Annotated in this window: 41 protein-coding genes, 1 pseudogene and 1 riboswitch (1 of these 43 only partly in view); of the genes and pseudogenes, 31 read left to right on the top strand and 11 right to left on the bottom strand. The window is 43.0% G+C overall.

The genetic code is table 11. The features are described 5' to 3' along the window. The 7 genes from CK503_RS08015 to CK503_RS07985 all read left to right on the top strand — a co-directional run. Positions 1 to 897 carry the 3' portion of a 3-oxoacyl-ACP synthase III family protein gene (locus CK503_RS08015; RefSeq protein ID WP_095606282.1) on the top strand. The gene continues 93 nt to the left of window position 1, outside the view, so only the last 897 of its 990 coding nucleotides appear in the window; its start codon lies beyond the left edge, outside the window; its stop codon occupies positions 895 to 897. Between the two features lie 94 nt (positions 898 to 991). Further along, a complete protein-coding gene (locus tag CK503_RS08010; RefSeq protein WP_095606281.1) occupies positions 992 to 2,542 on the top strand; it encodes a sodium/pantothenate symporter in 1,551 nt (516 codons plus the stop codon). Between the two features lie 3 nt (positions 2,543 to 2,545). Then, the gene (locus CK503_RS08005) at positions 2,546 to 4,036 is read left to right on the top strand and encodes a class I adenylate-forming enzyme family protein (RefSeq protein ID WP_095606280.1); all 1,491 of its coding nucleotides are present in this window, start codon (positions 2,546 to 2,548) and stop codon (positions 4,034 to 4,036) included. After that, the gene (locus CK503_RS08000; RefSeq protein WP_095606279.1) at positions 4,029 to 5,105 is read left to right on the top strand and encodes an alpha/beta hydrolase; all 1,077 of its coding nucleotides are present in this window, start codon (positions 4,029 to 4,031) and stop codon (positions 5,103 to 5,105) included. Before CK503_RS08005 ends, CK503_RS08000 begins: the two co-directional genes overlap by 8 nt. A gap of 107 nt (positions 5,106 to 5,212) precedes the next feature. Further along, positions 5,213 to 7,684: a TonB-dependent receptor gene (locus tag CK503_RS07995; protein ID WP_095606278.1), complete on the top strand. Its 2,472-nt coding sequence runs from the start codon at positions 5,213 to 5,215 to the stop codon at positions 7,682 to 7,684. Positions 7,685 to 7,816: 132 nt separating this feature from the next. Then, positions 7,817 to 8,710, top strand: coding sequence for a GntR family transcriptional regulator (locus CK503_RS07990; RefSeq protein WP_095606277.1), 894 nt, complete (start codon positions 7,817 to 7,819; stop codon positions 8,708 to 8,710). A gap of 153 nt (positions 8,711 to 8,863) precedes the next feature. Further along, positions 8,864 to 10,846 carry a DEAD/DEAH box helicase gene (locus tag CK503_RS07985; RefSeq protein WP_095606276.1) on the top strand — a complete coding sequence of 661 codons (1,983 nt, stop codon included), beginning with the start codon at positions 8,864 to 8,866 and terminating at the stop codon, positions 10,844 to 10,846. Between the two features lie 97 nt (positions 10,847 to 10,943). Here CK503_RS07985 and mnmC2 read toward each other — a convergent pair whose 3' ends face one another. Together mnmC2 and CK503_RS07975 are read right to left on the bottom strand one after the other, a co-directional pair. Further along, positions 10,944 to 11,723 carry a tRNA (5-methylaminomethyl-2-thiouridine)(34)-methyltransferase MnmC2 gene (gene mnmC2 / locus CK503_RS07980; RefSeq protein ID WP_095606275.1) on the bottom strand — a complete coding sequence of 260 codons (780 nt, stop codon included), beginning with the start codon at positions 11,721 to 11,723 and terminating at the stop codon, positions 10,944 to 10,946. Beyond that, complete coding sequence (locus CK503_RS07975) at positions 11,723 to 13,030, bottom strand: DUF4097 family beta strand repeat-containing protein (RefSeq protein ID WP_095606274.1); 1,308 nt, start codon at positions 13,028 to 13,030, stop codon at positions 11,723 to 11,725. Before CK503_RS07975 ends, mnmC2 begins: the two co-directional genes overlap by 1 nt. 146 nt (positions 13,031 to 13,176) lie before the next feature. Between CK503_RS07975 and CK503_RS07970 the strand changes: the two genes are divergently transcribed. The 7 genes from CK503_RS07970 (at position 13,177) to CK503_RS07940 (ending at position 19,862) form a co-directional block, all read left to right on the top strand. After that, entirely contained in the window at positions 13,177 to 14,373 is a 1,197-nt protein-coding gene (locus CK503_RS07970) for a M20 metallopeptidase family protein (protein WP_095606273.1), read from the top strand. Positions 14,374 to 14,436: 63 nt separating this feature from the next. Then, positions 14,437 to 15,537 carry an NAD(P)/FAD-dependent oxidoreductase gene (locus CK503_RS07965; RefSeq protein WP_095606272.1) on the top strand — a complete coding sequence of 367 codons (1,101 nt, stop codon included), beginning with the start codon at positions 14,437 to 14,439 and terminating at the stop codon, positions 15,535 to 15,537. Between the two features lie 90 nt (positions 15,538 to 15,627). Then, positions 15,628 to 16,596, top strand: a complete 969-nt coding sequence (locus CK503_RS07960) for an isoaspartyl peptidase/L-asparaginase family protein (protein ID WP_095606271.1) — start codon at positions 15,628 to 15,630, stop codon at positions 16,594 to 16,596. Positions 16,597 to 16,761: 165 nt separating this feature from the next. Further along, positions 16,762 to 16,977: a hypothetical protein gene (locus CK503_RS07955; RefSeq protein WP_217988371.1), complete on the top strand. Its 216-nt coding sequence runs from the start codon at positions 16,762 to 16,764 to the stop codon at positions 16,975 to 16,977. A gap of 16 nt (positions 16,978 to 16,993) precedes the next feature. Next, positions 16,994 to 17,512: a cupredoxin domain-containing protein gene (locus tag CK503_RS07950; protein ID WP_095606270.1), complete on the top strand. Its 519-nt coding sequence runs from the start codon at positions 16,994 to 16,996 to the stop codon at positions 17,510 to 17,512. After that, complete coding sequence (locus tag CK503_RS07945; protein ID WP_095606269.1) at positions 17,509 to 19,185, top strand: b(o/a)3-type cytochrome-c oxidase subunit 1; 1,677 nt, start codon at positions 17,509 to 17,511, stop codon at positions 19,183 to 19,185. The genes CK503_RS07950 and CK503_RS07945 overlap by 4 nt, the downstream gene beginning before the upstream one ends. A 116-nt stretch (positions 19,186 to 19,301) precedes the next feature. Then, on the top strand, positions 19,302 to 19,862 hold the full coding sequence (locus CK503_RS07940; RefSeq protein ID WP_095606268.1) for a hypothetical protein: 561 nt from the start codon (positions 19,302 to 19,304) through the stop codon (positions 19,860 to 19,862). Between the two features lie 4 nt (positions 19,863 to 19,866). Here the strand turns inward: CK503_RS07940 and CK503_RS07935 are convergent, their stop codons facing one another. Both CK503_RS07935 and CK503_RS07930 read right to left on the bottom strand, forming a co-directional pair. Next, complete coding sequence (locus CK503_RS07935; RefSeq protein WP_095606267.1) at positions 19,867 to 22,221, bottom strand: heavy metal translocating P-type ATPase; 2,355 nt, start codon at positions 22,219 to 22,221, stop codon at positions 19,867 to 19,869. Between the two features lie 15 nt (positions 22,222 to 22,236). Beyond that, the gene (locus tag CK503_RS07930) at positions 22,237 to 22,875 is read right to left on the bottom strand and encodes an NUDIX hydrolase (RefSeq protein WP_095606266.1); all 639 of its coding nucleotides are present in this window, start codon (positions 22,873 to 22,875) and stop codon (positions 22,237 to 22,239) included. 367 nt (positions 22,876 to 23,242) lie between these two features. Here CK503_RS07930 and CK503_RS07925 point away from each other — a divergent pair, with 367 nt between their 5' ends. The 3 genes from CK503_RS07925 to rdgB all read left to right on the top strand — a co-directional run bounded on the left by CK503_RS07925 (position 23,243) and on the right by rdgB (position 26,214). Further along, positions 23,243 to 24,448 carry a S8 family peptidase gene (locus tag CK503_RS07925; RefSeq protein ID WP_255233362.1) on the top strand — a complete coding sequence of 402 codons (1,206 nt, stop codon included), beginning with the start codon at positions 23,243 to 23,245 and terminating at the stop codon, positions 24,446 to 24,448. Between the two features lie 154 nt (positions 24,449 to 24,602). Beyond that, positions 24,603 to 25,607, top strand: a complete 1,005-nt coding sequence (locus tag CK503_RS07920) for an adenosine kinase (RefSeq protein ID WP_095606264.1) — start codon at positions 24,603 to 24,605, stop codon at positions 25,605 to 25,607. Positions 25,608 to 25,626: 19 nt separating this feature from the next. Then, on the top strand, positions 25,627 to 26,214 hold the full coding sequence (gene rdgB / locus CK503_RS07915) for an RdgB/HAM1 family non-canonical purine NTP pyrophosphatase (protein ID WP_095606263.1): 588 nt from the start codon (positions 25,627 to 25,629) through the stop codon (positions 26,212 to 26,214). A gap of 41 nt (positions 26,215 to 26,255) precedes the next feature. Here rdgB and nagB read toward each other — a convergent pair whose 3' ends face one another. Next, on the bottom strand, positions 26,256 to 28,184 hold the full coding sequence (gene nagB / locus CK503_RS07910) for a glucosamine-6-phosphate deaminase (RefSeq protein WP_095606262.1): 1,929 nt from the start codon (positions 28,182 to 28,184) through the stop codon (positions 26,256 to 26,258). A gap of 116 nt (positions 28,185 to 28,300) precedes the next feature. Next, on the bottom strand, positions 28,301 to 29,497 hold the full coding sequence (locus CK503_RS07905) for an anhydro-N-acetylmuramic acid kinase (RefSeq protein WP_095606261.1): 1,197 nt from the start codon (positions 29,495 to 29,497) through the stop codon (positions 28,301 to 28,303). Between the two features lie 273 nt (positions 29,498 to 29,770). Here CK503_RS07905 and CK503_RS07900 point away from each other — a divergent pair, with 273 nt between their 5' ends. From CK503_RS07900 to nhaA, 7 genes are all read left to right on the top strand, one after another. Beyond that, on the top strand, positions 29,771 to 31,306 hold the full coding sequence (locus CK503_RS07900; protein ID WP_095606260.1) for a sodium:solute symporter: 1,536 nt from the start codon (positions 29,771 to 29,773) through the stop codon (positions 31,304 to 31,306). A 72-nt stretch (positions 31,307 to 31,378) separates the two neighbouring features. Beyond that, positions 31,379 to 32,611: a serine hydrolase domain-containing protein gene (locus CK503_RS07895; protein WP_095606259.1), complete on the top strand. Its 1,233-nt coding sequence runs from the start codon at positions 31,379 to 31,381 to the stop codon at positions 32,609 to 32,611. A 76-nt stretch (positions 32,612 to 32,687) separates the two neighbouring features. After that, positions 32,688 to 33,773 carry a glycosyl hydrolase family 18 protein gene (locus CK503_RS07890; RefSeq protein ID WP_095606258.1) on the top strand — a complete coding sequence of 362 codons (1,086 nt, stop codon included), beginning with the start codon at positions 32,688 to 32,690 and terminating at the stop codon, positions 33,771 to 33,773. 74 nt (positions 33,774 to 33,847) lie between these two features. Further along, positions 33,848 to 36,082: a carboxypeptidase-like regulatory domain-containing protein gene (locus tag CK503_RS07885; protein ID WP_095606257.1), complete on the top strand. Its 2,235-nt coding sequence runs from the start codon at positions 33,848 to 33,850 to the stop codon at positions 36,080 to 36,082. 305 nt (positions 36,083 to 36,387) lie between these two features. Then, a complete protein-coding gene (locus tag CK503_RS07880) occupies positions 36,388 to 36,591 on the top strand; it encodes a hypothetical protein (RefSeq protein WP_095606256.1) in 204 nt (67 codons plus the stop codon). 642 nt (positions 36,592 to 37,233) lie between these two features. Next, the gene (locus tag CK503_RS07875; RefSeq protein WP_095606255.1) at positions 37,234 to 39,309 is read left to right on the top strand and encodes an amino acid permease; all 2,076 of its coding nucleotides are present in this window, start codon (positions 37,234 to 37,236) and stop codon (positions 39,307 to 39,309) included. Positions 39,310 to 39,447: 138 nt separating this feature from the next. Beyond that, positions 39,448 to 40,764 carry a Na+/H+ antiporter NhaA gene (nhaA, locus tag CK503_RS07870; protein WP_095606254.1) on the top strand — a complete coding sequence of 439 codons (1,317 nt, stop codon included), beginning with the start codon at positions 39,448 to 39,450 and terminating at the stop codon, positions 40,762 to 40,764. A gap of 66 nt (positions 40,765 to 40,830) precedes the next feature. Here nhaA and CK503_RS07865 read toward each other — a convergent pair. Further along, positions 40,831 to 41,061, bottom strand: a pseudogene (locus CK503_RS07865) (vitamin B12 dependent-methionine synthase activation domain-containing protein); the annotation flags it as partial. Positions 41,062 to 41,171: 110 nt separating this feature from the next. Between CK503_RS07865 and CK503_RS07860 the strand changes: the two are divergent. After that, positions 41,172 to 41,678 carry a hypothetical protein gene (locus tag CK503_RS07860; protein WP_095606252.1) on the top strand — a complete coding sequence of 169 codons (507 nt, stop codon included), beginning with the start codon at positions 41,172 to 41,174 and terminating at the stop codon, positions 41,676 to 41,678. Between the two features lie 67 nt (positions 41,679 to 41,745). Here CK503_RS07860 and metH read toward each other — a convergent pair whose 3' ends face one another. Continuing rightward, the gene (gene metH / locus CK503_RS07855; RefSeq protein ID WP_095606251.1) at positions 41,746 to 45,441 is read right to left on the bottom strand and encodes a methionine synthase; all 3,696 of its coding nucleotides are present in this window, start codon (positions 45,439 to 45,441) and stop codon (positions 41,746 to 41,748) included. A gap of 166 nt (positions 45,442 to 45,607) precedes the next feature. Between metH and CK503_RS07850 the strand changes: the two genes are divergently transcribed. Beyond that, a complete protein-coding gene (locus tag CK503_RS07850; protein ID WP_095606250.1) occupies positions 45,608 to 46,579 on the top strand; it encodes a methylenetetrahydrofolate reductase in 972 nt (323 codons plus the stop codon). A 111-nt stretch (positions 46,580 to 46,690) separates the two neighbouring features. Continuing rightward, complete coding sequence (locus tag CK503_RS07845; RefSeq protein WP_095606249.1) at positions 46,691 to 48,802, top strand: tetratricopeptide repeat-containing sensor histidine kinase; 2,112 nt, start codon at positions 46,691 to 46,693, stop codon at positions 48,800 to 48,802. Between the two features lie 76 nt (positions 48,803 to 48,878). Here CK503_RS07845 and yaaA read toward each other — a convergent pair whose 3' ends face one another. Continuing rightward, positions 48,879 to 49,640 carry a peroxide stress protein YaaA gene (yaaA, locus tag CK503_RS07840; protein WP_095606248.1) on the bottom strand — a complete coding sequence of 254 codons (762 nt, stop codon included), beginning with the start codon at positions 49,638 to 49,640 and terminating at the stop codon, positions 48,879 to 48,881. Between the two features lie 107 nt (positions 49,641 to 49,747). After that, positions 49,748 to 50,206, bottom strand: a complete 459-nt coding sequence (locus tag CK503_RS07835; protein WP_176466250.1) for a CHRD domain-containing protein — start codon at positions 50,204 to 50,206, stop codon at positions 49,748 to 49,750. Between the two features lie 172 nt (positions 50,207 to 50,378). Between CK503_RS07835 and CK503_RS07830 the strand changes: the two genes are divergently transcribed. After that, positions 50,379 to 51,392 (top strand): LacI family DNA-binding transcriptional regulator, encoded by a 1,014-nt coding sequence (locus tag CK503_RS07830; RefSeq protein WP_095606246.1) that lies wholly within the window; start codon positions 50,379 to 50,381, stop codon positions 51,390 to 51,392. Positions 51,393 to 51,395: 3 nt separating this feature from the next. Here CK503_RS07830 and polX read toward each other — a convergent pair whose 3' ends face one another. Then, complete coding sequence (gene polX, locus CK503_RS07825) at positions 51,396 to 53,159, bottom strand: DNA polymerase/3'-5' exonuclease PolX (RefSeq protein WP_095606245.1); 1,764 nt, start codon at positions 53,157 to 53,159, stop codon at positions 51,396 to 51,398. Positions 53,160 to 53,301: 142 nt separating this feature from the next. On the opposite strand from polX, the gene CK503_RS07820 reads away from it, so the two are divergent. The 3 genes from CK503_RS07820 to CK503_RS07810 all read left to right on the top strand — a co-directional run bounded on the left by CK503_RS07820 (position 53,302) and on the right by CK503_RS07810 (position 57,309). Then, complete coding sequence (locus CK503_RS07820) at positions 53,302 to 53,829, top strand: nuclear transport factor 2 family protein (RefSeq protein ID WP_255233361.1); 528 nt, start codon at positions 53,302 to 53,304, stop codon at positions 53,827 to 53,829. Between the two features lie 80 nt (positions 53,830 to 53,909). Continuing rightward, entirely contained in the window at positions 53,910 to 56,444 is a 2,535-nt protein-coding gene (locus tag CK503_RS07815; RefSeq protein WP_095606244.1) for a M14 family metallopeptidase, read from the top strand. A gap of 220 nt (positions 56,445 to 56,664) precedes the next feature. Continuing rightward, positions 56,665 to 57,309: an energy transducer TonB gene (locus tag CK503_RS07810; protein ID WP_095606243.1), complete on the top strand. Its 645-nt coding sequence runs from the start codon at positions 56,665 to 56,667 to the stop codon at positions 57,307 to 57,309. Positions 57,310 to 57,501: 192 nt separating this feature from the next. Further along, positions 57,502 to 57,597: riboswitch (TPP riboswitch) on the top strand. Positions 57,598 to 57,671: the final 74 nt, after the last annotated feature.

The following is a 57,671-nucleotide window of genomic DNA, read 5'->3' as shown; positions in this document are numbered from 1 at the left end:
GATACCTGGCTCCGCGAAAACCTGACGATCCGCGAGCGTCGATGGATGGAAGAAGATCAGTCCACCAGTGACTTGTGCGTAGAAGCGGGAAAAGCGGCACTGGAAATGGCAGGACTCGAGAAAGAGGATATCGATCTGTTGATTATTGCAACCGATACGCCCGATTTTATTTCACCTTCGACTGCATCAGTAGTGCAGCAGAAATTAGGGTTAAGTAAGGCTACCTCGATGGATACGAATACCGCCTGTGCCGGCTTTCCTACGGCTTTGACGCTGGCTAACAGTATGATGGTAACCGATTCAGTTTATCAAAAAGTAATGGTGATTGGGGCCTATGGCATGAGCCGATTTTTGGATCTCAATGACAAAAAGACGGTTACGTTGTTTGCAGATGGAGCCGGTGCAGTGATTTTGGAGCCTGCCGAAAATAAGGAAGAAGGATTTTTAGCTTCCGATTTACGAACCAAACCGGAATACTATAAACACATGGGCATCTATGGTGGTGGAGCAGCTGCTCCCGCCGCCCGAAGTGAATCGCAAGGTGATATTCAGTGTCTACAGTTTGTTGAAAAATTTCCCAAAGAAATTAATCCACAGGTGTGGACGGATATGATTCGTACGGTAGCTGAAAAAGGAGACTTTAATACCGATGATATTGCCGGAGCTTATATGACACAAATTAACATCAACCAGATTTGGGAGACGATGGATAATCTCTCCTTGAAGCGTGAGACGGCCCCGACTATTATGGACAAGTTTGGCTATACGGGTTCTGCGGCTATACCGATGGTGTTTGATAAGGCGCTTCGAAGTGATTCAGTTTCAAAAGGTGATATTTTAGTATTTGTGGGATCAGGCGGCGGGCTCCATTTTGGAGCTTGTGCCTATAGATGGTAATGAGTTAAAAAATAGTGGATATAGCCTTTAAGAGTTTATAAAGTCGCCACGCACGTAACTATAAGTCAAATATGACAAGCAAAAACCAATTCAGATGGAATTAGCTTCATCCTCAATGGCAACGGCAGGTTGGATACTTATTCTCTGTTATGCAGGAGTGATCCTCTATTTTGTAATCCGGGGTGCCGGCCAAACGAAAGAGATGGATGATTATGCTTTGGGAAGCGTGCTGTTTTCGCCTACTGCGGTGGGGCTTTCACTGGCAGCTTCCATCACCAGTGCAGCTACGTTTATTATTAATCCCGGCTTTGTATCGTTATATGGGTTTAGTGGTGTCATTGCTATGGGCCTGGCGCTTCCATTGGCAACATTGGGTTCGCTAATTCTTTTTACCAAGGGATTTCGGAATTTTGGAACTAACGTCAAAGCTTTGAGCATGGCTGATTGGATTCGGAAAATGTATGATAGTCGGCGCTTTGGAATTCTTTTCGGATTCCTTTCGCTGCTGCTCATTACTTTTATCGTACTTATTTGTGTAGGTCTCACTAAAGTATTGGCAAGTACCCTTAACATAAGAGAATTTTACGTACTGCTGGGTATCGTCATTTTTATTTTTGGATACATGATGTACGGTGGCGCAAACTCCATGGTGTATACCAATACTATCCAGGCCATACTTATGGTAATTGTGGCTATTATGTTATTGGGATCAGGATATGATCATTTCAGCAATGGTGTAACCGGTTTCATCGATAAGCTAAATACGATTGATCCCAAGCTCACCCAGCTGACCAACGACAGTAGCTTTCTGTTTCGGGATTACTTCGAGATCTTTATAGCTCCATTTATTGTGGGAATTGCCATCGTTTGTCAGCCACATATTCTAACAAAATCCCTTCTCTTGGATCGCGAAGAAGATGTGAACCGCTACTTGGTAGTAGGTATCATTACGCAGTTTTTATTTTTCCTTGTGGTGATTGCGGGTTTGTATGCGCGTATTAGTTTTCCCGATTTAGCGGTTGATGGTGAAGCCCTTGCGATGGATGGCATTGTATCCGCCTATGTAGTGAAAGAGTTTACGGTAGCGATTGCACTTATTATTGTGCTGGGATTGATTTCAGCCGGTATTTCTACCCTCGAAAGTCTTATCCAATCACTTTCCACATCTATCACCAATGATATTATCGAGCCCTTGTTTGGGAAAGAAATTTTTGCAAAAGATATATTTGGACTTCCTGCCAAGTTGGTATACAACCGTTTTGTAATTATAGCCATGGCCATCATTACAGTGTTCCTTTCATGGCAACAGCTGGTCAATCCCAAGTTAAGCGTGGGTATCTTTGCCCAAAACGGAGTGTACGCCTACTTCTCAGCAGCTTTTGTTCCTATTTTAATGGGCATGTTTTTCAAGAACGTACCCAAAGAAGCACCTATTTGGGCTTCCCTTGTAGCTGTTACCGTTCATTTTACGGTGTACTACGGACAGATTCGTGTGCCGTTTTCAGAGGCAGACGGTGAAAATCCGGCTGTAGCAGCAGCACTGGCTATTACAAGTGCAGTAGTGGTAGGATTTGTCATATATGCGGCAAAGAATAAAGGAATTAAACTTCGAAGTGATAACGACAAAGCAACAGCTTCGGTGTAGATTATGAATTATAACAACTGGCTAAAAAAACGAGAACGATATACACCGCAGAAAGAGGCAGTGATTGATACGGTTGGTGGTAAACGTTATACCTATCGGGAACTAAATCAGAAAGCGAACCGCTTGGCAGGATATCTACAACAGGAATGTGGATTGGAAGCCGGAGACCGGTTGGCGGTTGTATCAAAAAACAATATCGAATACCTGATCCTGTTTTTTGCCTGTGCCAAGGTTGGAACCGTTATGGTGCCGTTAAATTATCGATTGCCACAGTCAGGACTGAATGAACTGTTGGATGATGCAGATCCTCACCTGATTGTTTGTTCTGATGAGTTTTCCTTTGTGGAAGAGGGAGCTGCCAAAGCTATTTCGTTTAGTTTGATTACAAAGGTTTTGGATGATTCTCAACCCGATCCTGAACTATACGAGGCTGATGCCGAAGACATTGCCATGATCTTATACACCTCAGGTACGACGGGAAAATCAAAGGGAGCAATGATCTCATGGCAACAGATTCACTGGAATTCCATCAATACTGAAATCAGCCTTGAGCTTACCGGCCAGGATTGTGCTTTCGTTAACACGCCTTTTTATCATACCGGCGGCTGGCATGTATTGTTAACCCCGCTCATCCACCACGGTGGCAAGCTGGTGTTACAGCCCGAGTTTGATGCTGCTGAATGTAATGAGCTTATCGAAGAAGAGGCTATTACGATACTATTTGGCATTCCTACTATGCTGCGGATGATGATGGAGGAACCCAATTTTGATGAAGTGGATGTAAGCAGTGTTCGGTTTGCAATATGCGGTGGAGAGTCATGTCCTATTCCAACTATTAATCGATATAAAGAGAAAGGAATTCCCATTCGTCAGGGGTATGGGTTGACGGAGGCGGGTCCCAACTGTTATTCATTACCGGCCGGAGATGCTATCCGCAAGAAAGGATCGGTTGGATTTCCAAATTTCCACATCGGGGTCAAAATTGTGGATGATGATAACGAGGAAGTTCCACAGGGAGAAGTGGGCGAACTGCTGATGAAAGGTCCGCATGTGTTTGCTGGATACTGGAAAAACCCGGAGGCTACCGAAGAAGCAATTGATAATGGATGGGTTCATACTGGGGACCTGTTTCGGTGCGACGAGGACGGCTACTATTACATGGTGGGACGCAAGAAAGAGATGTACATCAGTGGAGGGGAGAATGTATATCCCGTGCAGGTTGAGAAAGTGATTTATGAACATGACGCTGTTGCGCAAGTAGCGGTGATTGGGGTGCCGGATGAGCAGTGGGGTGAAACGGGTTGCGCTTTTGTGGTCATTAACGATGGTTTTTCTATGACAAAAGAAGAACTGCGAAGTTACTGTCGGAAGCATCTGGCGGGATATCAGACGCCGAAACACATATTTTTTAGGGATTCGCTGCCGGTTGGAGATTCAAATAAGATTCAGAAGCGTGACCTTGAAGAAGAATTTAAAAAGCTATCGAATGAGTAAGATCAATCATTTGTCCGGAATATCGTCGCAGTTTGTAGAGATCGGTCGGCTGCGCATGCATCTGCTTAGGGCAGGTAATAAGCATAATACGCCGATGCTATTTTTGCACGGCAATACGTGCACTTCCACCATATGGGAGGAGTTTATGCTGCAATTTTCGGATGAGTTTTATTGCATTGCGCCCGATTTACGTGGTTTTGGGGACACTGAAAAGCAGATTATCGATGCAACTCGAGGTATCGAGGATTGGCTGGATGATATAACTGCATTAATTAAAAAATTGGATCTCCCTCCGTTTCATCTTGTGGGACATTCGCTGGGTGGATTTATCTGCTGGGGGCTCATTGCCCGGCATGCTACAGATATTGAAACGGTAACGCTCATTTCGCCCGGTCCGCCGATGGGATTTGGAGGCATTCACGGCGAGCAGGGTAAGGCGAATAATCCTGATTATTCAGGTTCGGGTGGAGGAATAGTTGTGGATGCATTTGCTGATCGGTTAAAAGCAGGGGATCGTTCGACTGATCACCCGCTATATTCCCCCAGAAATATGATGAATCGACTTTTTTGGAAAGAAGGGTTCCATGCAGATCGTGAAGAGGATATTCTTACGGCAATGCTGCAAATTCATACCGGAGAAAAATATTATCCCGGAGATTACAAGCAGTCGAAGTATTGGCCGGGTGTTGCCCCGGGCAGGTACGGTCCGGTGAATGCGCTTTCGCCGAAGTATAACCAGGCGTTGCTGAATGACTTTTTGAATACGGAACCGAAACCTCCGCTGCTGTGGGTACATGGGGTAGATGACCATATTATTTCGGATACTTCTTTTTCGGACCCGGGATACCAGGGGAAGATGAGTTTGCGGGAAGGTTGGCCCGGAGAAGCAAAGTACCCGCCGCAGCCAATGACATTACAAATTGAATTTAGCCTTGCTGAATATCAGTCGAAAGGAGGGAAGGTTTTTCGTGAGCACATAAAGGATTGCGGGCATACGCCATTTATTGAAAAGCCTACGTTAACAAAACAAGCACTCTCGGATCATCTTCAAAAAAACAGTAGCCAATAATTTTTTATCGATAGTATTTGAAAAATTTAAAAACTTTGATAGTCATAAAAATAAATTAGTCGGATGTTTAACCTTAATAATAAATCCCAACAAAAAGGGGAGTACATATGAAAATACAATCAATAATAGCAGTGTTTTGCTTTTTGTTGTTCTCGGTGATGGGAGCAATGGCGCAAAATACAGGGACTATAGAAGGTACGGCAACTAATCAGGAAACAGGGGAAACAATGCCCGGGGTGAATGTATCTATTGTGGGTACAAACCAAGGGGCAGCAACAGGCCCCAATGGACAATATGAGATCAGTGGACTTGAGCCGGGTACGTACCGAGTAAAGGCTACGTATTTAGGATTTTCTGATTATCTGAGTGAGCAGATTACGGTTGAAGCGGGAGCATCGCTAACGCATAATATACAGATGCAGGAAACCGTATGGCAGGGCAACGAGGTTGTGGTGACGGGTTCGCGACGTCCTGAGAAGCTGTTGGAATCGCCTACCACGATTGAAAGAGTATCGCCCGAGGACCTGGAAATGTCGGGTGGGTCTACGTTTATGTCGTCGCTGTCAAATCTTAAGGGGGTAAATTACAGTAATGCCGGTATAAATACGCAGCTTATTTCTGCACGGGGATTTAATAGCAGTTTCAATACACGACTATTGTTTATGATTGACGGACGCTTGGCAACACTTGGAGCAACCGGTTTGCCGCAGGGTAACTTTTTGCCGGCCAGTAAGATTGATGTAAAAAATATGGAGGTTGTATTAGGTCCGGCTTCTGCTTTGTACGGACCAAATTCGGGGTCGGGTGTAATCAACATTACGACCAAAGATCCGTGGGATGATTCGGGAGTGACTGTTTCTTCAAGGGTAGGTAATCAGAGTTTGGCTGATTTTACATTTCGTGCCGCCGGAACGGTGAACGATAAGTTTGGCTGGAAAGTTACCGGTCAATATATGGAAGCGGAGGATTTTAAACCTCAGCGTGAAGATAATCTTCATTTTTATCGGACGGATGTTACGGACACAAGCGATCCCAGTAATATTTTTGAAGCGGATGTAGTTGAAGATTACGACGTGGGTGCCAAAAAGATAAATGGGTCGCTCTATTATAAACTTGGCGGATGGACGGTCTCCGGGAAATACGGTTGGTCATCTACGAGTCAGTTTTCTTTGACGGCGAATGGACGTAATCGTATTGAGGACTGGAAGGTTAATTACCAGTCACTTACGGCAAGTAATAATCACTGGTATGCCCAGGTTACGCGAAATGGAAATGAGGCCGGCAGTTATCAGTTAAACCAAGTAGTTACCGCTGTTCAGGCGTTAGTAAATCAGGGGGTTCCGCTGAGTCAAATCCCGCTGGGTGATATTCGTGAGAGCGTTGCCTTTGTTGATGACACCAAGATTTATGATTCGGAGTTGCAATATAACAATACGTTTGGTGACCTGGATCTGGTAACTGGGCTTAATTATCGGAATATGCTGCCGGAATCTGGAGGAACCTATCTTGACGATGCCGGTGATAAAGACATCAGTCGAGAATTGTTTGGCGGTTACGCCCAGTTGGGATATGATGTGGTGCCGGATAAATTAGAATTGGTTGCAGCTGCTCGCGTAGATGAGAATACGGACTATGATATGCAGTTTAGTCCCAAGGGATCGGTTGTTTATACGGTTGCGGACGGGCACAATGTAAGAGCTACTTACAACCGAGCATTTACATCGCCCACTATCTTGCAAAGTCATGCTTTTATACCGGTAGCTAATGCTCTTGGTCCAAATTATGCATTATTGATCAAAGGTAACTCAGAGGGATATACGATACAGGATCCATCTGGAAGTGTTGCTGGTACGATTAATCCCGTAGAACCTGAAGAAGTTAACTCAGCGGAGTTAGGCTATAAAGGGGTTTGGGGACAAAAATTATTTGTCGATATCGTCGGGTATTACTCATGGTATAAAAATTTTATTGGCACGCAGATTATTGCCGACGGTGCTAATACTATTGCCTATCAAAATGGCAGTGAGGTGGAGGCACCCAACAGTAATTTTACAGCTGTTCAAACCTACGTTAATTACGGTGAGGCGGAAGTGCAGGGTATGGATGTAGGGCTTAATTATTACTTTAACGATCGGTATAGCATGAATGCAAGTATGTCTGCCATTAAGCTTGCCAGTTTCACTAAAGAGCTGGGAAGATCAGATCTTCCGCTTAATACCCCGCCGGTAAAAGTGAAGGGAGGTTTTACTGCTAAAGACTTCTTTACTTCATCAACATTTACTGAACCGTTTGTGAAGGTAAACGGGCGCTGGCGCGATAGCTACCAGTATGTTTCGGGATATTGGAATAGTGATGTATTGTTAGATGATGACAACAATCCCAATAACAAAGCAGAGCTTCCGTCTAAGTTTGAGCTTGACGTAAGTGCCGGCTTTGATATCATGGATACCGGTTTTACGGTTAAGGGAAGTGTTAATAATTTGCTGGATACCGAAAATGTGGATCTGCTGGGTACTGCTCCAATGGGTCGTACATTCTGGTTGTCGGTGCAGTTTGATTTTGATGGATTACAGTTCTAAATCCGGTAAATTATAGCCTTAAAGGTCTGTTCCTATTTTGGGAGCAGACCTTTTTTATTTGAAATCATCAATGAGAAAGAGTATTGAAACACCTATCTTTTGTGCGTTAATTGTCAATGCATTCCAGATCCTTTGAAAACCTCTGCCAAATATATTGCTGATCGCATCCGGCTGATGATTGCCACCAAGCAATTCCAGGTGGGAGAGACCTTACCGTCTACCCGGGAGCTGGGGCAACAGCTGGAGTCGAGTTTTCATACCGTGCGCAAAGCGTATCATATTTTAGCGGATGAGGGCCTTATTCGCGGAGAGCGGGGGAAGGGTTTTATCGTGGAACGGCAGAATACCAATCTTGATAAGGCTGATCGCCTCGAAATCGGCGCCGATAAAATGCGTAAGCTTTTGGAAGAGCTGATTGGTTATGGACTGGATGAATCAGAAATAGATGAGCTTTTCCAGGAGCAGCTTAGTTTTATGGATTGGCCCGATCGTATTGAAAGCTGTGCCAGTATCGGTGAAACGAATGAGCTGGGACGCATGCTGGCTGATGCAATAAAACAGGAAGTGGGTGTCCGCAGTAAAATTTTAAACGCCAATCAGTATAATGAAACAGTCAAGTTTGATGCCCTTTTTGTGCCGATACAGCTGGTCAATAAGTTCCGCGGATTTGCTGAAAAGGGTCGTCTGTTGCCTATTGTTTACAGTATAAATCCGGATACGTTGCTGTCGATAGTAGATCGTGCGGCTATTGATACGATTGGTTTGGTAACGGCAGATGATCAGTCAATTCCTAAAATTATTGATGAACTGAAAACGAGTATTAAGTTTGGGGGATCATTTGTGGCGGGAGCTACGTATGGAGAATCATTGCCTCTTTTTGTCCGAGAAACCGACTTGATTTTGTATACCTTGGAAAGTGCTAAGCTGGTAGAGAAAAAGATTCCCGAGCGACGACGCATTATGTTAAGATACAGCATTTCGGAGCAGAGCGCCGATACCATTCGGGCTGAGCTTTGGGACCAATAAGCAATGAAGAATTAGGAATGTTATAAGTGTTTGACTATTAGTGTCCTATTTTCAACTTCCAGTAACCAGTAACCAGTAACCAGTAACCAGTAACCAGTAACCAGTAACCAGTAACCAGTAACCAGTAACCAGTAACCAGTAACCAGTAACCAGTTGTCTGACAAGAAAATAAAAAAGCTGTTAACACGTGCTATTGAGGCGGTGTCCTCGGAGATAGAAACGGTACGCGAGAAGCCGGCCCGAGATGTTTTGTTTGACGGTAAGCGGCGCGATGACCATCCCCCCAATGCTTTTTATTACGAGTTCGAATCCCGTAATACTTCCCTTCGTTTTGCAGAAGTTATTAAAGGAGAGATGGAGGATCATGAGGATGAGCTGGAATTATACCCGGTTTCTGTAGAGGATGAAAAAGTAGTGCTGGACTTTCCTCATAATTTTGGATCCACTTTGCCCAAGGTACAGCTGGAATGGGAAAATGATTTTGTATTGCGACGTCTTCGCATGGAATTGGAGAATCTGCTCGAATCGAAAGATAAAGAAGCCCGAAAACGGATGGGGCGCCTATTTTATCCTGACCCGGATAAACACCACAATTATGATGAAAATACCCGCGTGCTCGATGACAGCAGACGTAATGAATCCCAGCACGAATCGCTTATAAAGTCTTTGCAAAATGAAGTACTCTACGTGTGGGGACCGCCGGGTACAGGCAAGACCTCTACGCTGGGATTTATGATTGCCAATTATCTAATTAAGGGTAAGCGCGTGCTTTTTGCAGCCAATACGAATCGGGCGGTGGATGTGGGACTGTTGAGTGCATTGCAGGCACTGACATCTGTAGAGAAAGAGCATCTCGAAGAAAAGGTTACACGATTTGGAGAGATGGCTTTGGATAGTGATCGCCTGGCGAATGTGATTTTTGATCAACATGTAGAGCAAAAGAAACAGGAGGGTAAGGAAAAAGCGGGTAATTTAGATAACCTGTTGGGTGAATATCAGAAGCTGCAAAAGGAGATTGACAACCTGATAGAGCATGGTGAAAGTGTACCCGAAGAATTGGAGGAGCGTATCAACATGCTGGGCGAACGTGTAGATGAACATGGTGGAGAGGCGGCCCTGGAAGAGAAAATCGATCGTTTGATCACCGTGAATGAGCGGGTTGAGTTGGAAAGAAAGCAACTTGTGGCTACTACTTTGGCTAAGGTCTGTACTTCAGATCTCTTTGATGGACAAACGTTTGATGCGGTTGTGATTGATGAGGCTTCGATGGCAAACTTGCCATATTTGATGGTACTTGCTGCAAAGGCAAAGTCGCATGTTGTAGTTGTAGGTGACCCTATGCAGTTGCCGCCTATTGCGTTGACGGACGATGCACATGCTCGGAAATTTTTGGAGGAGGATATTTTTACATTTGCTTCGAGTGCTGATACTACAGAAGATCTTTTTGAATGGCACGATCAAAATCGTCCGCTTACTACTTTTTATGACACCCAATACCGGCTTAATGAAGATTTGGCCGAAGTGTTGAGTACGGTCTTTTACGAAGGACGTTTGAAAACGGCAGAAGCAGATCAGGATTTAGATCCCGCTATAACTCCGCAAGAGAGTAGTGCACCCACGGTTAATGTGATTGACAGTCAAAAATATGGTCCGGTGCTAACACAAAAAGATGAGGGCCGTGGATTTAGTCCGGTTAACGAGGTGCACAGTCATATTTTGATTAAAATGGTGAGGCGGTTGGTACTGAAGAATCAGGTGCCGGTGGAAGAAATCGGGATTATTGTGCCGTTTCGAAGTACAGTTTATGACATTCGTAATGAACTGTACGAAAACGATTTTGGGATGATTGAGGTGGGGACTATTCACACGTTTCAGGGACGTGAAAAGGATGTTATTATTTTTGACACGGTGATGAGCGGTGAGCAACAGTATGGTCGGCGGCGACATTATTCGGTGCGTCCGTTTGATGAGGACAAAAATGGATTGGCAGTACCCCGGTTGTTAAACGTAGCTTTTTCACGGAGCAAAGAACGGTTGGTGTTGCTGGCTGATATGGACCACATCAACAAGGTTTATGCCGATAAATTTTTAGGACGACTGCTGCGACGGTTTCAGAACCAGGAAAAAGGGCAGTAATCTTGGTTTGATGCTGGGTTTGCTGTCGGATGAGTAGTAATGTCTGGATATTGACTCTATTCCATCTGATGGCTAACCCAGCCAGTGGATGGGATCCTTAGTCAAAGTCTCCCTCCCCGTAGCGGTTGGCGTAATGTTCTTCGTTGATACGCTCGAAATTGGAAAGTGGTTCCTCACTCGGTGAAGCAACAATCATTTCCCGTTTGCCCAGAGCACCCTGTGTTTTTGCTACTTTCCATCTGGCCCATGCCATCGCTCCTTGGGCTTTGGAGGCCGCGCAATAAGTTGTTAGCATTGCCTCGTCATGACTAAAACCGGCTAATCTTTTAAATGTATCGCCCGTCCACAACTCTGGGTTAACATCCGGGGAAAAGGCATCATGGAAAATGTAATCAGCTTGTAGATTATCAGGACTGAAATCTTCGAACATTCCATGAAATAGATGAAGGGTAATATTGGGAGTGAGCGAAAATTTATTCATCCCGTTAGATAGGCCATTAAAAATTTTGGCCAAATGATTGATCAGTTCGGGATGGTTGAGGTGCTGGCCATAGTTTAGATTTTCTGCAGTTTGGGGACTGATTGGAAATCCCTCGATAGAATAGAAATCGACGGTGGAATTTGAGTTAAAGTCCAGGTAATAGTCCATCAGTAAAAGAAGGTTGAGTCCGGTACCGAAACCTACCTCCAAAATGGTAGCAGGATTAGAGTTTTGAATATCATCTAATAGTTGGGATTGCTCAAAAAAGACGTGCTTGCTTTCTGCTACGGCCCCATTGGGATTATGATAGTGTTGGTCAAATTGGGAAGAGTAGAGCGTGTGAGAGCCGTCGCGAGTAGCTACCAGTTTTGATTGCTCTTTCTTTGGTTCACTCATTAATCGTTAGCGTTGATATTCACATTTCCATATCCGCAGTTGATAACGATAGGGAGTCCGCCACCGTTTAGTGTTCCCGTAATACTTCCACGATTTTTTGTGCCGTCAAAACTAAATACATCATCTAAATTTACCGACGTGCCGGATATATCCAAATCAGCAGCGAAGTCTTTGGGCAAGGATAGTGAAATATTACCGGCAGAAGTAGTGAAGCGCAACTGATCGTGAGCTGATTTAATAGTAGAAGAAATATTGCCGCCGGAAGTTTTTGCAGAAATACTACCTTCGGCATCTTGTATATCGATATGTCCGCCGCCTGTTTTGACCTCCAGGTTACCACCGGTTTCTTGTATTTTGATATGGCCGCCCCCGGTACTCATTGCTATATCGCCAAACACTCGATTGGCGGTGATATGACCACCGGACGTCTGAGCATTAGTTGTTCCTTCAAGGTCCGATACGGTAATATGACCTCCAGATGTAGTTAGCTTTTGGGAGTTTTTCAGCTGATTGGCGGTGATATGTCCGCCGGATGTATTTGCTGTAAGCGCAAGATGTTTGGGAAGAGATAACGTTGCTTCCAGATTTATTTTTTCTGAAATAGAACTCCCGTTGGCGGATGTTACCTCAAATTTGGCATCAGCATTAGCAAGATTTTTTTGAATATTTAACTCCCGAGCAATTACAGCAGGATCGTCAATATCACCGGTAACGCGAAGGGTGATCTCACTGTTGGATGAGCCATTACCAACGATATTCAGATTTCCAAAACCGACTGAGAAATCAAGAGATTCAAAATCATCGGCAGAAAACGAGTCTTGATATACAAAAACACCGGGACTCACTTCTGTCCATTGCGATTCATCGACATCGTACTTTCGGTTGATATACAGCTTTTGGTCCTGAAGCTTAACGTTAAAGTCATTTTGATTAACTTTTTGAAGTTCTCGCTCGAGCTGTTGCAGTCCTACCTGTAAACTTTCCTCATGAAAATCCTTTTGTGCGTGCTGTTGTATTAATTTGTCCAGATTCTTGATCTCAAATTCAAGTTGCTGGAGGTTTTTCAGATCGTCGATATTGCGAAGTTTTTCAAGATTTTTAAGCGATTCCAAGTTTTGGAGATCAATCACGATGGAATTTGGAAGCGAAGGAGGTGTTGGTGCTGACGGGGGACTTCCTTCGGATTGCCATTCCGTAGCTTCAGAAGAGGAATCAGAATTGGGAGTGTTTGAGAGCAGATACACCGCAATACCGATAAATGTGATACCGGCTAATACAATTTCCCAGGAAATATTGCGCTTAATCATGATTTTCTTGTTAGATCATTGGATAATGCATTGTTTAACTTAAAACCTTTACGAAAACGACAGTGATATTGTTGCAGAATTATCCTCATAGACTTTCAATAAAATTCCTATTTTCAGGAACAATCCATCTTAAATAAACAAGACGTATGGAAGTAACTAAATTTAAAGAGAAGGCAAAAGCATATCACAGGAAAATAGTGGATGTTCGTCGTCACTTGCATCGGCATCCAGAGCTGAGTTATCAGGAGCATGAAACGACTGAATTTATTGTCAACCAGCTCGATGAGCTCAATATTCCTGTTGATCGTCCCCTTGAAACCGGATGTGTTGGGATTATTGAAGGAGGAAAGTCATCCTCAAAAGTAGTTGCCTTGCGTGCAGATATTGATGCTTTGTCTATTACTGAAGAGGGAGATCACAAAGAAGAATTTTTGTCAGAAAATGAAGGCGTAGCTCACTGTTGCGGACATGATGCTCATACCGCAAATTTGTTGGGGGCGGCGCATATCCTGTCCGATTTGAGGGATGAAATTGAGGGAACGGTGTTGCTTGTCTTTCAGCCGGGTGAAGAAAAACTGCCGGGCGGCGGGCGGCTTCTCTGTGAGACGGGCTACCTGCAGGAGAAGGGAGTTGATGTTATTTATGGATTGCATTCTTATCCTGAGTTGGAACCCGGGCAAATTGCCGTAAAGGAGGGGCCGCTGATGGCACGTCCCGACGAGTTTAGGATTGAAGTTATTGGGAAAGGCGGTCACGCGGCTTCGCCACACCAGGCGGTGGATCCTATTGTGATGGCATCACAGATTGTAAATCAGCTGCAAACGATTGTAAGCAGAAATGTGAATCCCACCGAGTCTGCGGTAGTGACGGTGGGAAAGATCAGCGGCGGATCAGCGCATAATATCATTTCCGAAAAGGTAGAACTGCTGGGTACAGTCAGGACCTTTGCCCAGGAAACAGCTGATATGATCAAGAATCGTATTGAGGCTATTGTTAAAGGGATTACAGAAGCTTCCGGGGGGCGTTACACCTTTGACTTTGATTACGGATATCCTGCGGTAACGAACACTGATTGGGCGACAAATAACTTGGTTCATTCCGCTAAAAATATTTTGGGGGATGAACAGGTACACTTGTTGGATGATCCGATTATGGCCGGTGAAGATTTTGCATTTTATCAGCAGGAATTTCCGGGTGCGTTTTTCTTTTTGGGAAGTGGCAGTGAAAAGACGGATTCAACGTACAGTTGGCACCATCCCAAATATAATATCGATGAAGATTGTTTTTTGACAGGCGCAGCACTTATGGCATCCCTGGTTTTTGAGCCGATTCCTAAAAGTTAAGCACCGGTATTCTATGATTTTGTTTTGATACTGCGGATTGTTTTAAAGTAAATAGTTATATGTATGAGTTATTCATCTTCGTTCTGGGAAAAAGATTCATTCTTGAAACCGTATGACCTTGCTATTGTCGGAGCTGGGATTGTGGGGTTGTCGTCGGCCTTGTTTTATAAGCAACAAAATCCATCCGCCAGAGTAGCGGTGCTTGAACGAGGATTTTTGCCGCAGGGAGCCAGTACGCGCAATGCCGGTTTTGCTTGTGTAGGATCGATCGGGGAGCATCTGGCGGATATGGAAAAAGATTCAGAAGAAAATATAAAAGAGCGAATAAAACGTCGGTATGAAGGTTTGGAGCTTTTAAAGCAAACACTCGGAGAAGAGGCTATTGGATATGAACACTGTGGTGGGTATGAATTCTTTAAATCCCGAAAGAAGTTTGAGAAAGTATCGGCCCAGATTGATCGGTTTAACGGATGGATGCGGGCGCTGATAAATGAAAACGAGGTTTATTCTAAAGATGAATTACAGGGATATCCGGTAATAAGAAATAGGTTGGAGGGAGCGTTGCATCCCGGTAAAATGATGGAGGCGCTGGCGAAAAAGGTGAGTTCTGTTGGGGTTGATATCAAGTGGAATAGCAGGGTGGAGGATGCAACGAAAGATGGGATCGTTAGTATTGCTAACGGATTGGAAATCGAATCTGATAAGGTATTATTTGCAGCTAATGGGTTTGTCCAAAGGTTGTTGCCTGAACTTGAGATAAATCCGGCGCGCGGATTTGTGATGGTAACAAATGAGCAGGAGAATTTTCCGTGGAAGGGGATCTTCCATCACGACCGGGGCTATGTTTATTTTCGGAATGTTGGAAACAGGTTGTTAATTGGCGGGGCTCGTAATTTGGATAAAGAGGGAGAGCAAACTGATCAGTTTGGAACCAATGGAACGATTAAATTACACCTCAAGGAGTTTGTTTCTGGAGTATTGGGGTGTGGAAGTGATTGGAACATCGATTACGAGTGGTCGGGAATTATGGGCTTTTCACCTACTAAAACACCTATTGTAAAACAGCTTGATAGAAATCGATTTGTGGCTGCGGGGTTAAGCGGAATGGGTATTGCTATTGGGATGGAAGTTGGAAGAGGGGTGTCAGAAATGCTCGAATCGTAGCAAATATATGCTCCTTTTTACTTAGATTTTGTTGCACTTTATAGTGCTAAATGAATTCTAATGACATATTAATCTCTGAAAAATTGATTTATGATTAGTCGGAAAAGATTTTTGAAACTTACAGCCATGGGTGGATTGTTGCCCGTTAAAAATTTAGCGACAGATTTTACCGATGGTGGTTCAAGCGGTAGAAAGCCGGTCGTTGTTTCGACATGGAATTTTGGAAAAACCGCAAACGAAGCAGCTTGGGAGATTTTATCCCAAAATGGCTCTGCTTTGGATGCAGTAGAGGCCGGCGTCCGGGTACCGGAAGGCAACCCTGAAGTGCGGACGGTTGGTTATGGTGGTCGACCTGATCGCGATGGGTTCGTAACACTCGATGCCTGCATTATGGATGAGAATGATCAATGCGGATCGGTGGCGGCCTTACAGCATATTAAGCATCCTGTTTCGGTGGCGCGAAAGGTAAAAGAAGAAACACCGCATGTGATGTTGGTGGGACAGGGAGCCTTGGATTTTGCTCTTGACCAAGGTTTTGAAAAAGAGGATTTGCTGACGAAAGCATCGCAAGAGGACTGGGAGGAATGGCAAAAAAATACTGAATATCAGCCAGAGATTAATATTGAAAATCATGATACCATCGGAATGATAGCGCTCGATAATAACGGAAACTTGTCGGGAGCGTGTACGACCAGCGGAACGGCTTGGAAGATGCATGGAAGGGTGGGCGATTCTCCGCTTATCGGTTCCGGTTTATTTGTGGATAATGAAGTTGGAGCGGCTGTTGCTACGGGATTAGGAGAGGAAATTATCCGTATTGGTGGAACCCACTTGGTGGTGGAGAATATGCGCCGCGGTGATTCGCCCGAACAGGCTTGTAAACATGCTGTAGAACGTATTGTTAAAAAAAATGATTCAGTTGAGGATATTCAGGTTGGATTTATTGCCATCAACAAAGAAGGCCAGTTTGGTGGGTATAGTATTCAAGAGGGGTTCAATTATGCCGTTTTTGATAAAGCGGGAAACCGACTGCTTGATTCGTCTTATTGGGTTAATTAAAAAAAATAATTCAATATTAAGAGCAGTTGGTATCGATGCATATTTGAAGCTGATAAGTTTTGACAAATTGAATCTAAATAAAATATGGGGCTTGAAGTTATACTAATTTAATACTTAATTGTCTCCAAACAATTGGGCAGGCTAAATAAAAAATGAGCTCTTGTTATGCCAGAAGAAAAAAGTAATCCAACTAACAATAACGAATCTGAAAAGAGCTGGGAAGAACGCAATCCGGATATAGTTCGCGAAATAACGATTGATGAGTATCAGCCTTACGGTACGTTAACACTCACATTAATCTACTTTGCTATTGTAGCGTTGATGTGGGTTTTCATGTATTTCGTAGAATTTGCCGGAAATGCTCCTTCCATCATAGATTAGTTAACAAACCAAAGATATGCATATACATAAGTTCGAACAGTTCTGGATAAAACTATCCTTTGTACTGATTGCCTTTTTTATCGTTACCGTGGTATATGGTTTTGTAGCGATGGATTTAAAGGTGATCGGAGATCATGCAACTATTGATCCGCAAAACCTGGCTGACACTAAGTTTGGTAATCCGGGTGTACGTGAAGTGACTCGTAATGGTCAAACTGAATATGAGGTTTATGTGCAAACTATTCAGTTTGCTTTTAATCCTGGAACCGCACAACCTATTGTGGTACCGGCTAATACGCGGGTTACGTTTTATATAACAAGCCCTGATGTGTTGCACGGTTTTGATGTCGCGGGAACCAATCTAAATACGATGTCTATACCGGGGCAGGTAGCAAAATTTACGACGATCTTTCCTGAAGTACGAGAATATGGAATCGTCTGTAATGAGTATTGCGGACCGGCCCACCACGTTATGGAGGGTAAAATAAAGGTAGTACCTAAATCTGAGTTTGATAAAAGTAATCTGGTAGAATGACATTTATACACAAGTATCCGAAAGCTGCAAAAGTTGCCAAAGCTAATTTCATTGTTGCTTTTATAGCGCTTGCTATTGGAGGGCTCTTTGGATTTGTCCAAGCCCTGCACCGTACCAATGTCTTTCGCGGATTTTTTAATTCCGGGGAATACTATACGCTATTAACAGGCCATGGGGTATTGCTGGCATTAATTTTCACAACATTTTTTATCGCTGGCCTCTTTGTATGGGGCGTAACGCGAAGTCTCGATCGCGAACCTGAGAATTTGACGTTTACCTGGTCATGGTTTTGGCTGATGACCATTGGATTGGTGATGGCGACAATAGCTATCTTGGGAGGACTCGTTCCGGATAGTTCGATCCGAGCTGCTGTGCTCTATACTTTTTATCCGCCTTTACAAGCTCACCCGATGTTCTACATTGGGCTGGCCCTTGTAGTAGTAGGTTCGTGGATGGCCGGTGCAGACTGGTTCTGGTCATACAGAAAATGGCGGGCGGAAAATCCGAATGAACGGATTCCTATCCTCGCATTTATGACCCTCTTTACTATGCTAATGTGGTACGTTTGTACTATTGGCTTGGCCCTCGAGGTTGTGGGATTATTGATTCCATGGTCGCTTGGATGGGTTACAGAAATTGAACCCTTACTGCCGAGAACGCTATTCTGGTTCTTTGGTCATGCTGTTGTGTACTTCTGGCTGTTACCGGCTTACTACGTATGGTATGCTATTTTGCCGAAGCTTTCAGGTGGACGCTTATTCAGTGATTCAATGACTCGGATTGTCTTTATCATCTTCTTACTGCTTTCTACCCCGGTAGGATACCATCATCAATATGCTGATGCAGGAATTTCTGTTGGATTTAAATTCTATGCTATGGCGACAACGCTGTTAATTCTGTTGCCAAGTTTAATTACGCTGTTTACGGTTGTAGCCAGTATGGAGCACGGAGCCCGACAACGTGGCGGGAAAGGATATCTTAAGTGGATTGGCAAGCTCCCCTGGGATAGTCCCGCGTTTGTAGGTTGTGCGCTGGCTGGAATTATGTTTGCTGCCGGCGGTTTTAGCGGAATGATTAATGCCTCAATGAATATTAATGTTCTGATTCATAATACCATTTGGGTGCCGGGGCACTTTCACTTGACCGTGGGAACAGCGGTAGCCCTAACCTTTATGGCCATCACATACTGGCTACTCCCACAGCTTACCGGTAGAAAGCTTAAGTATAAAACGCTGGCTTTGATACAACCATACGCGTGGTTCTTGGGGATGACGTTAATGTCAAACGCAATGCATCGTGCCGGACTTGCGGGGGTACCCCGACGTACCGCAGAGCCCGAATATTCAGGTTTTGATTTTGAGCCTATTTTTGGGACAATGACCGAAATGAAATGGCAAATTGCTATAGGCGGTACCATCCTTATGATTTCGCTGATACTCTTTCTGTGGGTGGTCGTTGCCTCATGGCTTGCCGGTGAAAAATCTGACAAACCGGTAGATGATTATATTCCCGAACCATTGTCGGGTGTAGAGCATACCCCGGCTATATTGGATAATATGAAGCTGTGGTTTGGATTGGCACTCTTACTGGTCGTTCTGGCTTACGCCTTCCCACTTTGGGAGATGGTGGCTGACGGTATCTTTTCACCGGGTGCACTGCCGAGACCATCTTGATAACCTAAATTTGTTAGATGAATAAAGTCCTTGTCTGTTTACTATTTTTGAACGGACAAGGGCTTTTGTTTTTGATAACGAGTTATTGCAGAATAAGAATATTTTGTTGAAAAGTTATGTCTGAGGAAAAGTCTGATAACTCCACCAAGAAGTTGGTGAAAATTTTAGTGATTGTAGGAATTGGAGTTCCTGTGTTAGTGGAGTTAATGACTCTTTTTAATTTAATTAATGTTCAAATATTTGAAGATGAAAAGGATGCAAATAGCCAGGGGTTTGATGTAGAAGATGTGCGTGGGTTTGGTGAGGGAGACACGCTGTTTTCGGATCAGGCATCTGTCGTCGTTATTGATGAACTTCGTATCAAAGTTAGTGCTCAAGAGTGGCGTTTTGCATTGGGGTTGACGTCTGCCGATAGCAGTAGTCAGGATGAATTGGAAATCAGTGTTGATAGCCTGAGCTTACAAAGCAAAAAAATGTTATCGGGTGATAATAACAGTTGGGAGGTAAAACAGTCGGCACCGGCCCAAGTATATGGCGAATGGATATTACCCAACGGTGATATTCCCACAAAGCTGTTTATAAGTTCGGATCAAAAAACAGGAAAGGATTCTACGAAGAAGGTAAGCCAGGAAGTACCCTTGGATAAGGTTCCTGTTCGGTACAATCAAAATCAGTAATAATTTATTCAGATATAAGCTGCATATCTCGCGATGAGTTGCCTACCACCAACAGGCTGCTTGTTGCCATTGCAACGGCAGCAAATAATGGATTTATTGCTCCTGCAATAGCGAGAGGAATTGTGATAATATTATAGAGAAACGCCCATCCCAGATTCTGGCGGATACGTTTCTTGGTTAATTTTATAGCATTAAAGGCCGCGGGTATTAGCCCCAATTGTTCTCGCGGAATAATAACATGAGCTGAATCAGCGGCAATGGCGGTTAAATTTCCAAACGCAATTCCAAGATCAGCTTGAGCAAGGGCCGGGGCGTCGTTACTTCCATCACCGATCATTGCAATTCGGCCAAATTTTCGCAGTTCTTCAACAATATTGGATTTGGAGTCGGGGCGCGTTTCTGTAAAGAGGAAATCAGGATTTAGCTTTCTGCGGATTGCATCTCCGGCTTGTTTACTATCCCCGGTAATAATAGCAACTTTTTTTCCTTCGGATTGCAGTTTTTTCACAATTTTCGGTGCCTCATCCCGTATCTGATCACCTACTGTCAAAATACTCCGAACTCTATTATCCCATCCGACTGCAACGGGAACATTTCCCTCATTTCTACCGGAATTAATCTTTTCCCATTGTTTCTCAGTAATTTGCAGGTGGTTATTAATCCATTCAGGCTGACCAACAAAAATTTGCATCCCGTTTATTTGCCCTGAAATCCCGGTAGAGTAAGAGGTGAAATCATCTACGGTATTTTTATTTGTTGCATATGCAGCAATAGGTTCTGCAATGGGATGAGAAGCATATTGCTCTAACTGTGCTGCATACCGGAGTGCTTGCTCATTATTTCCATTATCGAGAAGTTGCATTGTTCCTGTTGTTAACGTTCCGGTTTTATCAAATGCAGCAGTAGCAGTATCCATTTGCTCTTCAAACACAGCCGCCGTTTTAAAAATAATTTCGTGTTCCAGGCCGCTTCTAATACCCGACGCAATGGCAAGAGGGGTAGCCAGCCCCAATGCACAGGGACAGGAAACAATAAGCACAGCCAGCGACGAAAGCATTGATTCTGTGGCACCGGCTCCGCTCATCATGTGGTAGACAAACGTAACGATACCTAAGAGGATAACACTGGGAACAAACCAGGTGGCAATACGATCAGCCAGCCGCTGTTGGCCGGGGCGGGCCGACTGAATATTCCACATCATCTGCATTAAGTTATCAATAGTACTTTCAACACTATCACCTATTTCAATAGTAAGGGCATTTTGAGTAAGAATAGTGCCGCTGAGTACAGAATCTCCCACATCTTTTGAAACCGGTATCGATTCGCCCGTCATCAGGGCCTCATTGACAACACCCCTACCATCTATAACGGTACCGTCGATGGGGATGCGTTCCCCGGCTTTAACCAACACCTGATCTCCCGGATTGAGGTTCTCAATAGCCGTTTCTTTGGTTTTACCATTTTGAAGTAATCGCGCGTATTGGATGCGCTTTTCAGTAAGTTTTGCCAGTAAATTATGTTTGCCGGACTTTATTTTTTTCTCATAATAATTTCCAATAGAAACGACAAGCACGATAGCCATGGTTACATCAAAATAAACTTCTGATGATCCAATAAGCATGGCTCCCACACTGTATAAATAAGCACTGACGGCTGCAATAGTAATGAGCAGGTCCATATTTGGTTTAAGCACAGAAAGGGAAACCCATGCTCCGCGTAAAATTGGAAACCCGGTGTACAGTAAAACAAAAGTGGTCATTACAAAAATGTTAGAAACGAAAAAAAGCTTTTCGTTTTCTGTAAGAGGAACTATGCCACCACCGCCAAGGTAAGAGGGGTATAAAAATAGCACGTATAACAGTAGCCCGATGATTCCAAAGAAACCACCGATAATAATGCGGGCCACTTCGTTGAGCTGCTCCTCTTTTGCAGATGATTCAATGGGTCGAACCTTATAGCCCAACTTGCTCAATTTATCGGGAAGGGTATCGGGAGTTATTGATTTAGGATCATAATAAACCTTTATCATTTCTGAAGCATAACTGGCTTCACTTTTGTAAATACTATCTTCTCGATCTGCCAATGCTTCCACGAATGATTCGCAGGTTGAACAGTGCATGCCATTTACTTTAAAAAAAGCTTCTTCGTAATCTTCGGGTAGCGTAGTTTCCTTTTGCTCATTGTGTCTTTTTTGGATGGTTTGCTTGCGAAGTTGCTCAGCTTGTTCACCCTCCATATTTTGGAGTAGCTTATATACATGCAGACAGCCCGAACAGCAAAAAACGCCATCTATATCCGGATCAGTAATGGGCGGGTCGGGGGTTTCGAGTTCGCAAAGAGTGCAGTGTTCAGCCTTCATTATGGGGCAAAAGGATTAACTTTTTTTGTTTATAAATTCTCGGTACAGATCAAGGAATTCATTCAGCATCATTGCAGTAGCCCCCCAGAGCGGGACCTGGTGAACATCCCAATAGGGGACCCGATAGGTATACGATTGGAGATCCCAATCTTCAACGGTGATATTTTTCTTATGTAGCAGAGACTTCAGTTCTACAGCAAAAACTTCCTCTACTTCAGCAGGATTTGTGATAAAATCAGGTCTCTTATTTATAAAGCCAACAACGGGTGTAACGAGATTGTTTGAGTGACTCACATATAACTCACTAAGCTCTCCGATAATTGTTACTGTATCAGGCAGTACCCCAATTTCCTCCTTTGCTTCGCGGAGTGCCGTCTGGTGCGGTGACTCTCCTTTTTCAGCACGCCCTCCCGGAAAACTAATCTGCCCACCGTGATCAATATCATGGCTACGCAGTGTTAGTACCAGTTCCATTTCATCATCTTCGTTGGGGAAAAGTAAAATCAGCACACTGCTCTTGTTGACTTCCGGCGGGGGCTCCATCTCTCGAATATCGCCACCGTCAACCGGTTCGGGAGCCATCTCGATTTGGGCCTTTTTACCCGGCAGGTTTTGGGATAAGCGTTGTTCTAAAAAATCTAAAAGATCTTGCATTATATCCTGTGCATACTTGCTTTGATGGCTGACAGTAAAGGTTAAAATCTATTCTATGGGGTGGCAGATTTGTAAAAACCGCTTACGAAAATGTAATCAATTATTTTGGCTAAATCAGAAATAGTAACCCCTTGATTATTGTATGATTTGAACTCCTTCAATGGAATATTTTGTAACAGGATGCAAGTTTTTAACTCATGTTTATCTAAAGTTGTGAGGGATGGAATGAGGATTGTAGGGCACTTATGGTCATAGTTCTAAATATAAAACTATTCATAATGCCTCTCTCATGATTGTGGGCTTACCTCGTGTAAGCATAATTCTAATAAATCAAATATCATTTATGTTAAATAAAACATTATCAAAGTTGAGTACAATTCTTGTTGTTGCTTTTCTTGTGATAACAGGTTGTGATCAACCCACAGAAGTCGAAAAATCAAATGATAATCTCGATGAAAAGGCTGAACAACTTCAAAATAAACAGGGGCAGCCTATAGAAGACCAATATATTGTTGTATTCGATAACAAAGTAAGTAAAGACAAGGCTGTTGCCGGTGAAAGAAAGAAAAAAATATCGAAAATATCCGGTCGTCACAGCATAGCCAAAGATGCTATTGTAAATAGATATACGAATGCAATTGGTGGCTTTACGGCGGAGCTGAATTCTCAACAGCTGGAAAATCTAAAGACCGATAATGAGGTAAAATATGTTGAACAAGATCGTATTGTAATGCTTTCACCTCCCGAAGCCACTGATTCTTTTTGGTGTATTTATTTTGGCATTGGATGCGATGATGGAGGCGGAGATCCACAGGAAACTCCTTATGGAATTGATCGTATTGGAGGAGCTGTTGATGGCTCTGGGCTTACTGCCTGGGTAATTGATAGTGGAGTAGATCTTGATCATGATGATTTGAATGTTGACACTCAGCGCAGTACCTCGTTTGTTTCTTCAGAGTCCTCAGCTGATGACGGCAATGGTCATGGTACGCATGTCGCTGGTACTATTGCTGCTCTTGATAATGATATCGATGTTATTGGAGTTGCTGCAGGTGCAAGCGTCGTTGGTGTAAAAGTACTTGATAGCGATGGTAGTGGCTCTTATTCTGGGGTTATCTCTGGAATAGATTATGTGGCTGCAAATGCTTCTCCGGGGGATGTGGCAAATATGAGTCTTGGTGGAGGAACTTCACAAGCTGTTGATGATGCAGTTAGAAATGCTGCTGATCAAGGAATTTATTTTGCTGTGGCTGCCGGAAATGATGGGGCTGATGCGAATAACTCATCTCCGGCGCGTGTAGAGTACAATAATGTCTATACGATTTCGGCGATAGATTCTAATGATGACTTTGCTTCATTTTCAAATTACGCTAACCCTCCAATAGAATACGCCGCTCCAGGTGTAGATGTAAAATCGTTATGGAAAAATAACGGTGTAAACACCATCAGTGGTACGTCAATGGCAAGTCCACACGCTGCGGCAGTGCTGCTTTTGACCGGTGGAAATCCTTCTACGGATGGTACAGCCAACGGTGATCCCGATGGCACACCAGACCCTATCGTGTTTCAATAAAATTAAACAGGTAGTGTTACATTTGGGCACCTGTCTTTAATTAGGCAGGTGCTTTTTTATTTGTAGATCTGAACTTTATTGAACCATTAAGAGTTCGTATTTTCCGCTCATTATTTGATAGGCATAATTTCAGTTTGACTAATAATATTCTTTTATGAAAAAGAAGTACAACGTTTATGGTATTGGCAATGCACTGGTGGATATGGAATTTGAAGTCGGTGATGAGTTTTTAGAAAAACATGATGTTGAAAAAGGTGTTATGACATTAGTGGATGAGGAAACCCAATTCCAACTTATTAGTGATATCAGTCGGGAAGAAACCGTTGAAAAGCCAGGTGGATCAGCAGCTAATACCGTGTTTGCTGTAAGTCAGTTTGGGGGCAAAGCATTTTATTCATGCAAGGTTGCCAATGATCCTTTCGGGGATTTATATCTCGACGATATGAAGGAGGCCGGTATTGATACTAATTTTGATCGACAGGAGCGAGAAGACGGCATCACCGGAAAGTGTTTAGTGATGGTTACGGATGATGCTGAGCGAACGATGAATACTTATTTGGGGATTACCCAAAACCTGTCAACCAAAGAAATTGATGAGCTGGCCATTCGTGATTCCGAGTATGTATATATCGAAGGCTATTTGGTTACTTCAGAGAACGGTTTTGAAACGATGAAACAGACTAAGAAAATAGCCCAGCAGAATGATGTAAAAACAGCGCTCACCCTTTCCGATCCGTCGATCGTAGAAGGATTTAAAAGTCGGTTTGAAGATATTATAGGAGCTTCGGTTGATCTTCTTTTTTGTAATGAGAAAGAGGCAAAAATTTATACGGGTAAAGATAACCTGAAAGAGGCACGAGAAGCCCTGAAAAAGGAGGCCAAACGATTTGTAATTACGCAGGGAGCCAATGGTGCTATGATCTATGATGGTGATACCTTCATCGATATCGAGCCCTATGATGTACAAGCTGTTGATACCAATGGTGCGGGAGATATGTATGCCGGTGCATTTTTATACGGTATCACAGATGGTATGGGATTCGCGGGTGCCGGAAAGCTGGCCAGCCTTGCGGGATCAAAAGTGGTATCTCAATTTGGTCCACGTTTGAAATGGCACCAAATGCAGGAGATTTTGAAAGAAGCAAAAGGTGCTGAATAAGTGAGAGGATAATATAAATATGGATACCATTGTTTTAGCTTCGCGAAACAAGCACAAAATTAAGGAGCTTCAAGCCACATTGGCACCATTAGGCATTGAGCTTAAGTCAACCTACGATTTTCCTAAGTTGGAAGAAGTTGAGGAGGATGCCGATACGTTGGAAGGTAATGCCCTAAAAAAAGCACGATACGTACATAATGAGACCGGTTTGCCTGCATTATCTGATGATACCGGCCTCGAAGTGGATGCTTTGAATGGACGTCCTGGGGTGTATTCGGCCCGTTATGCTGGGGAAAATGTATCCTATCAGGATAATGTGGATAAATTGCTGGATGAGCTTGCAGGTGTACCTATGGAGCGGCGGGGAGCTCAATTTAGAACAGTGGCTGCATTAGTCACGGATGAAGGATCCTATACGTTTGAGGGAGTTTGTCGTGGCACTATCAGAACAAAAGAGCAGGGAACCGGAGGATTTGGGTATGATCCGGTTTTTGTTCCTGCAGCATATAAAAAAACATTTGCTGAATTGGATTCGGAGATTAAAAATGAAATCAGCCACCGGGGCAAAGCTATACAGAAATTTTATGATTGGTTGCAAGAACAGTAGGCGACATCTTTTATAAAACGATTGATCTTCTTAAGGTCTGGCTATTTATCCAGCTCTTTATATCGCACAAATCCTTCAATGGCCTCGTATTCGGCAAAACCAAGTTCATCATAGAGCAGGGCGGTTTCACGGTTTCGCTGTTCGGCACGTTGCCAGAATTCACGCTCATCAGGACCGGGGAAAAGCGGACGATCTTTCTGTGATTGGTGTTTGAAAATAGCGCGCCGCTTTTTTGCCAATTCCTGCGGACTTAAAGGCACCGCCATCTCAATCTCGTTAATATCCCATTCCTGCCAGGCTCCGCGGTAGAGCCAGATATAGCAATCTTGCATCCAGTCGTCGTCTTGACACTCTTTAAGTGCAGATAGAATGGCTTTCAGGCAAACACGGTGGGTTCCGTGTGGATCAGAAAGGTCGCCGGCGGCATAAACCTGGTGAGGCTTAACTTCACGGAGCAGATCTATAATAATATCGATATCGTCTTCTGAGAGTGGTTTTTTCTTCACGCGGCCGGTCTCATAAAAGGGCATGTCCAAAAAGTGGAGTTTCTCTTCCGGCACTCCACAATAGCGTGCAGCAGCTTTTGCTTCACCTCGCCGAATGAGTCCTTTAATATGTTTTATTGCTTGGGAATCAACTTCTGCGGGCTCTTTCTGGTTAATAAATTGCTTGATTTCACCAAGCATATTTTCAGCTTCTTCCTGTTGCATATCAAACATCTCGTTGTACTCCGAGACAAAATCTACAAAGCGTATTACATCATCATCAAAAACAGCAATATTGCCCGATGTCTGATAAGCAATATGTACCTCATGTTCTTGCTCGACCAGGCGAATGAGTGTACCGCCCATAGAAATGACATCATCATCGGGATGAGGACTAAAAACAATAGCACGTTTTGGATAAGGTTCAGCACGTTCGGGTCGATCAATATCCTCGGCATTAGGTTTACCACCCGGCCAGCCTGTGATGGTATGTTGTAACTCATTAAAAACCTTTAGGTTGATATCATAGGCCGGCCCAAACTGGGTAAGAAGATCGCCCATGCCGTGTTCGTTATAATCTCCATCGGTAAGCTTTAGGACAGGCTTATCCACTTTTTGGCAGAGCCAAACAACACCTTTGCGAATCAATTTGTCATCCCAATTGCAGGTAGTAAGTAGCCAGGGCGTTTTTTTGCGGGTGAGGTTTTCGGCCGAGGCCTCATCCAAAATAACCTGTGCGTTATTATGCTTTTGTAGATAAGTTGCAGGAACCCTTTCGCGTATGGGACCTTCTACTGTTTCTTTTATAATAGGTGCTTTGCCCTCCCCCCATGCCATCATAATGATGCGATCGGCATCCAGGATGGTACCAACCCCCATAGTGATGGCGCGGCGTGGTACGTATTCTTCGCCGAAAAAGTCGCTGGCCGCATCTTTTCGAGTAATGCCGTCAAGGGTAATAAGGCGGGTGCCGGAATTGGGACGCGAGCCGGGTTCATTAAAACCGATATGTCCTGTTCGTCCGATACCCAGCAGTTGAATATCAAGACCACCAGCATCTTGAATCTTTTGCTCATAATTCTTGCAATATTCCGCCACATCTTCTTCCGCAATAGTGCCGTCGGGGATATGTACCTGATCTTCCGGGATATCAATATGATTAAAAAGATGTTCATTCATAAATCGCACGTAACTTTGCAGCGATTCTGGTTCCATCGGGAAATACTCGTCAAGGTTAAACGTAATCACGTTTTGGAACGTAAGTCCCTCTTCATTGTGCATCCGGATAAGCTCGTCATACACTTGGGTGGGAGTCGAGCCGGTAGCAAATCCCAGTACCGTAGTTTGGCCAACGGAATTATTTTCTTGGATGAGATTGGCAATCTCTTCGCCAACATGTTTCGAAGCTGTGGTTGCATCTTTAAAAATATCGGTGGGAATATTTTCGTAATAAGTTAGACGATTTTTTTTAGCGTCGTTTTGCATAATAATATTATTCAATTAGGTGCAAGTGAAATAGATTCCGGGAATTTCGAATTACTGCAATATTATTTCTAACGTAAAACTTGGTTTTATCAATTATTGAAAGTTTGTCCAATTACTCATTCTGGGAAAGAAATTTTGCCAAAATTAACTTTTTTATTACTGTCAGTATTTATTGAAAACCCTTCTCCGGCAAGCAATTCGTTGGCTAATATTGCAAAAATAACGGCCTCCTTGGCATCGGGATCAAAGCCGATTTTAGCAAAAGATAAAATGTGGCAGTCGGGCAATAACTCGTTAAGCCAATCCATAAGCACAGGGTTGTGAAAACCACCACCGCTCACATAAATAATGATATTTTGAGAATCTGAAACTACCTTTTTTACGGATTCAGTAATAGTATCTGCCGATAAACGGGTGAGGGTGGCCACTATATCTTCGGATGGGATATCCCCAACTTTTGATTTGTCAAGTCGTTGTTGCATCCACTCTAAATTAAATACTTCGGGGCCGGTTGTTTTAGGAAAGGATTTCTTGAAATAAGGATCCGTTTTGAGTGCCTTGAGAGCAGTTTTATTTACAGAACCCTGCCTTGCGATACGGCCGTTCTTGTCAAAATCCTTATCAAAATATTTTTGCACAGCATTATCAATGAGCGTATTCCCGGGACCAGTATCCGTCGTGATGGGTGCCTTGTCAGGATTGGAACTTGCAGGTAGATATGTAAAATTAGCAATGCCGCCGATATTCAATAAGATGCGATTTTCCGACTCATGGGTAAAAAGCATCTGATCGACCGGCGCTGCAAGGGGCGCTCCTTCTCCGCCTGCTGCCGTATGTTTCTGACGAAAATCGCTAATCGTTAAAATACCTGTTTTGCGGGCAATATGATCACCATCTCCAATTTGTAAGGTGGTATTTGGGGAGTCGTCCTGACGATGCTGAATTTTGGGAGCATGATAAATGGTTTGCCCGTGACTGGCAATACAATCTATTTGGTCGGGTTTGATATCCCACTTTTCCAAAGCTGAAAGAATAAATTCTGCATGTAGCCCGGCAAGCTTAGAGTGCAGCAGGCAAACCTCCTTCAGAGAAACTTGTTGGACTGAGCTTATAGCTTTAAGACGTTTTTTTAATTCGGAATCATAGGGAATAGTCTTAAAGTTTTTCAGTTCTACCCCCGTTTCGTTTCCACTACCATTAATCTGGCATAAAGCAATATCCAACCCATCCAGTGAAGTCCCCGACATCAATCCAATGACAGTTCTACTCGGTTTTTGCGCAATGCTATAGAGTTTTTCAACAGAGGGATTCATTAACAAACATTGTTGGATTTGAGAAATTACCAAGATGCTATAATCAACGGTATTTAAGGATTGATAGCAATAGAAAAATCTATACTAATTTAGTTTTTGCTGAGTAGGATTATATGAGGGCTATGAGAGCATTCAGCGTAATATTTAAGCATGTTCTGTAATCCTAAAAATAAATCACTATAATAATGACCGCTTATTTTTGGGCAACCCAACAAATATTGGGCTCAATAAAAAGCTGGAGTTGATAATTATAAGCTCAAAAAAGAGGTCTTTTTGGAATTTTCAGTCATAGATTACGTTGTCATTGTCGTGTATTTGATAGCGGTTGCGGGGTTGGGTATTTATGCCGCCGGGCGCCAGTCGTCAACCTCGGATTATTTTATGGGAGGCGAAGGGTTGCCATGGTGGGCGGTCATGTTTTCAGTGGTGGCAACAGAGACGAGCACGCTTACTTTTATTAGTATCCCCGCAGTAGCCTATGGAGGAAATCTCACCTTTCTGCAAATAACATTGGGTTATATTGTGGGACGCATCTTAGTCAGTAAATTTTTACTTCCCGCCTATTTTAAGGGAAAACAAACTACGGCTTACCAGTTTTTAGAACAGCGGTTCGGTCCCGGTATGAGGAATGCAACAAGCACGACTTTTATGATTACCCGCCTGTTGGCTGATGGCGTTCGTCTTTTTGCTACGGCTATTCCTCTTGCAATTATCCTTCGCCTTGGAGGGGCATTTATCGGATGGACTGATTTCGAGGTGTATCTGTTAGCTATTGCTGCAATATCTATTATAACCCTTATTTATACGCTCATTGGGGGGATAAAAGCTGTTGTGTGGATGGATGTAATGCAGATGGCCGTGTATATAGGCGGTGCGGCGCTGGCCATCGGAATTGTCCTTGCTGATTTGCCGAATGGTTTGAGTGGAGCGATGTCGATAGCCGCAGATGCGGGGAAATTACAAATTCTTGATTTTGGATTCGGACAACCATTCTCGGACTTTATTGCTCAGCCCTATACCTTCTTTACGGCGTTGATTGGAGGGGCGATATTTTCAGTGGCCTCGCACGGAACCGATCAGCTCATTGTCCAACGCCTTCTTACAACCCGAAACGTAGATAATAGTCAACGCGCATTGGTATGGAGCGGCGTAGTGGTTGCCCTGCAGTTTGGGCTGTTTCTATTTATTGGTTTACTGCTTTATGCGTTTTATGATGCACAATCGGCAGAGGCATTGGGATTGGCAACGACTGATGAAATTTTTGCCAAGTTTATTGTTGAGCAGTTGCCGGTGGGTCTGTCCGGATTAATTATCGCCTCACTCTTTGCTGCGGCAATGAGTAGCCTCAGTTCGTCACTCAACTCCCTGGCTTCTTCAACGACGCTGGACCTGTATAAGCCTTACTTTGGAAAAGATAACTCGCAAGCCGAGGATCTGCGGATCTCGCGTATCATTACGATGGTGTGGGCCGTTATTTTAACTGGATCTGCTTTCTTCTTTGCTTTTTTACAACTCCAGGAGGGGGAACGTCCCGCCGTTGTTGAACTCGGTCTTGGAATTGCCTCTTATACCTACGGTGGATTGTTAGGGGCATTTCTGCTGGGACGATTTTCTGAAGCTCCGGATAAAACCGATGCGATGATTGGCTTTTTTGTGGGATTGATCTCCCTGTTGTTTATGGTTGAAGGTCCGATTCATAGCATATTGCCCGGTGAACCTCTGGTCATTGCCTGGCCGCTTTATACGGTGGTAGGTAGCGCCATTGTGATGATGGTTGGGAATATTACGTATTGGATTCGAAAAAAATAAAGAAGTATTTACGTAGTGTTATAGTCGATTATATCGATGGGATATTGGGATATATATTAAATCAGAAGAAAAATGCGCAAACTATTTCTGGGACTTTTATTAACGATATTTGTTGGTTGTACTTCAAATCCCGATGTGGAGCCTAAAAAGGTTGGGAAAATCGCTGCTATCGACAGCCTCATCCAGAAAGAGATTAAAGAAGATCATATTCCAGGAGCGGTGATACAAATCAGGAAGGGGGATTCCATCCTGCATCGGGCGGCCTACGGATACGCTCAGAAGTATGATTATGGTATGCAAAAGGTGGATAATCCCGAACCAATGACGACCGAATATCTTTTTGATGTGGCTTCGCTGACCAAAGTAATGGGTACTACTTTTGGGATTATGAAACTTTTGGATGAGGATGCTCTTTCATTGGATGATCCCATTCGCAACTATTTGCCAGAGTTTGAGAAAGGAGAAAAATCCCAGATTACTATTCGTCATCTGCTTACCCATAGCTCAGGGTTGGCGCAGTGGGTGCCCACATATTATCATGCTGAAGACAAAGAAGAGCGGTACCGGTATATTGCCAATCTACCTTTAAAATGGGAGGTAGGGGAAGGTCGACATTACAGTGATTTGGGGTTTATGTTGCTGGGCGATATTATTGAAAATATATCGGGCCAAAAGTTGGATTATTTTTTGGAAGACAATCTTTACCAGCCTCTGAATTTGCGAAATACGATGTTTAATCCAATGGGAAAAGGGTATAAAAAAATTGCGGCCACTTCCCATGGAAATCCTTTTGAGAAGCAGATGGTGTATGATGATGAGTTTGGCTATAACGTTGACGTGGATCCGAAGTCGTGGGACAGCTGGCGGGAATATACTCTCTGGGGTGAAGTCAATGACGGGAATGCCTGGTATGCTAATGGTGGTGTGGCGGGCCATGCGGGATTATTTTCTACGGTGGATGATTTACAGGTGCTGGTGGATTTATTGATGAATAAAGGATATAAGGAGAGGGAACAGTTCATTTCAGAATCAATCGTCGATACCTTTCTTACCAAAGATCAATATGGCAATGGGCTCGGATGGGCCATGGGTAAATCATTTATTGCTGCGGAGGGAAGTCCCGATGGTACGTTCGGACACACCGGGTTTACAGGTACTAATATTTTAATTGTACCCCAAGATTCGCTCTCCATTATTTTTCTTACCAATCGCCAAAACGTTGGTCGCCAAGAAGGTGGCAGTTATTTTGATTTAGGGCCGCTTCGACAAGCTGTTTTTAATCACGTATGGAAAAATGAAAATTGACTGTCAATAAATATATGTGGTTTCATATTTTTTTAGTAGGTTAGAAAAAGGACTTTTTGCTAACTATTGAGGGGCTATGGGAAATATAACCACATGTTGTATTAGGGGATTGGCTTTTTTATTCCTTTTCGGATTATTTTTACTCGCTTTTTCGGATACAAAGGCGCAATATAATTCTGAGAATCTTTTCTACTACGTAGATACCGAAGATTCATTTGAAAGCTTTGAGGCCAACAGCGATCACATCTCGATTGTAGCCCCGCAGACCTATTCCATTTCTAAAACCGGCATTTTATGGGGAGAAGTGGACAGTCGGGTCATGGAAATAGCTGAGGAAAAAGGTATTGACGTTATTCCGCTGGTAGTGAATCCCGGTTTTGATCGCGAGCTTTTCCATAATTTTTTGCAGGATTCCTCAGCTCAGCATCGAACAATCAATATGATGGTTGATTTGGCGTTGAAGCATGGATATGCGGGCTGGCAATTTGACTTTGAAAATATCCATATTAATGATCGTAATGCATTTACAGATTTTTATCGTAAAACAGCTGAAGCATTTCATGAGAATGATTTATCCCTCTCTGCAGCCGTGGTTCCAACCAATACTGATTTTGATCTGAAAACCGAATACCACCGGTTTTTATATGAATACTGGCGGGGCGCCTACGATTTAAAAGCAATGGCTGAAGCCGGCGACTTTCTTTCGCTGATGACGTATTCGCAGCATACACGTCGCACGCCGCCCGGCCCCGTAGCGGGCATTTCTTGGATGAAGGAGATGATTGAGTATATGATTGACCTTGAAATCGATCCCCAAAAAATATCGCTGGGAATACCGTTCTACTCTAATTTTTGGTTTGCCGATTACAATGAGGAACAGGGTGGTTTTGTCAATGGCCGGGGCGCTTCTTATGAAAAAGTGATGGGACTGGTGGAACGCTACGATGCGGATATGGTTTGGATTGAAAATCACCAAACTCATTATGCGTTATGGAGTCATGACGGGGTGTTTGAATATGCATTTATAGAAGATGCGCGATCAATAGAACCCAAGTTGCAACTTTTAGAAGAATTTGATCTCCGTGGAATATCGGTATGGCGATTGGGACAAGAAGATCCTGAAGTATGGGATAAAATACAGAGCTTAACTACATCTAAATAAGTATTTATTAGCTATAATTTGCGGCATTCGCGATGATTGTCGCTATGAAATAACAATTAAATAGGAGAACATTTATGACAAATCGGATACGACTACTATCGTTTGTCTGTCTACTACTTTTGCCGTTTTCTTTGCAAGCGCAAGACGTAGAGTACACGGTTACTGGTACGCTGATAGACCAACGAACAGAGGACCCATTAACGGGAGCGAATGTAAGTATTGAAAATACCACCATCGGTACATCAGCTGATGCAGATGGTACTTTTGAACTTACAGCAAGAGTTGAGCCTGGAACCTATAATTTGCGCATTACTTTTATAGGATACCGGACGGTTGAGCGTGAGGTTGAGTTCGGAGATGAACAGGAAATTGCCTTGGGTACCATTGCACTTCAACAGGATGTTATTGGAGCGGATGAAGTAGTTGTAACTGGTGCCTCGGTTTTGACAGAGAAACGTCAGTTGGGTAACTCTATTTCTACAGTGAGTGCTGATGAGTTGGCCTCTACGGGAGTTACCGAAATTGATGCAGGACTATCAGGCAAAATTGCTGGTGCACTTGTGCAGCAAAACTCTGGTGATCCCGCAGGTGGAATTAGTGTTCGACTGCGTGGAACAGGTACTCTTCTTGGTAGTGCAAGCCCGCTCTACATTGTGGATGGAGTGATCGTAAATAACGATTCTCCTGAATTAGTTGATGTAGGAGGTACTTCTACAAATCGTCTTGCAGATTTAAATCCCGAAGATATAGACCGCATTGAGGTTGTTAAAGGAGCTGCTGCTGCTGCTCTTTATGGATCGCGAGCTAACAATGGAGTTGTTCAGATTTTTACAAAACAAGGTAAATCGGGGACGCCTTCGATAACTATTAAGTCAACCGTTAATGTTGACAAGGTTCGTAAGACCCTGGATGTTAACATGGCACAAAATGAAAATGGAGATTATCTGGACAATAGCGGCAACGTAATGTCTGGTAAGCGATATGATTTTCAGGATTATATCTTTAGGACTGCCGTTGGAACCAACCAATTTCTGTCTATTTCTGGTGGAGCTAATGACACTCGTTATTATATTTCAGGTTCTCATAAAAATAATGAAGGTATCGTCGATGGCTCCAATTATCAGCGTTCTACAGCACGTTTGAATCTAGACCAGGTATTGACGAATTGGGCGAACCTTTCAACAAGTCTGAGCTATTCCCATAGTAATAACCAGCAGATTCCCAATGGAGGTTTGAATGCTTCCTATGGTGCCCTAACTGGGTTTATTTTTGGTCCTAATACGGTTAATCCCGAACCAGATCCTCAGACAGGAGAATATCCCAATAATACAAATTTGGCCAATCCCCTGGAGGTAATTGATACCTACGACTTCCAAAATGAAGTTAACCGTGTCATTGGTAGCGCTAAGTTATCATTAACACCTCACGAAGGATTGTCTATAGACCATACGTTAGGTTTAGATACTTACTCTCAAGTAGGAACTGCTTTTATTCCGCCCGGTACTTCCGCCCCGGGCTTGTCAACTGGCTTTGGTCGTCGATCAGAGCGGGCGTTTTTCCAATTGAACAATGATCTGAGAATAAGCTACCAGACAGATATCAAACCATGGTTAAATTCCAGTACCTTATTTGGCGGTACCCTACAGTATGAAAATGTTGAAACAATCGGTTTGGAAGCACAACAGTTTAGCATAGGTTCTCGAGTTGTTTCTGGTGGTGCCAACTTTGAACAGCCAGGAGAATTTAGAAGTGAGACGGTTATTTATGGAATATTTGGTCAGCAGACATTTGGTTATAAAGACCGTCTTTTTGTAACAGAAGCTGGGGATGCACGGTTAGATTTCTATCTTAGTCCGGATAATTCACAGAGCACACCGAATGGGCTTCCGATTGATAAAGTAGAAGGATTCTATACCAGTGCCAGCGATCCGATCCCGGTCTATTTGCCCGGAGAAATGAACCTGATTCGTGCTGAAGCATACGTAAACCTAGATCGACCGGGTGATGCTGTCAATGAGATTGACAATATTCGCACAAAGCAGCCGTCACAAGATGCTTTTGGTGTAGGTGCTAATTTGCCTGCTTATAGTGGTGGAACAAGTGACACCGAGTTGTTTGAGGAAATTTATCGACAGCGTAGCGCAGAAATGTACCTAACCGGTATGCGTTTTGAAGATGCACGTCGCCTGGGACGTCCAGTTCCATCCAGCGATCCGGCTCTGAGTGCAGAACGTAACAGGGTATACTATCCATATCCTACATCAGAGCGTCAGAACAATCCAAATACCCCGGAGAATCCCGAGATATAAATTTTGCTTTAGCAGACTTTAAGCCCACAGGTGAAAGCTTGTGGGCTTTTTTTATTTGTAAAAAATGATGGTTTGGTGGTTAAACTAACCTCTATTACAAATATTGGGATTTTGCAACATTCACTTCTTTTGTGATTCTTGTGCACTTAAAATTATCGTTTATTTTTCAATTTAAAGGAAATCAAGAGGAGGTTAAATGGAATAAAAAGGCACAACTATTAATCAATCGAGAATTTCAATTCTAGAGACAAATAAATTAATGAGATATATACTATTATCTATCGCATTGCTGTGTTTTACAGCTAATGCTTTTTCACAGAACCCGACAAGACCGATGCAATGATTGGTTTTTTGTGGGATTGGTCTCGCTGGTGTTTATGGTTGAAGGTCCTATTCATAACCTGCTGCCGGGAGAACCGCTGGTTATTGCATGGCCGTTATATACAGTGGTTGGTAGTGTAATCGTAATTTTAGTTGGAAACCTTTCCCATTTCGTAAAACGAATATAAAAAATGGACGAACGATTTTTTTCATTTTGTGCTCAAAAAAGTTGCAAGACTTATAATTTATACGTTATTTAGATCTGATAAAAATAAGGGGTGTCTGTTTATGGACGCCAACCAACTTGATTGGTTGATTTCATAAGTAAGGTTTGCCCCTGATTAGCTAAACTGCAATTGAAATATTAACAGCCCCTGGCTATGTATACCAAAACCTTGCTTAATACAGTTTGTTTTATATCCTCTCTTTTTTCGGTTTGGATTGCGAAATGTCATCAGTGCATAACTCTTATAGTTGCCAACACTACAAGAAGTTATCATCCAAATTATTTTCTTGAACGCATATCACCACTGAATTAATCCGTACTGGCTTTGCGACTATTTGCCATGTCAATTCTTTACAAGTAAAGTACTTGTAAAGAATTCTTAAGCAAGTGTGGTAGAAGCTAGTAACATCAAATTGGTTAGTGGTAATACTGATTTTTAATTCTTGGTTAAGCATACCTTTTAATGCATGGTTTTGTGCCTGTATCATGTTATAGGGATGGGAAATCGCACCATTAAAGAGACAAAATACAAGTGTAGTATTACAGAACTAATTCGAAGAATAGGGAGTAAAAGTCGTAATAAATGAAATAAGCTCAGAATAAGATGAAAAAAAGAAAACTTAATAAGGAGTTAGGCCTATTTGATGTCTATGCAATTAGTACGGGGGCCATGTTTAGTTCGGGTTTCTTTCTGCTGCCGGGAATTGCAGCTGCTGAAACCGGGGCATCTGTTTATTTAGCCTATCTTGCGTCTGGTTTGTTAATGATACCTTCGATGTTGAGCGTGGCAGAATTGTCAACTGCTATGCCTAAGGCAGGAGGGACCTATTATTTTTTAGATCGCAGCTTAGGACCAATGATAGGTACTGTGGGAGGACTTGGTTCCTGGTTTGCTCTGATTTTTAAGAGCGCCTTCGCATTAATTGGTATGGGGGCCTATCTGTCGCTTTATGTGAATGTACCAATTACTCAGTTAGCTCTTATTCTCACAGTAATATTTGGGGTACTTAATATATATGGAGCCAAAGAGACAACGTTATTGCAGCGTATCCTCGTAGCCACGCTTCTGGGAATCATGACCGTATTTATTATTCAGGGTTTATCGGTTGTTTGGGGATCAGAAGCCAAGAGCACCTATAGTGAATATTCGGACTTTTTCCGGAATGGGCTCCATGGTTTTACCTATACCATTGGACTTGTAATTGTTTCATACGCCGGCCTTACAAAGGTAACAAGTGTTGCTGAGGAGGTTAAAAATCCAGATAGAAATATTCCGTTGAGCATGATATTGTCGCTTTTTACCGCTGCTATCATTTACGTACTGGGGGTTTATATCATGTTAAACGTTCTTAATCCTGAAGAATTTTATGCGAGTCTTACTCCCGTTGCTGATGCGGGTAAAAAGTTTTTGTCGTGGTTGCCAGGTTCATGGGGCGTCACAGCAGTTGTTGTTGCAGCTGTTGCTGCTTTCGCATCAACCGGAAATGCCGGAATTATGTCGGCTTCCAGATACCCATTTGCAATGTCGAGGGATGAGTTAATTAGTCCCAGATTTTCAAAATTAGGAAAAACTGGGACGCCCTCGTTTGCAATTACAGTAACGATAATTTTGATGGCGGTTGTTCTATTAGTTTTTGATGTAGAAGCGGTAGCAAAGCTGGCAAGTGCATTTCAATTGATTCTTTTTGGCTTAATGAGCCTTGCAGTTGTGGTAATGCGCGAAAGCAAGATTGAGGCATATTCCCCCGGATTTCGATCTCCGCTGTATCCATGGGTGCAGATAGCTGGTATGTTAATCCCTGTGTGGCTCATTGCAGAAATGGGGCTGATGCCTGTATCTCTAACGGGGATAATGATTGTGCTCTGCATCGTTTGGTACTTCTATTATGCCGGAGAAAAGATAGAGCGACAAGGGGCTATTTTTCATGTGCATGAGCGGCTTGGTCGTAAAAGATACGAAGCACTCGAATATGAGCTAATGTCGATTCTGAATGAAAAAAACGGTGAAGATAAATTAGCTTATGAACAAGTTGTAGCTCGGAGTGTCATCAGAGATATCAGTGAAAGCAACAAGTTGCTTGATGAATGCACAGATATTACTGCAGAGATATTTTCGGGTCGTACAAAGAAAGGAACGGATGAGATTAAACATGAGTTGCAGAAACAATACAAAACCAAGACTCATAATATTGGAAAGGGAGTTGTTATATGCCAGATAGGATATGAAGCTATTACTACCGCTGAGATGGTTGGGTTTAGAATAAATAGCTCGGTTGATAAATTATCGAGCGATATTGATGAAGAGAAGCATGCATTAATGTTTCTCATTACCCCTGTAGAAGCTTATGGCCTTGATATGCGCCTTGTTGGGCACTTGGCTGAGATTGTAAACCAACCCAGTTTCCTGCAGCGGTGGCGCGAGGCAAAATCAGAAAAGCAGCTTAGAGAAGTGCTTATAAGTGATGAGCATTTTATCCATCTACATGTTTCTGAAAATGAATTCCTAAATCGTCAAAAAGGAAAGAAGATCGGAGAAATTAATTTGCCGGGCGATTGCCTGGTAGCTATCATCTACAGAGACGATGATTTAATTATTCCTCACGGTGATACTGTGCTGGAAGCCGAAGATGAGCTTACGATTATTGGAAGTCCCGATGCTATAAGGAAATTAAAAGCATAAATACTTCTTTTAGTTGTATGAAACCACGATTTTTTGCAGCATTTTCTACCATATAACCTTATTTATTTGTGAAGAAAATCTTGGTAATGGTAACAAAAGAAGCGGTAATAAATAACATGCCTATAAATCTGAACAGAAATGAAGAATAAAATAACATTTAATCCACTGACGCCTATTCAAGAGTTTTTTAAAACAGAATCTTCATCTGGGATTTTGTTACTCATTACTACAGTTCTGGCCTTGCTCATTGCCAACAGCCCTATGAGTGAAAGCTATTTTAATTTCTTTCAATCAACACTCACGGTGGGTACTCCATCACTCAACATTGAAAAGCCATTGCTGCTTTGGATTAATGATGGGCTAATGGCTGTTTTCTTTTTGCTAATTGGTTTAGAAATAAAAAGAGAACTAAAATATGGTGAGCTGTCTAATTTCAAACTTGCACTTACTCCTATCGTGGCAGCATTGGGCGGCGCCTTAGTTCCCGGAGCCATCTTTATCGCGTTAAATGCAGGAACCGAATTCTCGCAGGGTTGGGCCATAGCAATTGCAACTGATATTGCATTTGCCATTGGAATCCTTACGCTACTGGGGTCTAAAGTACCCATCTGGGCAAAGGTGTTTCTAACAGCGGTCGCAGTAGTTGATGATTTAATTGCGGTAATGGCTATTGCACTTTTTTATACAGCAAGTATCCAAATGACAGCTTTGGCAGTTGCGGCAGGGTGTTTTATCGTGCTTCTTATTTTTAATCTGATGAATGTAAGGAGGATTGGATTTTATATGATAGTGGGTATTATAATGTGGGTGGCGGTACTAAAATCAGGAGTACATGCCACGATTGCTGGAGTTGTTCTTGGACTTATAATTCCTGCAACTCGCAACACAAGTCTTAATAGTTTGCTTGAAAAAGCCGAAGGTGCAGTAAGCCTTTTCAAGCATGCTTTGAAAAATGATCAGGGAGAAGCTCGTGAGACGGCATTGAATTATATGGATGATGTAGTTTCAGAGTCGGAATCTCCTTTGCACAGACTTGAACATCATTTGCATCCATGGGTAGCTTATGGAATTATTCCTGTTTTTGCTTTTGCTAATGCAGGGGTGGCTTTCGATAGCCAATTAATTGTAGAAGCTTTTTCGTCAACATTGACATGGGGTATTTTACTTGGACTTTTTGTTGGGAAACAGATAGGAATATTTTCGGCAGCTTTCTTAATGAAGGTTGTTGGGCTCAGTACATTTCCTGAGCAAAAAGGGACATGGAAAATTGTGTACGGTCTTGCGTGTTTAAGTGGCGTAGGATTCACTATGTCGCTTTTCATAGGCGGACTTTCTTTTGAGTCGCCAGTATTTTTAGAGTATGCAAAGGTTGGTATTATATCGGGCTCATTGATAAGTGGCTTGTTAGGATATGGACTGATAAGAAGCGCAATAAATAACATTGATAGTGAATGATTGTAATATAGCGTGAAGTTAGCCTCCTCAAACCTGAAAGACCTCTGTGATCTTTCAGGCTTGATGTTATTCCGGTTCGTAATTCAGATTGGGACCCAACCACCGCTCAACTTCGCTAACGCTCATATCTTTACGTTTGGCATAATCCTCGATTTGATCTTTTTCAAAGTTACCCACATTAAAATAGTCCGATTCAGGATGGGCAAAATAGGGCCCACTTACCGAAGCTGCCGGATGCATCGCAAACGATTCGGGCAGGGTAATGCCCGTTGTATTCTCCACATCCAGCAGATCAAAAAAATCACATGTCCATGTGAATGTGTATTTCTCAGCAAATATTACATTACAACTGAGCGTTAAGCTTCAGAAGATATAGTTTCCATTTTCACCTAATAAGGAGAAGTACTATGAAGAAATTCAGTCTGATGTTGGCAGTTATAATTATAGTTTCATGCCAAGGCGAACAAGGCCCGGCCGGACCGCAGGGCCCACCGGGACCCGTGGGGCAGGCCTATGAGGTAGAAGCCAGCTTCAATGAATCGAATAATTATACGGTATTTTCTGAATTTCCTGATATTGAGGTTTTATCCACTGACATTGTTATGGTGTACCTGATTTGGGAAGTAGATCAAAATACCGGCAATGATGTATGGCAGCCATTGCCCGCCTCGGTATTTTTTGACGATGGTGAATTGCAGTATGCATTTGATCATACGCTTGCGGATGTGAAGCTGTTTTTAACCGGTGATACCGATCTGAGTACCGTTGGAGATGAATACACACAGGATCAGGTTTTTCGAGTAGCCATTTTACCTGTTGATTATGTGCAATCCAACAAGGTGAATGTTAATAATATGAAAGAAGTGATGAATATGGTAGGCAGGGATAATATCCGCCAGTTGGAAATAGAATAAAACTTATATTATTCTTTATAAAGCTTTATCAAGCTTCCAAAGTTTAGTAATTCTTTATCAATTTCTGTTACTCTGGATCATAATTCAGGTTCGGTCCCAACCAGCGTTCAACTTCTTCGACGTTCATGCTTTTACGTTTGGCATAGTCCTCGATCTGATCTTTCTCAAGATTGCCCACATTAAAATAATCAGATTCGGGATGTGCAAAATACAATCCGCTAACTGAAGCGGCCGGATGCATGGCAAAAGATTCCGTCAGTGTAATTCCTGCTTTATCCTCCACATCAAGCAGATCAAAAAGAATGCGCTTTTCGGTATGGTCGGGCTGTGCGGGGTAACCCGGTGCGGGACGAATACCATCGTACTGCTCGCGGATCAGTGATTTATTGCTGTACGTTTCATTCGGAGCATATCCCCAGATTTTCTTGCGCACTTTCTCGTGCAACAGTTCGGTGAAAGCCTCTGCCAGCCGGTCGGCCAGTGCTTTGGTAAGAATAGCGTTGTAATCATCGTGATCATCCTCGAACTTTTTGACCAGCTCTGGGGCACCAATTCCGGCCGTCACGGCAAAGCCGCCCATATAATCTTTAATGCCTGATGCTTTGGGAGCTACAAAATCTGATAGTGCCTTATTGGGTTGGCCTCGTCGTTTTTGGGCCTGTTGACGCAGCATGTGAAAAGTAGTGAGTACTTCTTCGCGATTATCATCGGTATACAGTTCTACATCATCCCCCACCGAGTTGGCAGGATACAGTCCTAAAACTGCACGGGCTTTAAGCAATTTCTGATCGATAATTTTGTCCAACAGCTCGTTGGCATCATCATATAATTTCCGTGCCTCTTCGCCATATTTTTCGTCTTCCAGGATATCCGGAAACTTGCCCTTCATCTGCCAGGCAATAAAAAACGGTCCCCAGTCAATGTAATTTCGGATTTCTTCCAGCGGATAGTTGTCGAAAACTTTGGTTCCCAATTCGTTCGGTTTGACAATATCAGTCGGGCTCCAGTCAATTTCGGTAGCATTATTACGTGCTTCTTCAATCGGCAAGTAGGTCTTGCGGCTGGAACGTCCCTCGTGCCGTTCACGCAACTTCACGTAATCATTTTTTATTTTCTTAACGAACTCATCATGCAGCGTTTTAGATACCAGGTTTCCCGTGACGGATACACTTCGCGAGGCGTCGAGCACATGTATCACGGGCTGATCGTAATTTGGCTCAATCTTGACTGCTGTATGTGTGCGTGAGGTCGTAGCCCCTCCAATCATTAATGGCTGTTTGAAGTCTTCGCGCTCCAGCTCTTTGGCCACGTGCACCATCTCATCCAGCGAAGGTGTAATGAGTCCGCTTAGCCCGATAATATCAACGTTGTTCTTTTGGGCTTCTTCGAGGATTTTATCAGCCGGAACCATAACTCCGAGATCGATCACGTCAAAGTTGTTACAGCGCAGTACGACCGAAACGATATTTTTCCCGATATCGTGGACATCACCTTTAACGGTTGCCAGGAGTACCTTGGCTTTGGGCTCACTGTTTTGATTCTTCTCTTTTTCTTTTTCAATATAGGGGATGAGATGGGCTACCCCTTTTTTCATCACTCGGGCACTTTTCACCACCTGTGGAAGAAACATCTTGCCCGATCCAAAAAGATCACCGACCACATCCATTCCGGACATCATCGGACCCTCAATTACTTCGATAGGTTGATCGAATTTTTGCCGGGCTTCCTCCACATCATCCACAATATGATCAACAATGCCTTTGACCAGTGCGTGTTCAATGCGTTTTTCGACGGATTTAGTACGCCATTCCTGCGTTTTTTCTTTTGTTTCAGTCTTATCATCCTTTATCTCCTCGGCATAATCCACCAGTCGTTCGGTGGCGTCATCACGGCGGTTTAGGATGACATCCTCAACGAGTTCACGCAGTTTATCGGGAATCTCCTCATAGATTTCGAGCTGACCGGCATTGACAATAGCCATATCGAGTCCCGCTTTGATAGCATGATACAGGAAGACCGAATGCATCGCCTCACGGACTTTATTATTACCGCGGAAAGAGAACGAAATATTGCTGAGTCCGCCACTCACTTTTGCCAGCGGAAGGTTCTCTTTAATCCATTCAGTAGCTTTGATAAAATCTACGCCGTAGTTATTATGTTCTTCGATACCAGTCGCTACCGTCAGAATATTGGGATCCAAAATGATATCTTGGGGCGCAAAGCCAACTTCTTTCGTAAGGATGTTATAGGCTCGTTCAGCTATTTCAATACGTCGCTCGTAGTTGTCGGCCTGTCCTTTTTCGTCGAAGCCCATGACAACCACAGCACCACCAAAGTTGAGAATTTCGCGGGCATGTTCCTTGAATTCTTCTTCCCCTTCTTTGAGCGAAATAGAGTTTACAACACATTTTCCCTGGGCGGCTTTAAGGCCCGCTTTAAGTACCGACCATTTCGAGGAATCGATCATTATGGGGACGCGCGAAATATCCGGCTCGGCGGCTATAAGCTGCAGAAAATCGACCATCACTTCTTCGGATTCGAGCATGCCCTCATCCATGTTGATATCAATGATCTGCGCCCCATTTTCTACCTGTTGACGTGCTACCGAGAGCGCTTCCTCATATTTTTCATTTTTGATGAGTCGCTTGAATTTTCGCGATCCCATCACGTTGGTGCGCTCACCGATATTTACAAAATTGGTTTCGGGACGAACAACCAGCGGCTCCAGTCCGCTTAATCGCAAATACGGTTTTTGCTCGGGGATCTCTCGCGGCTCGCATTCTTTGGCTGCTTCAGCGATTGCTTCGATATGTTCGGGAGTGGTGCCGCAACATCCGCCTACGAGGTTTACAAAATTTGATTCTGCATAGTCCCGCAGCTGGTCGGCCATAAACTCGGGTGTCTCGTTGTAATCACCCATCTCATCGGGCAGTCCCGCATTCGGATAGAGACTCGTGTGGCAGTCCGCAATGTTAGCAAGTTCTTCGATATAGGGACGCATCTGCTTGGATCCGAGCGAACAGTTTAAGCCTACACTAAGCAAGTTCTTAGTGTGTGATACCGAAATCCAGAATGCTTCGGTCGTTTGCCCGGACAAGGTTCGCCCGCTTTGGTCTACGATGGTCCCTGAAATCATTACAGGGATCTCGTTGCCGGTTTCTTCTATATACTTGTGTATGGCGTAAATGGCAGCCTTGGCGTTAAGCGTATCAAAAATGGTTTCAACGAGCAGGATATCAGCACCGCCGTCGACCAATCCGCGAATCTGTTCCGAATATGCTTCTTTTAATTGATCGAATGTAATGGCGCGGTAGCCGGGGTCTTCTACATCCGGTGACAGCGATAGCGTTTTATTAGTAGGACCAATGGCGCCCGCCACGAAGCGGGGCTTATCGGGATTTTTATCCGTAAATTCATTAGCTACTTCGCGCGCATTTTGGGCAGCGGCTACATTAAGTTCGTAGGCCAAGTTTTGCATCTCATAATCGGCCTGCGAAATAGAAGTGCTGTTGAATGTGTTCGTTTCAATGATATCGGATCCCGCTGAAAGGAATTGGCGGTGAATATCTTTGATAATATCGGGCTGGGTAATACTCAGCAGATCGTTATTACCCTTGAGGTCATCAGCTTTGTCGAAATCGGAAAAGCGTTCGCCACGATAGTCGTCTTCGGTGAGGTTGTGATCCTGAATCATGGTGCCCATAGCACCGTCCAGAATCAGTATGCGATCTTTTAGCAGATCAGTTATTTGCTCAAATTTCATGTAAAAACGTCCAGGTAATTGATTATTAGGTACTTGTGGTTGCACAAAAACTTTTCAACTAAGCTACGAAGTGATTACCTTAGACACTGTTAGATTTTCTCTGCGAAAATCGCGTAACCCGCAGAAAAGTTTTTGGATCCCAAAGGTACAAAGAAAAGTATAGTAAATGAAAGTAATTGAACACTACGAAAGAGCAACAGAACCGTTAATATCATTTGAAATCATTCCACCGAAGAGAGGGGGCTCGGTGAATAAGGTTTTTGAGTCGCTGGACAAGGTGATGAAGTACAATCCGCCTTTTATTGATGTGACCTATCACGCGGCAGAATCATATTACGAAGAACTACCGGATGGAACAATAAAGCGGCATATCAAACGAAAACGTCCGGGGACGATTGGTCTTTGTGCGGCGATTAAACATAAATATGATGTAGATCCGGTTCCTCATTTAATTTGCGAAGGATTTACGAAGGAGGAGACCGAAGATGCCTTGATTGAACTTAATTTTCTGGGAATTGATAATGTGCTGGCTATTCGGGGAGATGCACCTGATGATTCTACTCCCCGTATTAAAAATGGGACCTATAATAAATATGCGATTGACCTGGTGAAACAGGTAAAGGGTATGAATCAGGGGGAATACCTGGAGGATATCGTAAATGCTCATGAGACGAACTTTTGTGTGGGGGTCGCAGGGTATCCGGAAAAGCATTTTGAAGCACCCAATCTGGATTTTGATGTAGCAAGGCTGAAAGAAAAAGTTGATGCGGGTGGTGATTATATCGTAACGCAGATGTTTTTTAATAACGATGCCTATTTTCGTTTTGTGGAAAAGTGCAGAGCTGCCGGCATAGAGTGCCCGATTGTACCGGGCTTAAAGGTTCTTACACGTGAGCGACATTTGAATTTCCTTCCGAAGTTTTTTCATCTGAATATTCCGGAAGCCTTATCGAACGAGGTACAAGCGAATCCCGGTAATGCAAGAGAAATTGGTGTTGAATGGGCGGCTCAACAGTGCACCGAGTTGTTGGAGGGCGGCGCGCCGGGCATCCATTTTTATATTATGGGGGATCCTACTCCCGCATTGGATGCGGTAGATAAAATACCGTTGGGCAAGACTGCCAAGGCAGGAACCTAATATTTATTATGGTTTGTTGTTTGGTCTTACAATTAACTTGGGGTTGAATGGTCTTTTCTCAAAAAGAATTCTCTCACTAAATAGAATAGGTTGAAATAAAAAAATAATTGAATGGCCAAGCGATCACCCTGTTTTAGCTTTTCAATAATTCTTTTACTGTTGGTATTATGCTGGCCGGGTTTCGAGGCTTTTGCACAGGATAATCAGCAAGAAGAAATTAAAATAGAAAATGCTAAAACTGACAGTGCCTTAGTTTATTCGTATTTGGAAATAGCTGAAGAGGCAAAGAGAGAGGGAGAAACTCGCAGACAGCGCGATATTTTGAGTGAAGCTCAGCGAGTGGCTGATTCAATATCTGATTCTGATTTATTACAAGTTGTTGAAAAATTTTTTGGAGAGTACTATCTGGAAGCAGGAAGTTACGATTCGGCTCGAGTGGTACTTGAGCAGGCTGCCGAACGATCTTCAATAGATAAAAAAGTGCAAAGCCAGGTCTTAAATCTACTGGCTACGGCTTATCGTTACCAATCGAAGTATCCCGAAGCGATGAATACGTATAATCGGGGATTGTCACTGATTGATTCGTTGGAAAACCCAAAAATATATGCTGCAATCAATTCCAATAAGGCTACTATTTATCAGAACCTGGGTAATCGGAGTGAAGCTATTTCATTGTACCATAAAGGTATCAGGTTTGCTGAGACTGTCGGGGACAGCAGCTTTTTGGCTACGGCCTTAAATAACTTGGGGAATCTTTATTTTGAGGATAAAAATTTCGAGGATGCCTTAACATACCTTGAAGAATCAGTTACGGTTAGTGAAAAGCAGGGATTTCACAACACATTATTGATGGCAAAACATAATTTGGCCAGCACGCAGCGTGATCTTGGGAATTATGATGAAGCGCGTAATTTGTATAGAGAAGCATGGGAAATCCATGATAAAATTCGTCCCGATAATCCTCCTATCCAACTTTTGCATAACATGGGGATGTTTCATTTAAAAAAATCAGAGCTTGATGAGGCAGAGGAACATTTTCAAGAATCATTAGAGTATTCCCAAAAAGCAAGCGTGCCCGCTGGGCTCTTTCATAATTTTGTGGGACTTGGGGATGTTGCGGCTGCTCGCGGGGAGTACTCAGCCTCGACTAATTTTTATAATGATGCCTTTGAGATTGCTGAGAAGGTAGATTCTCCACCATTTAGAATATCGGCCGCAGAAAAACTATATGAAGTATATAAGGAAGAAGGCAATTTTGAACAGGCTCTCAAGTACCATGAGTTAGCCAAACAGGTATCAGACCGTTTAACTGAAGTTCAGAAAGATGAGCAGCTGGCTCTGGCCGAGACAGAATTAGGCTTGCGACAACAGCAAAAAATAAATCAGCTGTTACAGGAAAAACAGGCGCAGCAACAGGCCCGTATTACTGCTCAGAGTTGGCTTATTGGGATGTCAACATTAGTGATTGCGATAATTTTGATTTTAATTTTTGTCCTATATCGATCCAATAGAGAGCGGAAACGGGTAAACAGAGAGCTGGAAGAACTCAATAAGGTTAAAGATAAAATGATGGCCATTATTGCCCATGATTTGCGATCTCCGATGGCTTCTATGAAAGGCGTTTTATATCTGTTAAAGGATGAGGATCTTGAAGTTGATGAGGTCAGGGAAATTGCCTTGGAGCTGGAAATGTCGATCATGGAGAATATTACCATGATGGACAATTTGTTGAGTTGGGCACATAGTCAAATGTCCGGTCTGGAGATAGAGCTGGAAATACTTAATGCTCATGAACTTGTGGAAGATGTATTGGAAAACTGTTCCCTTCAGGCTGAACATAAATCAATATCACTTTCCAATGAGATAGAACCAAACCTGAAGGTTAAAGCAGATTCCAATTTGTTACAGTTGGTTATCCGAAATTTGGTTAATAACGCGATAAAATTTTCGAAAGAGGGTGATGCCGTTACAGTAATGGCGGAGGAGCAAAGTAACATGATAACCTTCAAGGTTAAGGATACCGGTATTGGCATTCCGAAGAAGCAACAATCTGATATCTTTTTGTTGCAGGGAAATTCTCGTCCAGGCACTAATGATGAGACGGGCAGTGGTTTGGGATTACAGTTGTGTAAGGAGTTTGTTGAAGAACAAAACGGAACTATTGACTTGGAGAGTACCGAAGGAGAGGGGACAACTTTTTATGTGACTTTGCCTAAGGGATAATTTATCGAAAGTTTAGTAAGCCTGATTATATTGTAAGGACACGCTGGAGCGTGTCCTTACTTGGTTATAAAATTTATTACCGTATAAAAACCGGTTCTTTTTTATCTTCAGTATGCTCTTCGCTGTAGCTGTAATCATTTCCATTGAAGCCCAGCAAACCTTCGTAGCTATCAACCTTATTTTCGATGAGATAACGAGCCATGGTTCCGCGGTTTTTCTTAGCGTAAAAGCCGATCGTTTTTAAATTCCCGTTTTTAAAGTCTTTGAACTTTGGCTTGATGACATCCACCTTTAACTTATCGGGCTGCAGTGCTTTGAAATACTCTTTGCTGGCAAGGTTGACGAACAGCTCATCATCTTTAAGCTCTTTATTTAAGGCTTCGGTAAGGCTATCGGCCCAAAAATCATATAGCCTGTCGTGTCCATTAACTTGCATTTTGGTGCCCATTTCCAGGCGATAGGGCTGCATCAGATCCAGCGGACGAAGGATACCGTACATCCCGGAAAGAATACGCAGGCTATCCTGGAGCGTATCAATATGGTTTTTATCAATGGAATAAGCATCTAATTCTTTGTACGCCGACCCATTGAAGGCATAGATACATGGGCGGGCGTTATCTTTATTGAAAGGAGTAGAGAACTTTTGGTAACGCTCATAATTCAGATCTGCCAGGTTCTGGCTGATGTCCATGAGATCTTTTAGCTCATCTTTAGATTTTTGAGCCAGTTCATTATTAAGGGTTTCTGCCTCATCTAAAAAACGAGGTTGTGTGGCTTTATCAGTTGGCAGTTCGCTTTCATAGTCCAGTGATTTTGCCGGTGAAATAACAATTTTCATAAAATAATATTGTCAGCGTTTAATATTTGTGTTTTGAATGTGAAGTGTATAACCCGTTTCCTAAAAAAGATCATTCCATGTCATAGAAATAGGGTGGTCAAATATAATCATCCCCCTATGGGACCAATATTTCCGCGTAATTCTCCCTTTTTGTTTTCAAATGAGCTGATATTGATATAAATATCTCCTTTTTTTAACAATGTTTTTTGTGACGGTGAAAGTACAAATCGGTTATCTTTTCCAATGAACTTGCCTCCCGTTTTGTCCTCATTTAACTTTGCTTTTAAACGGTGTAACTGATTGCCGCTCTGTCCTCGAATGGTTACCATCAGATAAGCACCCGAATAATTAGCATTTAAATCTTCAAACTTTCCTTTCACTGTTAATGTATCACCATGTAACGTGACAGTGGCTAAACCCGACCCAGTAGTAGAGACAGGAGGGTTATGCTTATAGCCTGCCAAAATAATCTTTTTGGATTGTTGGGCTTTAATATCGGTTATATCACCTAACATCCAGAATATCCCCAACAGCACCGTAAATGTATAAATCGATAATCGTTTCATAATTTTAATCCTACGTGGTGATGTGTATATAATTAACTCGAAAGATACCTGTTTTATTTTGCAGTTTAAATAGTTCATCAATAATATGTACTATCCAATTTGTGTTGTAAGACTTGTTTTTGAATAAAGAAGGGAACGGATAACTTTTTAAAGTAATATTATTGTTTGTGCTATGGCTAAGAAACCTACCATTTATGAAATTGCCAAAAAAGTTGGTGTGAGTACGGCTACTGTTTCTCGGGTTCTTAATGATTCGCCGCGCGTCTCTGATAAAACAAAGAAACGTATTTTAAAAGCAATGCGCGAAATGAATTATGCCCCGCGGCTAACGGCTCGAAAACTGGCCAGTAGCAAAACAGAACTCCTGGGTGTTGTGGTACCATCATTCACGACTCCCTATTTTAATGAGGTGCTTAAAGGAATCAAGGATGAGATTGGTCGTACCGATCTGGATATGATGATTTATAACACCGGGTCGGATGATCCCGAGAAAGGTCTGAAAGAGTTTTTCGGACGAGGAATAGCTGATGCATTAGTCATTATCTCAATTGATCTTCCTGAACGTATCCACAAACAGTTGCAGGCTACCGAAGTACAAACGGTGCTGGTAAATGCGACTCATCCAGAGTACAGTTATTTTCAGGTTGATGATTATCAAGGTGGTCATCTGGCAGCTGAGCATCTGGTAAGTCAGGGATATGAGTCTATCGGGATTATTTCGGCAGCTGAAGAATCAGCAATGACCAAAGAGCGTACAGGAGGATTTCAAGATTATCTGGATAAGCAGGGCATTGAGATAAAAGATGAACATTTTGTGCGGGGTTCAATTAGCAAGCATGCCGGATTTTCGGAAGAATCGGGTTTCGAAGCCATCCACAAATTTGATAAGCAGGGGGCATTCCCGGAGGCTATTTTTTGTCTGAATGATACCTTGGCTATTGGAGCGATGTACGCCCTTTCTCGGTTAGGTATCAATGTGCCCGAAGATGTGGCTGTTATGGGATACGATAATATAAAGTTGAGCAAATATCTCGACCTTACAACAATAGATCAAAAAATGTACACCATCGGAGTTAAAGCTATAAAGCAGATGACCAAATTAATTGGGGCGGCCGATACTCCTGTTGTACAACAGGTTTCTGATCCTATATTAGTTAAACGTGGCTCGACGGAGAAAAAGTTGTAATGGTTACCGGTGGCTTTGAAACCACTCCATAAGTTCATCAGCACTTTTAGTGTTTAGGATACGCTCTTTCTCAAACTTGGCTTTACGGGCAATACGCACGCCATAGGGAATGTAATCGATGCCTTTTTTACTGTGGGCATCGGGATTAATAGCGGACATCAATCCAATCTCTTTGGCTTTATTACCGTGTCGCCAATCCAAATCGAGGCGGCGGGGATTAGCGTTGATTTCAATGGCAGTGTCATATTCTGCGGCCAGTTCGACAAGTTTATTCATATCCAGGTCGCTGCTGTCGCGTTGTAGTAAAAGTCGCCCGGTAGGGTGTCCCACAATATCGGTATAGGGATTTTCGATGGCATTACGGAAACGGGTCATCATCTTTTCGCGCGACATCCCCAATCCGTTATGTACGCTGGCGATTACAAAATCAAAACCTTCAAGGATATCATCCTCATAATCCAGGCTTCCGTCGTTTAAAATATCCGATTCGATACCCTTAAATATTTTGAAGTCGATACCGTTATCGGCGAGCTCTTTATTGAGCTCATCGATTTCTTTCCACTGCTTTTTTATCTCATCAACTGATAGTCCGCCCGCATAAGCGGCCGTTTGAGAGTGGTCAGTTAACCCTAAATATTCATAGCCACGATCTATACAGGCTTCGGCCATCTCTCTAATCGAAAATTTGCCGTCGCTGTAGGTACTGTGCGCATGAAGAACGCCGCGAATATCGTCATTGGTCACCAAATCCATGGATTTGTGCGATTCATAGAATTCGATCTCTCCGCGATCTTCGCGCAGTTCCGGGGGTACAAAATGAAGATCCAGGTGTTCGTAAATGTCTGTTTCAGAGCTATAGCCTATAGGTTGATCAAAATCGGTGTTACCATCGTCGTCAAGCTTGAAGAGCCCGTATTCATTGAGTGAGAGACCTCGTTCCCGGGCACGTTGACGTAGCACAACGTTATGCTCTTTGCTGCCAGTAAAGTACATCAGAGCAGCGGGAAACTGCTTGGATTTAACGATACGTAGATCAGCCTGACGCCCGTTTTCGGTTCTGATGGAGCTCTTTGTTTCACCGCGACCCAGCACTTCAACGACCAAATCGTGATTTACAAAAGCATCAAATAGATTCGTAATATGTTTTTCATCGGCCCCAATGAGAATATCTACATCGCCAATAGTTTCTTTTGATCGACGGAGCGAGCCCGCAATTTCAATGGACTCAACGCCTTCTCGATCTTTGAGAAAATCATACATAGGTTCTGCAATCTCGGTGGCCTCATCCAGGCGACAACGTTCGTCGAACTGTTCCATCCACTCAATAGACTTTAAAATTTTCTGGGCCGATTTCTCTCCCAGTCCGTCGAGGGATGCTACCCGGCCGTCTTGACAGGCTTCTTTGAGTTCGTCGAGTTCAGAAATACCCAGCTGATCGTGAATTTTAGCGATACTTTTGGGACCCAATCCCGAAATATCCAGCCATTTTATAATGCCCTCGGGGATACGGTCGCGCAGGCTATCGAGTACTTCGATGGTTCCTGTTTGTGCGTACGACTTTATATCTTCGGCAATTGAGTTACCAATACCCTTAATGTCAGTCAGCGAATCATTTTCGATGTAGTCATCAATATCTTCGTTTAGCGATTCGATGGTTTGTGCAGCGCGGTCAAAAGCAATGGCACGGAATCTATTTTCACCGGCAAGCTGCATTAGTTGATAAATTTCACGCAGGCGTTCGGCAATTTCATCATTTGTTACAGACATAAAAAGCAGGTAGTTTTATTCCTAATTTTTGATGGATAAAGGTAATAAATAGCATTCTTCTTTAGCAGTATTTTACTGGATTAATTATTCCTTTTGGCCTTTAATTTTTTATACATTCCACAAAACAAATTTACTCTTTACTATGACAAATAAAACGCTCATTTATATTGTAATCATTCCTGTTCTTTTTATGCTGGTAGCCGGTTGCTCGTCGGGGAATGATCAATCTCGGCAAGTACAGAAAAAAGCTATTAACACCATTTTGGATGACTGGCATTTGGCTGCATCTGAAGCTAATTTTGAGCGCTATTTCATGCACTTTACAGGTGACAGTGCCATTTTTATGGGGACGGATGCCACCGAACGGTGGACTGTTGCTGAATTTAAACCGTGGGCAAAACCGCATTTTGACGACGATCAGGCCTGGGATTTTACGCCTGTTGAACGTCACGTTTATCTTTCGGATAACGAGCAAACAGCATGGTTTGATGAATCGTTGGATACCCCCAATTTAGGTCCGGTGCGTGGATCAGGAGTACTCGTTAGGCAGGAGGAGTCCTGGAAGATTGCTCACTATAATTTGTCGATTCCTGTTCCCAATGCCATTGTAGATACGGTGGTGAAACAAATTGATCGGGCACTGAATGATTCTACCGAACAAACAAACTGAATTCTTTAATCAATTTTTATCACAGATAATGAGTAAGAGAGTTTCTTTTACTCATTTCTTGTTATTAATCTATTAAACCTATGATGAAATTATTGTCCCGCACATTTGCATGTTTTTTTCTTTTTGCAACGTTAAGCGTTACGGTACAAGCGCAAGGTGATATCCAGTCGCCATCCGAATTCCTGGGATATGAATTAGGTAGCCAGTGGACGCCCCATCATAAGGTGATGGATTACTTTTGGCATGTTGCTGAAACATCATCCATGGTGGAAGCCAAAGAATATGGAGAATCATATGAAGGACGGCAGTTAATGCTGGCTTTTGTTTCGAATACCGAAAATATGAATCAGCTCGAAGAGATCCGTACGAATAACTTGAAACGTACGGGATTATTGGATGGTGAGCCTTCGGCAGATACAACGGCAATCGTCTGGCTCAGCTATAATGTGCATGGTAATGAAACCTCCAGCAGTGAGGCGGCTATGAAGACGATTTATGAACTGGTTCACCCCGAGAATGCAGAGACCAAATCGTGGTTGCAGAATACCGTTGTGATTATGGATCCGATGCTGAATCCTGACGGGCGGGAACGTTATGTGAATTGGTTTCAACAGACGGTGGGCGAAGAGTTTAATGCCCAGGTAGAAGCTCGCGAACATCATGAGCCGTGGCCCAATGGACGAACGAATCATTATTATTTTGATCTGAATCGTGATTGGGCTTGGCTAACGCAAAAGGAGAGTCGTCAGCGCGTAGAGGAGTATCAGGAATGGATGCCGCATGTTCACGTTGACTTTCATGAGCAAGGGTACGATTCACCCTACTATTTTGCACCCGCTGCTAAGCCCTTCCACAATGCTATAACTGATTGGCAGTCCGATTTTCAATACGCTATAGGCAAAAATAATGCAAAGTATTTTGATGAAAATAGCTGGCTCTACTTTACACGCGAAGTGTTTGATCTTTTCTATCCCAGCTACGGGGATACCTATCCCACTTTTAACGGAGCCATTGGAATGACCTACGAGCAGGCCGGCCACAGTATGGCGGGTTTGGGAGTCATCCAGGCAGAAGGAGACACGTTAACACTTGATGATCGATTGACCCATCATTTCACGACCGGACTTTCTACAATAGAGATTAGTTCCCAGAATGCAGATAGATTGGTAAGCGAGTTTTCGGACTACTACCGGACGGCCCGGAGTAATCCTCAGGGGGAATACAAAACATTCGTGATTAAGGCTGATAATAATCCCGATAAACTGCAGGCGCTTTTTGACCTGTTGGACGAACACCAGATTGATTATGGAAAAGCAACTCGAGAGCGAACAATGGGAGGATATAACTATCGAACGGGTGGAACAGAACGTATCCGGGTTACTGAGGATGATTATTTGGTGAGCGTGCATCAACCAAAGGGAGTAATGGCTCGTATTTTATTTGAACCTCGTCCTGAGTTGACTGATTCGGTGACCTACGATATTACGGCCTGGGAGCAGCATTACGCCTACGGAATTGAGGGATATGCCCTGAAGCAACAATTGGAGGTAAATGAGACGAGTTTTTCAAAAGAAGATATAGATAATGCGTTTGATGATAAGCCGTATGCCTATTTGGCTCGTTGGGAAGGCTTGGCGGATGTTCAATTGTTGACTGATCTGCTAAAAAATGATATAAAAGTTCGTTTTGCCAGTGAGGAGTTTAAGATTGATGATCGTATGTATGGTCGGGGTACATTGATCATCACACGTGCTGATAATAAAAAAATGGGGGAACGGTTTGACAACTTAGTTCAAAAACTTGCCTCCAAAAATAACCAGCAGATTTATGGAGCCGAAACTGGTTTTGTGCAGTCAGGACCAGATTTTGGATCTTCTTCGGTTCGTTATCTCAAGAAACCGCGCGTAGCTTTGCTGGCCGGTGAGGGGACAAGCTTAAACAGGGTTGGTGAGGTTTGGCACTATTTTGATCGGCAGATCAATTATCCCATCACACTGCTGGATACCGGCTATTTTGATGAGGTGGACCTGGATAACTATGATGTGCTTATTTTGCCATCCGCGTTTGACGGAGATGTACTTGATGATGAGCGATTCCAGGAAGTTCGGGAATGGATAGCATCAGGGGGTAAGCTTATTGCCGTAAAAGATGCTAACAATATGCTTGTTGATAAAGATGGTTTTGGGCTCAAGTGGAAAGAAGACAAAGCGGACTCTACTGCCAAAGCTTCTGATGATAAACTGGACCGTTATGGAGATCAGCAGCGCGAATATATCTCCGGCAGTAATTCGGGATCTGTTTATGAGATATCAATGGATACGAGCCACCCGCTGGCTTTTGGTTATGAGGATAGTTACTTCTCCCTGAAACTTGACGCTGATGCCTATAGCTATCTGGATAATGGATGGAATGTTGGTGTTGCCAAAGAAGATGCCCATATGAGTGGGTTTGTGGGATATAAAGCGGAAGAAGAGCTCGAAAATACGTTAACATTTGGCGTGCAGAATATGGGACAAGGTTCGGTGGTTTATATGGTTGATAACCCCCTGTTTCGTGCTTTTTGGTATAATGGGAAGCTCCTATTTGGTAATGCGGTATTTATGGTAGGGCAGTAATCTCACCCCATCGTATGGCTATGATGGATTAAGGTGTAATGCTTGATTGTTATAAAAGCAGGGAGGCTGAACCTCATCGAATCAGCCTCCCTTTATTATTATTGCATTTCTTCTGGCTCGTCCGAATCTATAATTGATTGGATTCAGCTTTTTATTAGTTGAAATATGCCCATCTTATCTATATAATACTATATATTTAGTATTAAAATATAATAGTTATATGGATTACAAAAAGCCGTCGTATGACTTACGGAATTACTACAGTTTGATCTTACAGTTATCGCTGATTGTTGTGTTGGGGATCTTTATTGGTGCCAGTAAAGTTCAACTTATTTCTGAAGAAAAAGAGGTGGATTTAACTCAAGAGCAAGAGGTGATCGAAATGGAAGAGGTGACGCAAACGAAACAAGAAGAAAAGCCGCCCCCACCGCCTCGTCCCCAGGTTCCGGTAGAAGTTCCGAACGATGAAATTATCGAAGATCAGGATATAAATATTGACGCGGATATCAATATGGATGATCCACTTCCAGAACCCGAAGAGCCTGAAGGCGAAGAGGAAGAAGAATTCTTTGTTGCAGTGGAACAGATGCCAAAAATGAAAGGTGGTCAGGAGTGGCTCTACGATAATATCAACTATCCTGGAATGGCTCGCAAAGCCGGTATTGAAGGTCGCGTTATTGTGCAGTTTATAGTGGATAAAGATGGTCAATCCAAAGATATTAAAGTATTGCGTGGTATTGGGGGCGGTTGTGATAAGGCTGCGATTTCAGTTATTAAGAAAGCAGAATTTGAGCCTGGGCGACAGCGTGGAAATGCCGTACCGGTTCAGATGGCTCAGAAAATCACCTTCGAGCTACAAAATTAGAGAGCCCAAAGTAACTGGAGATTGTTTATGATATTAATTCCATTGATTGCTTAATAGGAATAAACCGCTCGATCAAGCATAGATGCTTAGTTTGCAAGTGAAGGAGGTAGATGTCTATCACAACTATTTTATTTTTCAAACTTAGTTTGAAGATACGAGGCAAGGCCCTTATCTTTGGACTGAATTAAAATCACCCAAGGTTGGGGGTGCTTGCAACAGCAGGCTGAGATCATACCCTGAGAACCTGAACCGGTTAACACCGGCGTAGGGAAACCAGAGCAGGTGAATAGAGTTCTATTCATCTGCCCAATTGATCAGCATTTCTTGCAAGTTCATCTCCCGCTCTTATGAACCTAATAAGA

The sequence above is a fragment of the Fodinibius salipaludis genome (assembly GCF_002287075.1).
Classification (GTDB): Bacteria; Bacteroidota; Rhodothermia; order Balneolales; family Balneolaceae; genus Fodinibius; species Fodinibius salipaludis.
Note: the sequence above shows the minus strand (reverse complement) of the source record. Positions and strands in the feature narration are given on the sequence as shown.

Excerpts from the sequence above, each read along its gene's own strand:
- CK503_RS07850 (WP_095606250.1), top strand. The coding sequence starts at position 45,608 with ATGAAAGTAATTGAACACTACGAAAGAGCAACAGAACCGTTAATATCA.
- CK503_RS07920 (WP_095606264.1), top strand. The coding sequence starts at position 24,603 with ATGAAAAAGAAGTACAACGTTTATGGTATTGGCAATGCACTGGTGGAT.
- CK503_RS07880 (WP_095606256.1), top strand. The coding sequence starts at position 36,388 with ATGCTTTTTCACAGAACCCGACAAGACCGATGCAATGATTGGTTTTTT.
- CK503_RS07970 (WP_095606273.1), top strand. The coding sequence starts at position 13,177 with ATGGAAGTAACTAAATTTAAAGAGAAGGCAAAAGCATATCACAGGAAA.
- CK503_RS07905 (WP_095606261.1), bottom strand. The coding sequence starts at position 29,497 with ATGAATCCCTCTGTTGAAAAACTCTATAGCATTGCGCAAAAACCGAGT.
- CK503_RS07810 (WP_095606243.1), top strand. The coding sequence starts at position 56,665 with ATGGATTACAAAAAGCCGTCGTATGACTTACGGAATTACTACAGTTTG.
- nagB (WP_095606262.1), bottom strand. The coding sequence starts at position 28,184 with ATGCAAAACGACGCTAAAAAAAATCGTCTAACTTATTACGAAAATATT.
- CK503_RS07815 (WP_095606244.1), top strand. The coding sequence starts at position 53,910 with ATGATGAAATTATTGTCCCGCACATTTGCATGTTTTTTTCTTTTTGCA.
- polX (WP_095606245.1), bottom strand. The coding sequence starts at position 53,159 with ATGTCTGTAACAAATGATGAAATTGCCGAACGCCTGCGTGAAATTTAT.
- CK503_RS08010 (WP_095606281.1), top strand. The coding sequence starts at position 992 with ATGGAATTAGCTTCATCCTCAATGGCAACGGCAGGTTGGATACTTATT.
- CK503_RS07895 (WP_095606259.1), top strand. The coding sequence starts at position 31,379 with ATGCGCAAACTATTTCTGGGACTTTTATTAACGATATTTGTTGGTTGT.
- yaaA (WP_095606248.1), bottom strand. The coding sequence starts at position 49,640 with ATGAAAATTGTTATTTCACCGGCAAAATCACTGGACTATGAAAGCGAA.
- CK503_RS07965 (WP_095606272.1), top strand. The coding sequence starts at position 14,437 with ATGAGTTATTCATCTTCGTTCTGGGAAAAAGATTCATTCTTGAAACCG.
- mnmC2 (WP_095606275.1), bottom strand. The coding sequence starts at position 11,723 with ATGAGTGAACCAAAGAAAGAGCAATCAAAACTGGTAGCTACTCGCGAC.
- CK503_RS07975 (WP_095606274.1), bottom strand. The coding sequence starts at position 13,030 with ATGATTAAGCGCAATATTTCCTGGGAAATTGTATTAGCCGGTATCACA.
- CK503_RS07860 (WP_095606252.1), top strand. The coding sequence starts at position 41,172 with ATGAAGAAATTCAGTCTGATGTTGGCAGTTATAATTATAGTTTCATGC.
- CK503_RS07940 (WP_095606268.1), top strand. The coding sequence starts at position 19,302 with ATGTCTGAGGAAAAGTCTGATAACTCCACCAAGAAGTTGGTGAAAATT.
- CK503_RS07820 (WP_255233361.1), top strand. The coding sequence starts at position 53,302 with ATGACAAATAAAACGCTCATTTATATTGTAATCATTCCTGTTCTTTTT.
- CK503_RS07845 (WP_095606249.1), top strand. The coding sequence starts at position 46,691 with ATGGCCAAGCGATCACCCTGTTTTAGCTTTTCAATAATTCTTTTACTG.
- CK503_RS07875 (WP_095606255.1), top strand. The coding sequence starts at position 37,234 with ATGAAAAAAAGAAAACTTAATAAGGAGTTAGGCCTATTTGATGTCTAT.
- CK503_RS07955 (WP_217988371.1), top strand. The coding sequence starts at position 16,762 with ATGCCAGAAGAAAAAAGTAATCCAACTAACAATAACGAATCTGAAAAG.
- CK503_RS07945 (WP_095606269.1), top strand. The coding sequence starts at position 17,509 with ATGACATTTATACACAAGTATCCGAAAGCTGCAAAAGTTGCCAAAGCT.
- CK503_RS07960 (WP_095606271.1), top strand. The coding sequence starts at position 15,628 with ATGATTAGTCGGAAAAGATTTTTGAAACTTACAGCCATGGGTGGATTG.
- CK503_RS08000 (WP_095606279.1), top strand. The coding sequence starts at position 4,029 with ATGAGTAAGATCAATCATTTGTCCGGAATATCGTCGCAGTTTGTAGAG.
- CK503_RS07950 (WP_095606270.1), top strand. The coding sequence starts at position 16,994 with ATGCATATACATAAGTTCGAACAGTTCTGGATAAAACTATCCTTTGTA.
- rdgB (WP_095606263.1), top strand. The coding sequence starts at position 25,627 with ATGGATACCATTGTTTTAGCTTCGCGAAACAAGCACAAAATTAAGGAG.
- nhaA (WP_095606254.1), top strand. The coding sequence starts at position 39,448 with ATGAAGAATAAAATAACATTTAATCCACTGACGCCTATTCAAGAGTTT.
- CK503_RS07935 (WP_095606267.1), bottom strand. The coding sequence starts at position 22,221 with ATGAAGGCTGAACACTGCACTCTTTGCGAACTCGAAACCCCCGACCCG.
- CK503_RS07885 (WP_095606257.1), top strand. The coding sequence starts at position 33,848 with ATGACAAATCGGATACGACTACTATCGTTTGTCTGTCTACTACTTTTG.
- CK503_RS07830 (WP_095606246.1), top strand. The coding sequence starts at position 50,379 with ATGGCTAAGAAACCTACCATTTATGAAATTGCCAAAAAAGTTGGTGTG.
- metH (WP_095606251.1), bottom strand. The coding sequence starts at position 45,441 with ATGAAATTTGAGCAAATAACTGATCTGCTAAAAGATCGCATACTGATT.
- CK503_RS07835 (WP_176466250.1), bottom strand. The coding sequence starts at position 50,206 with ATGAAACGATTATCGATTTATACATTTACGGTGCTGTTGGGGATATTC.
- CK503_RS08005 (WP_095606280.1), top strand. The coding sequence starts at position 2,546 with ATGAATTATAACAACTGGCTAAAAAAACGAGAACGATATACACCGCAG.
- CK503_RS07995 (WP_095606278.1), top strand. The coding sequence starts at position 5,213 with ATGAAAATACAATCAATAATAGCAGTGTTTTGCTTTTTGTTGTTCTCG.
- CK503_RS07890 (WP_095606258.1), top strand. The coding sequence starts at position 32,688 with ATGGGAAATATAACCACATGTTGTATTAGGGGATTGGCTTTTTTATTC.
- CK503_RS07930 (WP_095606266.1), bottom strand. The coding sequence starts at position 22,875 with ATGCAAGATCTTTTAGATTTTTTAGAACAACGCTTATCCCAAAACCTG.